Genomic DNA, 57,671 nt, shown 5'->3' on the forward strand with positions numbered 1-57,671 from the left:
GCCGGTGTGGTGATGTGAGCCATCTTATGACCTCTCCAGATTGCCTGCAACTTCTCGCCGTCTGCGTAAACTGCTTCATAATCTGCCAGTGCGCCGCCTCTTGTGAAGTTATCGATGCTTCTTAAGCAGATGGAAACCTCGCGAAGTTTCTTCTGGTTGATGAGCTCTTTCAGGTGGTTATTGTAGATAGCTGCACCGGATGCGGTGGTCATGCCGACAAATACATCGCAGGCATCCATGCCAAGTTCCAGAGATTTCGGGAAGATGGTTGCTTTGTCTTTTCCACGAATCGGCATCATGTATACGCCGTACTCAGCGCCGCAGTTTAAAGCGGCTGCTGCCATCGCCTGGGTCATTCTCTCATCGGTCTGAGGGTCAACGACAATCAAAACTTCCTCGCCCGGTTTAACAGCCATCAGGTTGCCAAGAAGATACTGTGCACGTTCCATACATTCGATAATTCTGTTATCACTCATAGTTTTAATCTCCTTTTCTTGTTTTGTCTGGTTCCCTTAAATTTTCGCACCTTTGCAAGTGGGAATTATTTCTGTTTTTTTCCTTTTTATCCGGAAAACGTGGACTTTTCAGAACCGGGTGTTCCATATTCCATCTTTGATTCACGTTCTGCACAAATTTGTCGTTTCCCCGCTTTCCGGGTTCCATACATAACTACTGCCCAGATATATTTCACATTTCATACGAATCCGGGATGTCTCTTTCTAAAACTCAAGCTGCCTTTTTGGCTTCTTCCTGATTGAAAATCTCGTGATCCAGTTCGCCCTCCATCTGAGAAATGCAGACAGATGCTATCAGGTCGCCTACAGAGTTAGTAGATGTGTGAATCTGGTCGATGATACGATAGATTCCAGCTACCAGTGCGTATGCATCCAGCGGAAGTCCCATCTGCGTCATCAGGGTTAAGCTGATAACCAGACCAATCTGCGGAGTTGCTGCACAGCCAACGCTTAAGAAGGTTGCCTGTACAACCAGCATAATCTGCTGCTGAATACTTAACTCTACGCCGTACAGCTGTGCGGCAAAGAGAACAACGATACCAAAGTATGCACACGTTCCGTTCATCTGAGCGGTACATCCAAGCGGAAGTACGAAACTCGCAATATCTCTCGGAACGCCCATCTTCTTCGGTGCTACTTCCATCGATACCGGAAGAGCTGCTGAAGAAGTACAGGTACTAAATGCAATCATCCAAGGTTCAAACGCTTTGCGCCAGAACTTCATCGGATTTACCTTTCCAATCACGCTAAGGAAAATGCTGTATCCAACAATACTCATGGTGATGCAGGCAAGATAGTCAGTTAAGATGAATTTCAGAACCGGTCCGAAGATGGCAACGCCATATTTTGCAAGTGCTACAGTCATCAAACTGAATACGCCGTAAGGGATGATTCCAAGAATCATATCGATAACCTTAAACATCGTCCGTGAGCAAAGGCTGATGATGTCACATAACGGCTGCGCTTCCTTGCCGATGCTGATGATGGCAAATCCAAGAAACAGGGAGAAGACGATAATCTGCATCATCTCGCCACTTGTCAGTGCCTGGAATGGGTTGGATGGGATTAAGTCAAGCAGTGTCTGGTAGATACCCGGAAGTTCTTTCACCTCCATTGCTGTCTCTGCCGTTCCCAGCTGCAAGCCGTGTCCCGGTTTGATAATATTGGCAAGTATCAGACCGATGGTTGCTGAAATACCGCCAGTTGCTAAAAACCAGATGATGGTTTTAACGCCGATGCTTCGAAGTTTCTTGATATCACCCAGTGAGAGCGCCGCGTCGATGATACAGAAGAACACCAGCGGAACGACAATCATCTTGATCAACTTGATAAACAAATCTCCAATGAACTGGAAGAACGGAAGGACATATCCGTTAATGATCTCATTCTCCACGCCGCCCATAAAATTTAAGACGTAACCAAACGCGATACCTGCAAACAATGCAATGAATATTTTCACGTACAACGGAGTTTCTTTTTTCTCCGCCCCATTTTTAGTTTTCTCCACCATGTGATACCCCCTTATGTAATGGTTTTTTATTTCTCGTGTTCCTCATGAGGTTTGACTACATAGTATCAAAAAGCCAGATTATTATAAACAAATATATCGAATCGCGAATAAGTTATAATAATTCAGTGATACAGAGTTAGTTCCGACTTACTTTTTAGGTATTGTCTCCATAATAAAAACAATTTTATTTTTGCAAATCAGTTCCGTGCTGTTTTCTGTAAAATACCAAAAGCGGGTAAAAGTTTTTTCGCTTTTACCCGCTTCTTGCTTGAACCTTCTTCTTAAAGGTTCCATATTTTATTTCTATTTATTTCGTCTGCATCATCTACTGTTTTAGAAATGGCATTACATATGAACCAGCTTAGCTTTTACTGGTTATCCGAAACATAAACCGCTGCTTCTGTTCCTGCAGTCGAACCAAACATAACCGCCTCGGTCAACTCATTGCCGGAGAGCACACCTTCACCGTCTACTGCCGCTGACAGGATTGGACCTGCTGCATAAAGACCATTGATCAGCTCGCCGCTATCTTTGTTTAGCTGTTCCGCATTGTTGCTGACAACCAGGGCTGCTGCCTTGCCATCTGCCTCGTATACCTGAGATTCCTCAAAAACCGGAATCAGGGAAACATCGGTCGCTACCAGTGCCAGGCAGTCAATCTCCTGATCCTTGCCGTCCACCGTCACAGTGATGCGGTCAAGGGCACCTTCTTCATTGTAAGCGACACTCTTTAATTCTGCCTTATATTCAACCGGAATCTTCAGCTCTTCGACTTTTTTAAGCAGCGCTTCCTGTGCAAGCTCGTTCAGATTTCCCTCTTTTGCCGGGAAACTGCGGGCTACCGAGGAACCTGCCTCCTGTGTCAGATCGCCGTACTCCATTCCCAGTGTGTCGGCAAGCCAGTCTTTCGCCTCTTCGCTGTTCTCCGATACATATGCCGCCATATCCGAATTGTTCGTATTATTTCCTGCCGTCATAATATCGGACAGATAAATCTCAAAATCATCCGTAAGATTCGCCTGGAACTGCTCATCCGTATCGGCTGCATTGACATACGGTGCCATCTCCGTCATATCTGCCGCCAGCTCTTCGCCCGGTGCCAGAATCAGGATCTTCGACGGATCCATGCCCTCGGCTGCCGCCTGAACCGCCGCGATCAGTCCGGCACTGTCTCCGCCTGCGATGACAAGCTGTGCATCCGATGCTTCTGCCTCTCCGGCCGCTTCAGTTGCTGCCTCGCTTGCCGCTGCACTCTCTGTTGTATCTGCCTTACTGCCGCATCCCGCCAGTGCCGTTGTTCCCAGAACCGCTGCCGCCGTCAGAATCCCTGCCTTTTTAACTGTATGGAATGATTTTTTCATAATCGTTCTCTCCTTTCCCTCTCGCCGGAGTTCCTGCAGCCGTCTTCAAACATGCACAGTACCTCTCGGTTGTGGATTTCAGTCTAACATAGAACCTGCGGCGAATCAATTAAGGTTTCTTTAATTCTTACGGCGGAAAAAACGAAATTTTCTGTTACTTACACAAATCCGCAATCACCTGTGCAAAAATCTTCGCGCTTGCCACCAGATCACTCACATAGGCAAATTCATCCGCCCCATGCATACGGTTGTCCACGCCCGGCATCGACGCGCCAAATGCAACGCCGTTTTTCAGGTCATGCACATATGTGCCGCCGCCGGTATAGTTGCACTCGCCCTTGTTGCCGGTATAAAGCTCATAAGCATTCAGAAGTGTTCTGACAAACTCGGAATTGCCGTCTACAAAATGCGGTTCTCGCAGCTGCGGGGACTCTAACTTCATGCCGTGGGACGCAAGTTTTGCCTCCACCGGTTTCAACAGGTTGTCATCATTGCCGCCGATCGGGAAACGTCCGTCAAAGTACGCTTCCATCCGTGTCTCCGTCATCGTAAGCATTGTGAATGCCAGAGACAGCGCTCCGGATCCTTCTGCCTGCATCGCCACGCCAAGCGCCTTGCCCTCGGTATCATTCCACGGGAAGCACTCAGTCAGGCTGTGAATCAGCTTCGTCTGTCCGCAGGATGCAAATGGCAGGCGATCCAGAAGCAGAAGCAGGGATGCCAGCGCATTTTTGCCTTCCTCTGGTGTCGAGGCGTGTGCGCCCTCACCGATTGCGGTGATCACGATCGCATCTTCCTCTGCCTGAAGCTCAAACTGTACGCCGGTCTCCTTCGTCACGCCCTCTGCCATCAGACGTACCTCTTCCTCGGTCAGTCCTGTAATTGTCGCATGCGCCTTGCCCGGAACAACATTGATCTTGATGCCAGCCTCGATGGACAGGATCCGCGCATTCTCCGTCGATACCTCAAAAGAAGCTGTCACATGCCCCGGGAAACGTCCTTTTTCGATATTGATAACCGGGAACGAAGCATCCGGGGAAAATGTCATCGGCGCTTCCTTCTCCACTTTATAATAATGTTCAATATCGCTGCTGCCGCACTCCTCATCTGTTCCCAGAATCAGGCGGACATTTTTTGTCACCGGGATTCCCAGTTCTTTGACCGCACGCATCGCATACAGAGCTGCTACCGCCGGTCCTTTGTCATCCGCCGTGCCGCGTCCGTACAACTTTCCGTCTTTTACAATCGGTTCAAACGGCTGTGTCACAGTCCAGCCCTCGCCTGCCGGGACAACATCCAGGTGTGCCAGAATATCTAGCTGGTGCTCACCGTCATTTAAATCGGCGGTTCCTACATAATTATCGTAATTGTTGATGGAAAATCCATACTCTTCCGCCATTTTGAGTGCCTGTGCCAGTGCGCGGCTCGGACCTTCGCCGAACGGATCGCCCTCCTGGTATGCCGAACGCTCGCTGTTGATGCTGCACAGCGCGCATATGTCATCTAACATCTCCTGCTTGTGCGCCTCGATATACTGCTCGATTTTCTTTTTATACATAAATCTTCCGCCTCGTTCTTTTCCTTTGGTTATTATTTGGACAGAATTCCAGCCAGTACCTGGTTCACTACCTTTCCGTCTGCCTTGCCCTTTACCTTCGGCATCAGGGTTTTCATGATTTTGCCCTTGTCAGACGGTGCCGGATTTTCAATGCCAAGCTCTGCCAGAACACTTTTGATCACCTCTGCGATCTGCTCTTCGGTCAGATCCTCCGGTGCAAATTCCTGATAAACTGCCAGACGTGCCTGTGCCTCCTCGCGGATATCCGCACGATCTGCCGGAGCCAGTTCCAGAGTCTCCTTCGTCTGCTTGATCTCTTTCTTTACAACTGCGTCCGCCTCTTCCTCAGTCAGCGGGGAACGCTTGTCGATCTCCGCATTTTTCAGTGCGGATAACAGCATGGATAAGGAATCTTTTCTTGCTTTGTCCTTTGCTTTCATGGCTTCTACCATGGCTGCACGTACTACATCTACTCTGCTCATATGAAATGTCTCCTTTTCTTTTTTTATGGTCTCGCCATGCCCAGATGGGACGATGGGGACTCTCTCTTGTTTCACCATGCCCAGGGGTGCAATAGGGACTCTCTCTTGTTTTACCATGCCCAGGGGTGCAAAACCTGCGGTTTCACACCTCTGTCCGGTTGCGCCGTATAGCAGAAATCCCCCTTTCAGCGCCTGAAAAATAAATTTTCCATTCGCTGAAACGGTGCTTTCCGCTGCATGGCTTTAGTTACGCCCAAACTCGCTTAACTTAAGCTTCGGATTCCGCTCTTCCACCATTCCCACACTCCAGCTGTTGACAAACAGAAGCAGTGGATTGTCTTTGAGGTCTTTGATCCGCTTCATATCCGAAGTTCCCTGAATCTTGGCTACATCGATCTCGTCAGCGTTTTCTACCCAGCGGATGTACTCATATGGAAGTTTTTCCAGCTTGACTTCTACATTGTACTCATTTTCCAGACGGTAGGTCAGTACCTCGAACTGGAGGACGCCGACTACGCCGACGATGATCTCTTCCATACCTGTGTTGAACTCCTGGAAGATCTGGATCGCACCTTCCTGCGCGATCTGGCTGATGCCCTTGATGAACTGCTTGCGCTTCATCGTGTCCATCTGGCGCACGCGTGCAAAATGTTCCGGTGCGAACGTAGGAATGCCTTCAAATTCTACCTTTTCACCTGTACAGAGTGTATCACCGATCGAGAAGATACCCGGATCGAATACACCGATGATATCGCCCGCATATGCCTCCTCGACGATCTTTCGATCCTGCGCCATCATCTGCTGTGGCTGGGAGAGACGGATCTTGCGTCCGCCCTGCACATGCGTTACTTCCATGCCTGCCTCAAATTTGCCGGAACAGATACGCATAAATGCGATACGGTCGCGGTGCGCCTTGTTCATATTTGCCTGAATCTTGAAGACAAACGCGCTGAAATTCGGAGAGAACGGATCCACCATGCCGGTTGTCGTATTTCTCGGCAGCGGCGAGGTTGTCATTTTCAGGAAATGCTCCAGGAATGTCTCTACACCAAAGTTTGTCAGCGCCGAACCAAAGAATACCGGGGATAAATTTCCGCGGCTGACACGCTCCATATCCAGCTCATCGCATGCGCCGTCCAGAAGCTCGATATCATCCATCAGCTGCTGATGGTAGTCCGGACCGATGATGGAGTTAACCTCATCGCCCTCTAACGAGAACTCCTCAGATGCGACCTCCTTCTGTCCGCCCATTGCTGCTGTGAAGGTTGTGATCTTCTTTGTGGCACGGTCATACACGCCCTTGAAATTCTTACCACAGCCGATCGGCCAGTTGACCGGGCAGGTACGGATGCCGAGCACGCTCTCGATCTCATCCATTAACTCAAACGGATCACGCGCCTCGCGATCCATCTTGTTGATAAAGGTAAAAATCGGGATGTGGCGCATAACGCAAACCTTGAAAAGCTTGATCGTCTGCGCCTCGACACCCTTAGAACCATCGATGACCATGACCGCCGAATCGGCTGCCATCAGAGTACGGTAGGTATCCTCCGAGAAATCCTGATGTCCTGGTGTATCCAGGATATTGATGCAGAATCCCTCATAATTAAACTGTAATACGGAAGAGGTAACCGAAATACCTCTCTCCTTCTCTATCTCCATCCAGTCAGAAACCGCGTGCTTGGCCGCTTTTCTTCCCTTGACCGTACCAGCCAGGTTGATCGCGCCTCCGTAGAGAAGAAACTTCTCCGTCAGGGTTGTCTTACCAGCATCCGGGTGGGAAATAATGGCGAATGTACGCCGTTTTTTGATCTGCTCCGCTATATTTTCCAAAAAAATCTTCCTCCAAACTTACTACCATTCTTCAACTTTGTCTAAACGTATTTATTCTATATTATTTTAAACGAATACGCAAGTCCAAGTTACGGTTCACTCACGCGCGATCGGTAACAGATCTTAAAAACATTTTTCATCTTCTTCTTGATCCTTTCCTTTAAAAAACATATAATCATACTATTAACGTGGATATATAATAAATAGTAACAGTTGAACATATGAAACCGTTGCGATAACTATACAATCAACATTTTATAAGAGATGTTGATTATTGTAGAGATGCAGGAGATATAAAGGAGTTATTTTATGATTCTAGCTATCGACGTTGGAAACACCAACATTATTATCGGCGTGATCGACGCAAAAAAAACGTATTTTGTAGAACGCATCACGACCACCATCGGAAAACCGAATCTGGAATATGCCGTGGCACTGAAAAGTATTCTTGAAATTTACCATATCGCCCCAGATCAGCTTGATGGTGCGATCGTCTCCTCGGTCGTTCCGCCGCTTAACCGGACGATTCTTGCCGCCATCCGTAAAATAACGGGACTAAACGCAATGCTGGTCGGTTCCGGCATGAAAACCGGCTTAAACATCCTGATGGACAACCCGAAATCCGTCGGCAGCGATATGATCGTAAACGCAGTCGGTGCCCTTGCAGAGCATGAACCGCCAATCATCATCATCGAAATGGGAACCGCTACGACCATGTCTGTCATCGACAAAAACGGACGCTATGTCGGCGGCGCGATCCTGCCGGGACTTCGCGTTTCCCTCGACAGCATGAGCGCCAGCACTGCCCAGCTGCCGCGCATCAGCCTCGATACGCCGCGCCGTGTCATTGGCAAAAATACCATAGACTGCATGAGAAGCGGCGTCATATTTGGCAATGCCGCGATGATCGACGGTATGCTGGATCGCATCGAGGAAGAACTCGGAGAGAAAACTTCCATCATCGCCACCGGCGGCATCTCCAAGATTGTCCTGCCGCTCTGTTCGCATACGATCACGTATGATGGGGCGCTGTTGATGAAGGGATTACTACATTTATATGAAAAAAACAGGAGAACCGAATAATCAAAAAGGCTGTCTCTCGGCAGATGCATCTATATGATACATTCTGATGGGAGACAGCCTTTTTATCACAGTTTATTATGCTGACATCTATTCATTACCGGTCACGGTCACAGCAGCATTTATTTTACAACCTTCAGCTTCATATTCTCTTTCTCAATCCGATCCAGCTTCTCGCCGTCCAGACGGAGTGCAAATCCAAACGGATTTACCACGATTCCATTCACGTAATCCAGATATTTTTTCAGATCGCGGAAGCGGACTTCCATTGCTCCAAACTGGTGTTTACGGTCAAATTTGCCAAATTCTACTAAATCCGTAAATGCCGGGTAATAGCGTACACCCTTTCCGGTGGTCAGAACCGGTACTGCCGTCGTCTTCTGCGGGTCAGCAACTGGAACCAGCAGACGCGCACCGTAAAGCTCTTTGCACATCAGATCCTGCATCTGTGGGAATGCCTGGTGCTGTACCAGTGCCTGATAGAACTGATTTGCAGAACGGACCAGGGACGGGTTCATCACGATCTCGGATGTATCCTTTGGTTTCTCGATGATGCTGAACAGCGACATGGACATATGATTTTCCTGTCCCTTGTCGATCACAACTGCCTCAAAACCGCTGCGGTAGAGGTCGTTGAAAAAGGAAATACGCTGTAATGGGCGGATCTCCAGTACCTTCGTCTCTACGCCGACCATCTCCAGCCCTTTCACGAACTCATCTGCATACTCGCGGCTGGTGTAAAGGAAAGCAGCCGCCTTGCCGTTCTCTGCACCCAGGAAGAAGTTTTTCGTCGCATGGACAGTCACAACAAACAGTCCCGGCTCTCTCTGAAGCAGCTCCAGAACCTCTCCCATCACTTTTTTATCTGCTTTATCCTGATGTTCTTTCATCAGCTCACGTAATTTCTCCATTTGAATTCCTCCGGCTCTTTTTAATGTACTCTCGGAATCTTTCTGTGCTTGATTTTGTGAGATGTTTTTTTGTCAGCTGTGCCCAAATTTCTGAGGCGTACGCGGTGCGTACGTTGATGAAATTCGGGTACGGCTGGCGGAAAATCAGCCACAAAAGCGAGTGCAGAAAAGACTCCGAGAGTACATTTTATCATGCGCGAGGCTCAATCCGCCCGCGCCTGTCTTTTCTACTCTGTCTGCTGTCCATGACTGCCTGAGCGTCGCATCGCCAAGCTGCCTTTATCACTATATCAGATGGAATATTCCGCTCAACCCCAGTTCAGATAACCGTCATCTGCTTGATTTTCAGATTCTTTTTGCAGACTATATCCTCTATATTTTAACACAGAGCCGCCAAACAATCAATCAGAAGAATCTCACACAATCTCTATAACGCAATCCCTATCAACATTCAGCTCAAATAATGCTTCATGCTTTTTAACGCACTCTTCTCCAGCCGTGACACCTGCGCCTGCGAAATATGGATTTCTTCGGCAACCTCTGTCTGGGTCTTTCCCTCAAAAAAGCGCATATCAATAATGCGGCGTTCCCGATCCGGCAGGCGCTGCATCGCCTCCCCCAGCGACAGATCCTCGACCCAATGTTCCTCTGAATTTTTCTTGTCACTGAGCTGATCCATCACGTAGAGCGGATCGCCGCCGTCCGTATAGACCGGTTCGTACAGGCTGACCGGGCTCTGGATAGCATCGAGCGCATACGCTATCTCCTCTTTGCTGACTCCCAATTCTTTGGCAATCTCGCAGAGTGTCGGCTCCTTTGACTGCTTTTTCAGCAGATTTTCACGGGTATAGATCGCTTTGTATGCCGTATCGCGAAGCGACCGGCTGACCCGGATTGAATTGTTATCCCTCAAATACCGTTTCACCTCCCCCAGAATCATCGGAACCGCATACGTCGAAAAACGGACATTCTGGGTAATATCAAAATTATCAATCGCCTTGATGAGGCCGATACAGCCAATCTGGAACAGATCGTCCACATTTTCCCGGCTGCCTGAAAAGCGCTGTATTACACTGAGCACCAGCCGCAGATTCCCCTTGATATACTGTTCTCTTGCCTCCCGATCGCCCTTTAGAATCCGGCGAAACAGTTCTTCTTTCTCCTCATTACTTAAAAGAGGCAGCTTGGATGTATTGACCCCGCAGATTTCCACTTTATAGACCGGCATTTCCATTCCCTCCGTATGATGGACGATCAACGCAAACGGTTGAATCGTTTTGATTTTTGTTTTGTCACCTATACATTAGAATGAACAATTCAAAGCTCATTTATACCCGGACAAATGAGAACCGTTTTCACTCATTCCAATTTCTTGCCTTTTCTGCCGTTCCATAGTAAAATATATTTTCAGGGATTTTTGCGCGTAACTGCGAAGATACTGAACAGTTACGAAAATAGAATTTAACCACAAGGAGATCCATTCATGAACACACAAAAAAAAGCCCGTTCCCTCTACTGGGATATCGTAAAGGGATGGGGCATTATTGCGATCGTGCTGGGGCATACCGGATATTTCGCCGGGGCATTCGTCTATCTATTCCACCTGGCGCTGTTCTTCTTTATCACGGGCTATTTTTATAGTGAAACGAAATACGGGGATAGACCATTTCTCTACTTCGGCTCCCGTCTCGCCGGTGCATGGCCCAGGTATATGTTCTACACGCTGTTTTTTGTCCTGCTCCACAACTTTTTTGTGACGCACGGGCTCTATGCGGGACAGGAAGTTTACAACCATACCAGGATGCTTGCGGCATGGATGAGCAGTCTTTCCTTCAACTCCCCGGAACAGGTTCAGGGTGCCCTCTGGTTTCTGCCGGTCTGGCTGGTGTCCTCCGGGCTCTTTTCCGGATGCGTCTGGTTTGGACGCGCAGCTGCCCGCTTCACTCAGAAAGATAATGTAAAGCTTCCTGCATGTGCATTTGCAAGCATCCTGATTGGTCTTGCCGGTGTCTTCTTAAATATGAGAAGCTGCCCGCTCCCTTACAATCTGCAGGCGGCGCTGCTCGTTGTTCCGGTCTATCTCATCGCCTGGCTGATGCAGCAGTTTTTCTCCAATTTCCGCCACTATACGGTCTGGTACGGCTGCCTGATAAGCGCCCTGCTTCTGCACCTGACGAACACAAAGCTTCACATTTTCATCGATCTGGCAAGCATGCACATTCCGGGCGTCTTATTTTATCCGATCTCCATCATTGGAATTTACTTCGTCCTTTCGCTCTCCGACCTGTCCGAGCGCATCAGACCGCTAGCAAAGGTCCTTGCCTTTTTAGGACGCCATTCCTTTGACATTATGGCGATTCATTTCACGCTGTTCAAGCTGATCGATTTTGCCTATGCCCGCTTCATTTTGAAGGAAATACCGGAAACGCTTTCCAACTTCCCGGTCTCCTTCCGCTATGAAATGGGTCCGTTTTACATCCTGATCGGTCTGTTTCTTCCAGCACTTATCGGCTGGTGTATAGACCGCATTGCTGCGAAATTTCTTTCTTGAGGCGTTTCATAATCTTCTTTTCCAGCCTCGATATGTATGACTGTGAGATACCCAGAAGGTCGGCAACCTCCTTCTGGGTCATTTCATCTTCCTGCTCTCTCCCCAGACCAAAGCGCAGCTTCACGATTTTCTGTTCCCGCGGATTCAGGCGGTCGATCGCCGCATTCAACAGTTTCCGCTCTGTCTCATCCTCCAGATCCCGGTAAATAATATCCTCATCCGTTCCCAAAATATCCGACAGAAGCAATTCATTTCCATCCCAGTCCACATTCAACGGCTCATCGATCGAAACCTCGAGCTTCGTCTTATTATTTCTCCGGAGATACATCAGAATCTCATTTTCAATACAACGGGATGCATAGGTCGCCAGCTTAATATTTTTATCCACGTCAAACGTGTTGATCGCCTTGATGAGACCGATCGTCCCGATCGAAATCAGATCTTCCACGCCCACGCTGGTGTTGTCAAACTTTCTTGCTATGTAGACCACCAGGCGCAGGTTGTGTTCGATCAGCGCCGAACGCGCCTCTTTATCCTCACTGGTTCCAAATTTTCTTAAAACCTCCGCCTCACGCGCACTGTCAAACGGTGCCGGAAGGATATCGGTTCCCCCGATATAATGAACTTCCCCGTCCCGGTGCATCAGAAATGACCGGAACGACGGCATCATTTTTAAACGAAACTGACCTGGAACTGAAACTTTTATAAACATACGCTTTTCCCCCTTATGTTGTTCGCTATGGTTCAGACCATAACGGCTGTTTTTCTTCACAACCAATATTTTTCATTGAGCAGCATCTGATACTCGCCCTTCTGCGACAGCGCCTCCTGGGAAATGGCAATCCACGGCTTCTCAATCACCCGCATACCGCCCTGACCGGACACTTCCATCCGCTCCGCCTGATATGCCGGAATCACGCCGCCGCCCTTTCCGACACTCCGAAATGGGATGTATTGGACACCATCCTCCCAGGAAAAAAATCTCTCTGCCGCACACGCATCCAGCACCTGCACCGGACGCCCCGAAAGCGGCATCGTCAGATGGTTGCCTGTGTCGAGAATCGCCTGCACATGCCGCTCCCTGCCTTTGTTAAAAAGCGTTACCGCGTACTGGTGTTCCAGCTTCATACACCGCTGCATACCAAACCGCCACACCGCAGATGGAATCAGAAAACTGCCCCCCGCGGTAAACAGCCAGAACAGAAGATTCACCCGTATTCCAAGCGGCTGAACCAGTTCCATGCAGCCAGCCGCCAGCATAGATGCTATGTAAAGCCCGATCGCAGCTTCTGCCGCCTCCCACTTCCTACGGATGGAAAATGCCGTCCATGCCATCAGCACGCTCATCGTGGCGCTTAGGAGCATCCGCCCGGCATATCCCAGCGGAACCGGAGCTAACACCATTCCTAACGCATACACGGCTCCCAGAAGACTCCCTGCCAACCGCCCATACCGGCGTTCCGGCAGACGCAGGCAATTCTTCACCACCGACAGAAGCAGGAAATCCGCTGCCAGATTTTGCAGCAGGATGACATCCGCATACACACGATAGGTCACTGTCTCTTCCCACCTTTCTGTCCGACACGGGATATTATAAGAAAAAAGTTCCGCAAAATTTGTCAAACCGAGGGCGCAAAACGCCTGTTTTGATCGCCAAAAATCGGGGGAAAAACGTAAAATTTGAATAGATTCGACATAAGTCGAAGGTCTGAATCGACGATAAAAAAGAATGTGCCTTTTTGTGTAATAGGGGATTCCAAGGAATTTCCTATTACACAAAAAAACACGCATCAGAAATTTTCACTTCTAATGCGTGTCTCTTCCAAAAACAACTGCTTCTGTATATATTTTGTATTTTTGCTAAAGCAAGAGCAGTTCATCTCTCACTCTTATATTATTTCTTATTTCTCAGAAAATCCGGAATATTGATCTGTGTTTCCTGGCGCATCGGGCGGAACGGCTGTGCCGGTGCCGACTGCGGTGCTTCCTTCGGAGCGACTGGCTGTGCCGGTGCTGCTGCAGATGGTGCACGGAAGGTCGGTGCCTTGTAGGTCGGCTGCGCTGCCGCTGCAGTCTGTGCTGCCGGCTGAGCGTATGTATTGCCAGTCGTCTTTGCCTTGAACGGAGTCTTGAACTCAGTCATCGCTTTTGCGACCGGTGTGTTCACACCGTGGGAATCCAGTCCAGTCGCAATAACAGTGATCGTCGCCTCATCCTGTGCATTCTCATCGTACATCGCACCGAAGATGATATTGGCATCGTCGCCTGCAAGCTCCTGTACATAGCTGGCTGCGTCATTTGCCTCGATCAGGCTGATATCGCCGGAAATATTGATGATAACGTGGCTTGCACCCTCGATGGTTGTCTCAAGCAGCGGGCTGGATACAGCCTGCTTAACAGCCTCAAGTGCTTTGTCATCACCCTTCGCATGACCGATACCGATATGAGCGATACCCTTGTCCACCATAACGGTCTGAACATCTGCAAAGTCAAGATTGATAAGACCCGGAACATTGATCAGGTCGGTAATACCCTGTACTGCCTGCTGAAGAACCTCATCTGCTTTCTTCAGTGCATCCGGCATCGTGGTACGGCGGTCTACGATCTCAAGAAGTTTATCATTCGGGATAACGATCAGAGTATCGACAGCTGCTTTCAGTTTTTCGATACCATTGAGCGCATTGCTCATACGGGTCTTTGCCTCGAAACGGAACGGCTTTGTGACAACGCCGACCGTCAGGATGCCCATATCTTTTGCGATACGTGCAATAACCGGAGCTGCACCTGTACCGGTACCGCCGCCCATACCTGCGGTAACGAATACCATATCTGCACCCTTGAGAGCCTGTGCCAGCTCTTCCTGGCTTTCCTCAGCTGCTTTCTCACCGATCTCCGGCTTTGCGCCTGCACCAAGTCCCTTGGTCAGCTTCTCACCAATCTGCATAGCTGTGGACGCCTTGCAGAACTGCAGTGCCTGCTTATCTGTATTGATACCGATAAATTCTACACCGGCAATATCTTCATCGATCATACGGTTGACAGCGTTGTTACCGGCTCCGCCGACACCTACTACTATAATTCTGGCAGAGTTCTCTGCTTCATTTATCTTTATCTCTAACAAGATACTTCCTCCTTCATTTTCCCATCTGTTCCGGTTTTATCATCTTTATACTAAAATTAGGGTCTTTTAAATCTAGCCTACCTAATACTATATTTGATTTTCAGCAAAAAATCAATCGTTTCTTTTATAAATTTTCAATAAACCAGTCACAATGTTACTGTTCACACATACGTGCCAGTAACGGATTATGCCGATTCTTCCTAGTTTTTATCAAACCGGTACATCGGATTTGCATTCGATTCATCGTAGCTGTCCAGATAGAGGGTTCCGGACAGATCCGGATAATCCCGCAGAATATCCGTCAGCTCCGAAAGTTTCCCGTTCATCTCACTGTTGCTTCCCAGCTCAACCTTCAAGCTCCTGATTTGAAGCGTCGCTTCCTTTTCCTTATTAAAACGGATCTCGTCCACCGCAACCTCGTTGACCGACAGTACCTGCGTCAGGTTCAGAATCTCGTTGAAAACGCTGATATCCTCGACCGGCAGCGGCTGATGCAGCACGATATGTCCAAAGGAAAGTCCGGCAATCTTCGGCACACCCGGCAATGTCTCGCTTGTGCTCTCCACAATGATGCCGTCCTTGTCAAAATACATCCGGCTGTTCATGTAGGAAACGTAACCAACCACACTCTTCTCGTAGACGATCACCTCCACGTCCGACGGGCTGCGGAACACCAGCTTGTAATCCTGCACGAACGGAATTGACTTGTGCGGCCGGAAGCGGTACTGCAGATAGCAGAACACCGGATTCCGGCTCAGCCGCGAATCGAAAATAGACGCCTCTATCTGCTCTGCCGTATATTGCCGGTTTCCACTGACATGGATTGTATTGATCCGAAGCAGCGACAGACCGACAAAAAACGCGGCTGCCACAAGAAGTGCTGCCGCCGTGATCCAGATATGTTTTTTTCCACGGCGGCGCCATACCTTTTCCTCTGTCTTTTTTTCAATCTGTATCTTCTCTATCTCCATCATCCTCCCGGCGCCGGATCTCTGCTCCTAATGCCCGCAAGTCCCGGCAAATATCTTCATATCCCCGCTCAATATGTTCACATTCTGATACTCTGGTCCATCCGTCCGCCCCCAGGGCTGCCACCGTCAGGGCTGCACCGCCCCGCAGATCACGGGCACGCACCAAAGCTCCCCGCAAGGTTTCCACTCCGTCAATCCGGGCAATGTTCCCGCTGCATTCGATGTTCGCCCCCATTTTTTGAAGCTCCGCCGCTGTGCCAAACCGGTTTTCAAATACCGTCTCCCGCAGCATACTGGTTCCATCTGCCCGTGACAGCGCCGCCATCAAAAACGGCTGCAGATCGGTCGGAAACGCCGGATACGGTCCGGTTTTCACCGATACCGCCCGCAGGCGCTGTCCGCTGTGTACATATATAAGTTCCGGTTCCTGATAAAGCGAAACGCCCATATGCTCCAGCACCCCGGTCAATGCACGCAGCTCCTGTGTCTGCACGCCGTCCACGATCACCTCACCGCTGCAGGACGCAGCGGCAAGAAGATAGGTCCCGGCTACGATCCGGTCGCCGCCGATCACAAACCGGCTGTCATGGAGCGGCAATCCGCCTTCTATGATCAGCGCATCCGTCCCGATCCCCCGGATCGATGCCCCCATACCATTTAGGAAATGGCACAGCTGTCCAATCTCCGGTTCCCGCGCGCATCCCCGCAGAACCGTCCGCCCCACCGCTGCCACAGCGGCAAACAGGGCATTTTCCACCGCGCCGACACTCGGAAACGGAAAAATAATCTCTGCCCCGCGAAGTCCCGTTGTCTGTGCATGCAGGAAGCCGTCCGGCTCCGATTCCTGTATTTCCGCGCCCAGCGCACGGAGTGCCCGCAAATGCCAGTCGATTGGACGTTTTCCGATCATACATCCGCCGGGGCTGTAGACCCCCGCCTCGCAAAAGCGTCCCAGGAGCGCTCCCAAAAGCATAATGGACGAGCGCATTTTCCCCATCGCTTTCTGCTCGATCCGCCAGCCATTCATCTTCGAAGTATCGATTTCCAGACGGTTTCCGTGCAACGCACACCGGCATCCCAGAGAATCAAGAATCCCCATCATACAGAACACATCCTGTATTCTGGGGACATTTTCAAGCACGGTAATTCCGCGGTTTAACACCGACGCCGCCATCATCGGCAAAACTGCATTTTTCGACCCCTGCACCGTGAGTCCGCCCTGAATCCGGCACGGTCCGTGAATCTCGATGAAAGCCAAACAATCCCCTCCCACCGGCATCTATGTATTATTATATGCCAACGAGAGAAAATGGTTCTCATTTTCTACATTTCCCGAAGTAAATATGTAACTCCGCCAAATATTCCTACTGCTCCAGCTTAATTTGGTTCGAGACGCTTAACACCATCCCCATCTCCAGCATCAGGAACATGACGGACGTACCTCCGTAACTGATAAACGGCAGCGTAACACCCGTGTTCGGGATCGTATTCGTAACAACCGCGATATTTAAGATAACCTGAATCGCGATGTGTGCCATCACGCCGATCACGATCATCGCACCCATCAGATCCGGTGCATTTCCAGCAATTACCATGAAGCGGTAAATCATAAACATGAAAATCAGAATGACCGAAATCGCGCCAAACAGACCTAATTCCTCACAGATAATCGAAAAAATCATATCATTCTGCGCCTCCGGCACGAAACCGAGCTTCTGGAGACTCTCGCCCAGTCCCTTTCCAAACAGACCGCCGGAACCGATCGCATACAGACCCTGGAGCACCTGATAACCGCCGGAACGAGCATACTGCACCGGGTTGACCCAGACATTGATTCGTCCCAGCTGATAATCCTTCAGGATATGGAGCTTTACCAGCAAATGCCCTATATAGGGGGCGACCGCCAGAAGTCCAACGCCGCCTCCGATGCAGAGAAAAAACGGCCATTTGATCTTGCACGCCACAAACAGCATCACAAACACGATGCCGCAGATGATGATACCAGAACTTAAGTTGTTCGCCGTAACTAAAAGTGCCAGCGGCGCCGACAGCGCCACGATAAATCCGACTGCCCGCAGCTGGTTGATCCGCACGCCCAGATTAGCAATCAGAACCGCCAGAAGCAGAATCAGGGAAATCTTGACAATCTCGGTCGGCTGGAACTGGAGCGGTCCTAGGCGCAGCCAGCGCTTCTTACCATGCGATGCCACGCCCAGAGGTGTAAAACGCGTCAGAAGCAGCGTCACGTATGAAACGATATATCCCAGCATCGCAAACCGCGCAAACCAGTGATAATCTATCTTGGAGACGATATACATCGCAACAAAGCTGACACCCGCGATGCCCGCCTGACGAAGCATAAAATATCCCGGATTGCCGTAATCAAGCTGCGCCTTATAGGAGCTCGCGCTGTAAATCATGATCAGTCCGAATACCGTCAGGAAAATGATGGTAAACAGCAGACTGTAATCATAAAACCGATGTGGTTTTTTCTTTTTAATTTTTCCCGGTTCCGGCATACTTCCACTCCCCTGCTTTTTGTTGTTACAGTTTCGAAATTCTGCCTGTAAACGGCAGTTTTTCCTTCAAATCAGGGCTGCCGCAGACAAATGCCGGCTGCGACAGCCCCCTTAAATACATTAAGCCTTTATTCTTCCAATACCGAATTGCTGCGTGCTTTGCACTCCGCAATTCTCAAAAGTCACAATTCCTCCTGCAAGCAATCTTGCGTCGGATTTCCGACCTTTGAACCTTGGTATTACAAATTTCTCACAAACTCTTTGAATTTGCGTCCGCGCTCTTCAAAGTTCTTGAACTGCCCCCAGCTTGCACATGCCGGTGAAAGCAGGACGTTATCGCCCGGATTTGCGTAGGATGCACATACCTGTACAGCCTCCTGCAGATCTTCCGCGTACATGATATCATTGAAGCCGTGGCGTTTTGCACACTCGGCAATCTTGTCGCGGGTCTGTCCGATGAGCACCAGATAGCGTACCTTTCCGCCAAAGCTCTCGATCCACTCGTCAAACTCGGAATGCTTATCATATCCGCCTGCAATTAATAAGGTCGGTCCCGGCATCGCCTTGATCGCCTGCATCGCTGCATCCGGGTTGGTTCCCTTGGAATCGTTGTAGTATTTGACGCCGAAACGCTCGGTTACGAACTCAATGCGGTGTTCAACTGCCTTGAATTCCTTGATCACCTTCTGGATCTTCTCCAGCGGAACGCCCATGTTCATACTGATAGCAACCGCTGCCATAACATTTTCATGGTTATGACGGCCAAGTAACTTCAGATCGTGGATATTGACAATCACGGTCTCTTTCTCGCCGTCGTTGTATACAATCTCATCCTCTTTCAGGTAGAAACCTTGTTTCAGGGTACGCAGACTGGAAAAATATACCACCTTGATGTCTTTTAAAGTCTCACCAAATTCACGCAGTACCGGATCCTCATAGTTCAGGACGCAGACATCGCCCTCTTTCTGGTTCTTGGTAATGCTCTCTTTCGTCTCGATGTAGCATTCCATCGTCTTATGACGATCCAGATGATCCGGGGTAATATTTAAAATAGCGCTTACATTCGGGTGGAAATCGGTCATGGTCTCCAGCATGAAGCTCGATACCTCTGCAACAGTTACGGTCTCATCCGTTGTCTCCAATGCATGGAATGCAAACGGCTCACCGATATTTCCAACTACAAATACGCTGTCATAGAATGACTTCATGATCTCGCCGGTCAGGGAAGTCGTCGTTGTCTTTCCGTTCGTGCCGGTAATGGCTGCCATACGTCCTTTGGCACAGTGATATGCAAGCTGCATCTCGCCCCAGATCGGAATACCGGTTTCACGAATCATCTCTACAAACGGTGCATCGGCCGGGATGCCCGGGCTTAAAATTGCCAGCTCCACGCCTAACAAATCCGTCTTTTTCAGCTCCCCGAGGACGAACGTGATCGTCGCGCCTTCGTCAAATTTCTTTTTCAGCTCCTCTGGATCCAGTTTTTCATTGCCATCGTAAAGCACTACCTCTCCGCCTTTTGAGAGAAGGAGCTTTGCAGCTGCAATACCGCTGATACCTGTTCCTGCTACTAATACTTTCTGACTCATAATCTTCCTCCTATAATCCTAAGTATGCTATAAGGCAAAGGATTGCCGTAATAATCGAAAATACGCCTACGACCCTGGTCTCAGACCATCCGCAGAGCTCGAAATGATGATGGATCGGCGCCATCTTGAAAAAGCGCTTTCCGCCCGTCTTCTTAAAATAGGTTACCTGAATAATAACAGATAATACTTCCACCAGATAAATCAGACCCACGATCGCGATAAAGATCGGCATCTGCATCATAAAGGCACTGGAAGCGACAAAACCGCCGAGTGCCAGTGAACCGGTATCGCCCATAAACACACGCGCCGGATAGACATTGAACAGAAGAAAGCCCAGAAGACTTCCAACTACTGCGCCGGTAATCGGGCTAATGCCGCTGTTCTCCCCGATCGCCACGATCGTAAAGAACGTTGCTACCAGAATCGTCACACTGGTGCACAGACCGTCCAGACCATCTGTGAAGTTCACGCCATTGTCAGTTCCCAGAATGATGAAGAACAGTGCCGGTACAAACAGCCAGACCGGAAGCTGTAAATACTTGCCGGTAAATGGAATCAGCATCCCTGTTCCGATGTCCGGTGAGGTTACAATATAATAGGCAAAAATACCTGTGATCACAAACTGTCCGATCAGCTTCTGGATCGGATTTAAGCCCTCCGAACGTTTCATCACGATCTTGATGTAATCGTCCAGAAATCCAACCACGCCGAATCCAACGGTCATAAACAGCACCGGAATGATCTTCGGATAATCCCGGATATAGAGCAGAGACGTAATGATGATGCTGGAAAGAATTACCAGACCGCCCATCGTTGGGGTTCCCTGCTTTTTCAGATGCGTCTGCGGTCCGTCATCGCGCACCTGCTGTCCGAATTTCAACCTGTGGAGAAACGGTATCACGATCGGGCACAGCACTGCGCTGACCACAAATGCGATGATAACCGCCAGTATTGTTTCATTTACCATGTCACACCTCTAACTTATCTTCCTATGTATACAGAGATAGTTCCTCAAATTATACACTTCAATAGTATACGTCTTTTTAGGGGAATAATCAACCTCTTTTCTCCACCCCCAGATACGGCAAAATGACCTCAAACAGATCGCGGATCACCGGGGCGGCAATCGTCCCGCCATAGTAGATTCCTTCCGGTTCATCGATGGTGATAAGCGCGATCACCTGCGGATCGTCCGCCGGTGCAAACCCTAAAAATGAGGAAATATATTTTTTCCGGCTCCTTGGAAGTTTCTCCGAGGTTGCCGTCTTTCCGCCGATCCGGTAGCCCTCGATCCGGGCGTTTTTTCCACTCCCCTCCGCCACCACCTGTTCCAGAATATAACGCAGCGTCTCACTCGTCTGCTCCGATAAGATTCTCTCCCCTTTTGGATAGGTAAACACGTGGACTGCCTGACCATCTGCCCGCACGGCACGGATCCCGATGTGCGGTGTGATGCGCGTGCCTCCGTTGATCAGGGAGGATGCCGTTGTAATGAGCTGGATCGGCGTGATCTGAAACGACTGCCCAAAAGAGACGGTCGCCAGCTCCACCGGTCCAATCTGATCCGGCTGGTGCATGATCGTCCCCGCCTCACCCGGCAGATCAATCCCAGTCTTTCCCAGCAGACCAAACTGCTTAAAATACTGATAGTACCGCTCCGGTCCCAGCCGCTGCCCGACATCGATCAGAACAGGATTGCAGGAATTCATCATTCCCTGTAAAAACGTCTCCCCGCCGTGTCCGCCCACCTTGTGACACCGAATCTTCCGATCTTCCACGATCCGAAATCCCGGGCAGGAAAACTGGTCAGTCAGGTTGACCACGCCCGCCTCCAGTCCCGCAGCGGCAGTCACAATTTTGAATGTAGATCCCGGTTCGTATGTATCATTTAAACAGGGATTGCGCCACATCTGATTGAGGAGAGCTTGTTTATTTTGCGCTGATGCTGCGTGTGACTGCACTTCATTCTTCCAGGATATGTCTTCTTCTGTTTCTGAATCTTCGTTTTTTTTATCTGTCACCAGCTCAAACGGCTCATTCAATGAAAACTCCGGTGCATTTACCATTGCATAGATTTCCCCGTTCTTCGGGTTCATCACGATGATCGAGACGCGGTTCGCATTCTTTTTCTGCATCGTCTGGTACGCCGCCTGTTCCGCGTACATCTGGATATTGACATCCAGACTCGCCTGCAGATCCCGCCCTGCCTCCGGCTCGATGCGATCCTCCGCCTCATTTTCCAGCTCGATCCCCGCTGCATCCGTGAGCGTCAGGATCTTGCCATCCGTGCCCTTTAAATATTTCTCATACTGTACTTCCAGACCGATGATCCCCTGATTATCTCCCCCGGTGAATCCCAGCACTTTCGATGCCAGACGTCCATATGGATAATATCGTTTATAGTCCTCATCCACCTTGACCCCCTCCAGGCGCATTGCCCGGATCGCATCGCCCCGCGTTTTCTCTACATTGGACTGGATCACCTCCCTGGAAGATCGCTTTTCCGTCTTTTTCCGCACTTCCGCCTCCGGAAGTCCCAGTTCTTCGCTTAAAACCCGGATAACTGTCTCCGGATCTTTTACCTGATTATGAATCACTGAGATAGTACACACAGTCCGGTTATCAGCGATCACCGTTCCGTTCCGGTCAAGGATCCGCCCGCGCGGCGCTTTGATACTGCGCTCCCGCTGATGCAGCTCCTCCGCCATCTGGCTGTAATAATCCGCTTTATACAGCATGAGGAAGAACAGTCTCCCCGCCAATCCTGCCATGCACAGGCAGATGGCGGCGCACAAAAAGACAGTTCTTCCTCTGTGATGCGTCCGGTTCCGATTCATACTGCTTCCTGTCTGATCTCATTGCTACAGTATATCATAAGAACCGTTTCTTTATTCTGTATTTTCGTTACTGTTCACACACGTGTGCCCAGCAACGGGATTTTGCCGATGCTACGCATTCCAAATCGGCAAAATCTGCTGCCAGAACTGTATCGTACGGATTTTTCAGTTCAGAAAATTCCTACCTGTGAACAGTTACGTATTTTCCACACAAGATAGATAGCTCTTGCCGACAGGCACAATTCTTAATCTCCCGCTGCCTGCGCTTCCTGGGAAGCTGCCGTTTCTCCGGCATTATCCGCTGTTCCGGTGTCTCTGCCCGTTCCAGACGTTTCTCCGTTTCCAACCGCCGCCGATTCATCCTGCACATTTCCCATCGTATCCGGATAGCTGTACTCGTCTCCGGAATCGATAAATTCCTCATCGTAGTTCGCCCAGCCGCCCTCCGGAGCCGGAGTCGTCTCTGCCGGTGTTTCAGCTGCATTCGGATCCTCGGTTGCTGTGCCGCTTATAATGCCTTCTTTCTGGCTGGAAAGATTGGTCTCGAGATCCTGTGCCGCGCCTCCTGCCGGGAATACATTCTTATATGGAAGGACTTCCGCCATGATCTTGCTGAAAATCTCGCTGGCAAAAGTCGAATGTGCCTGCTGCTCGCCCGGCAGATGCGGGGTATCTACTACCACATAGCAGAGTACCTGCGGATTGTATGCCGGTGCATATCCGATAAAGGAAACCAGATAATTCTTCTCCGCACGCGGCTGCTTCTGCGCCGTACCTGTCTTACCAGCCACTTCGTAACCAGCAACTGCCGCCGCGCCCGCGGTACCGCCATCACCTGATACTGTCTGGTAAAGCGCATTATTAATGAAGTTCGAGGTCGATTCCGAAACCGTCTCTCGCACCAGATTTGGGGAAACGGATTTGACAACGGATCCTTCGTCGTTCAGAATCTCTTTTACCACATGCGGCTCATAATAGGAACCGCCGTTGATTAAGGACGCATATCCAGCTGCCATCTGCACCATCGTACAGTTATAGTTCTGTCCAAATGCGTTGGTCGCCAGAGATGCCGGATCCATATTGGATGCCTGATAAATCAGACCGGACGCCTCGCCCGGAAGGTCGATGCCCGTCTTCTCGCCAAATCCGAAAATCTTCTGATACTGGACAAACTTCTCTTTTCCCTCCAGTGATACAATACGCATCATAACGACGTTGCAGGATTTCATCAATCCCTGTGTGATCGTCAGCGGTCCGTGGCCGGCTCGGGCAACACACCGGATATCCCAGTCTCCGAAATGCAGTTTTCCGCCGCACTCAAAGACCTCGTTTCCGGAAATCGCGCCTTCCTCGATCGCCCCGGCTACCGTAAATGCTTTCTGTGGAGAACCCGGCTCATAAGAGTCGCTCACGCAGAAGTTTCTCCACATTTTATACCACGCCTCGGACTTCGTCTTTTCATCCATCGCCTGGATTTCCTCATCCGTATAGTAGGTGCTTAAATTGTACGGATCATTCAGATTGTAACGGGTCGTCGTATCCATCGCCAGGATCTCACCGCTGTTCGGATCCATGACGATCGCCGCCGCCAGATTACTTCCAATGCCCGCCTGCCACTCATCCAGATATTTCTGGACAATCTTCTGGATGTTGACGTCGATCGTCAACTCCAGCGTCTTTCCGTTCTGCGCCGGTTTTACCGTTCGCTCGACGTTCGAATCGCCGTTTAAATAACCATACTCACGACCGCTCACACCGTTCAGGATATCATTATAATACTGTTCAACACCGCCGGATGCATTGCCATCCTTGAGGGCAAAACCAACCACATTGCATGCCAGCTCATTGTACGGATACGTTCTCTTATATTCTTCCTCGAACCATACGCCCGTGATACGCTGGTTGCCGCCTTCCTCCGTCGGCAGCGCCCGGTATTCCTTGTTCTTGTCCTTCTCATAAGTCTCAAACTTCTCTTTGTCTTCCGCTGGAAGCTGTTTCGCATAGATCACATACTGGCTGTCTTTTTTCTCCTCGATCATCGCCTGCAGCTCGTCCCGCTTGTAACCGAAGCACTCCACCAGCGCGTCCAGCGTGGCATCGAGATACTGGTAGTTTTCCTCCGTATCCAGAATCTGCTTCGGATCGATGACCAGATTGTAAACTTTCTCGCTAATCGCCAGATACGTCCCGTTCCGGTCGATAATATTGCCGCGCTTATAGGGAATCGTGCGGCTCTCATAGTCCTGATGGCTCAGGACTATCTGATTGTACGACTCGCCCTTACTTTTTACCAGATTATAAAGCACCAGCACCAATGCAAACAAAGCCAGCATAATTACCAGGACGGTAATTGCCAGCTTTTCCTGCATATATTTCCGAAAGGTCTGTCTGCCGTTAGTGTTTTGGGATGTCCTCATACTGTCTTACATACTCGCTTTCCGTCTTGTCATATAAAAGAATCTGATCCTTATTTGCATATACCATGCCGAGCTCTTCGGTCGCCACTTTATATACATGATCCAGATCCACATACGTGTCAATCCGGGTCTGAAGTGCATCATTCTCGGACTTCAGGTTCTCCAGTTTCAACTCCAGATCCTCAATGTGGTTGATACGGGTCGTGATCGACGCCTGCTTATGCAGATAATTCATACATAAAACCAGCGTGATCAGCGCAGCGATGGTCAGCGCCAGCACATACGGTCCGTTCATGTAAAGCGCCTTTTCCTGGTTGCGGCGCACGGCGTGTTTATGCCGGTACTCCTCTCTCTCATCTCTTTCTGGTCTTATCTCCACGGTTCTCTGAACTTTTCGCACGGTATTACCGTCCACATACGTGGAGGCCGATACATGTTGTCTCCTTCTGACAGACATAACGTTCCCTCCCTGCTCTTTCGCTTTTTCTCTCTTTTATCTCCCCCGCACCTGAAACGATCTCTGTTCTGCGGTGCAGTTATGCTTTTGTTTATGATTTTTCAAATACCCGGAGCTTTGCGCTCTTGGAACGCGGGTTTTCTTCCATCTCCTGATCGGTCGGAAGAATCGGTTTTCTTGTAATCACCCTGCCGCGGCTTTTGCGTCCACAGACACAGACCGGAAAATCCGGCGGGCAGATGCATGGATTTTCATTCGTCCGGAAACGGTTCTTTACGATTCTATCTTCCAGGGAATGGAACGTAATGATCGAAAGCCGTCCGCCCGGTGCCAGGCGCTCAATCATCGTATCGATCGAATCTTCCAGCACATCCAGTTCCCGGTTTAACTCGATCCGGATCGCCTGAAACGTACGCTTTGCCGGATGACCGCCGGTCGCCCGGACCTTTGCCGGAATCGATGCCCGGATGATCTCCGTCAACTCGCCTGTCGTCTCAATCTCTTTTTTCTGTCGTGCCTGAACGATGTGTTTTGCAATATTCTTCGCAAACCGATCCTCACCGTAGTCCCGGATGATCCGGTACAGTTCCATTTCACTGTAGGTATTGACGATGTCCTTCGCGGTCTGCTCATTTCTCTGATCCATCCGCATATCCAGCGGCGCATCGTCCTCGCGATAGGTAAATCCCCGTTCCGCTGTGTCAAGCTGGAAGGAAGAAACACCCAGATCCAGATAAATTCCATCCACCTGCGGAATCTCCAGCTCATCTAACACCTGTGCAATCCGCTCATAATTGCTCCGCACAACGGTTATCTTATCTCCAAAGGGAGCCAGACGTTCTGACGCAGCCGCAATCGCGTCAGCATCCTGATCAATCCCGATCAGGCGTCCGCCGTCTCCCAGCCGTGCCGCCACCTCGCTCGCGTGACCGCCGCCTCCCAGTGTCCCATCCACATAGATACCCTGGGGCTTTACACAGAGACTGTCAACCGTCTCATTTAATAATACTGATTTGTGATTAAATATCATATGCCAAGGCCTTCCATATTTTCTGCAATCTCTTCCATGTCATCATAGACATTCTTCTCCGCCCAGGTCGCCTTGTTCCAGATCTCGATCCGGCTTCCGACGCCGACCAGAACAACCTCCTTCTCGAGTCCTGCAAAATCCCGCAGAACCGAAGGAAGCAGGATTCGTCCCTGACGATCCACCTCACACGCCGAGGCACCTGCCAGAAAGAAACGGGAGAATTTTCTGGCATTCTGATTGGTAAGTGGGAGTGCCTGTAACTTCTCTTCGAACTTTTTCCACTCGGTGTTATCGTACACAAAAAGACAGCCATCCAACCCCTTTGTCACCACAAATTCGTCTCCAAGCTGTTCCCTGAACTTCGACGGAACGATCAAACGTCCCTTCGCATCGATTGTATGATTGTATTCTCCCATGAACATATCAATCACCCGTCATCCGATGTGTACCACTTTTGTGTCCCGAAAATCCATTTCGTTCCACTTTTCACCACTTTCTACCACTTGTTATGTTTATTTTAGTACATGCCCATCAAAATGGCAAGGTCTAAATCGAAAAAAAATCAGAAAACTCAGGCACCGGTTCTTTTTCCGAACACATGTACCTGAGTTTTCTGTACTTATCTATATTTGTTTCTATTTCCACTCTTATTTTATAGCGCCGTCTCCAGCCCTCTTTCAGTCTCCGTCTCCAGCCCGATATACTGATTTAAGAGTTTGTCAAGCTCCACACTGTAGTGATAAATTGTGTCATATGCTGCCTTTGTGTCAATATTTTGATTCAGCTGCTGTCTTGCCCGTTCAATCTTTTGAACTAATTCTTCTCTCATATCCGCCATCCTATGCATTCTCCTTTTCTATTCTCTAGTGCCATTCCTCCTTACTTCACTGTCATTTTACGTCTTCCACCAGCAAAAAGCAAACTATTTCGACCGATTAAATTCGACAAAAAACGACGTTTGTTACTGTTCACACACGTGTGCCCAGCAACGGGATTTTCAGTTCAGAAAATTCCTACCTGCGAACAGCAACCGACGTTTGCATATAACAATAGGGCAGAATCCCGAAGAATCCCACCCTACTATATAAATACATTATTCAGAATAAATCTGCTCGATCCTATTTCACGCCAAAGATAGCCATGAATGTACCTGCTGCTACGGCAGTACCGATAACACCAGCTACGTTCGGTCCCATTGCGTGCATCAGAAGGAAGTTGCTCGGATCTGCCTCAGAACCAACCTTCTGGGATACACGTGCTGCCATCGGAACTGCAGATACACCTGCGGAACCGATCAGCGGGTTTACCTTACCATGAGTTACCTTGCACATAATCTTACCGAAGATAACACCTGCTGCAGTACCCAGAGCGAATGCAATCAGACCCAGAACTACGATCTTGATGGTATCCAGGTTTAAGAAAGCCTCTGCACTGGTAGTAGCACCTACGGAAGTACCCAGGAAGATAACGACGATGTACATCAGGGCGTTGGAAGCAGTCTCTGTCAGCTGCTTAACAACACCAGACTCACGGAACAGGTTACCAAGCATAAGCATACCAACCAGCGGAGCAGTTGTCGGCAGAATCATGCAGACAACGATTGTAACAACAACCGGGAACAGAATCTTCTCCAGTTTGGATACCGGACGAAGCTGCTCCATACGGATCTCTCTCTCCTCTTTGGTGGTAAGGAGTTTCATGATCGGCGGCTGGATAATCGGAACCAGAGCCATGTAGGAGTAAGCTGCTACGGCAATCGGTCCCATCAGACCTGTCTGACCAAGTTTACCTGCCAGGAAGATAGAGGTCGGGCCGTCTGCACCACCGATGATGGAGATAGCAGCCGCAGCCTTATCGTTGAATCCCATGAAGATAGCCATGAAGTAAGCGCCGTAGATACCGAACTGAGCAGCTGCACCGAGCAGGAAGCTCTTCGGGTTAGCGATCAGCGGACCGAAGTCTGTCATCGCACCGACACCCATGAAGATGAGGGATGGTAAGATACTCCACTCATCCAGTAAATAAAAGTAATGTAAAAGTCCACCAACTCCGTTCGATGAGTCTTCAATCGATCTCATAATATCCGGATAGATATTTACAAGCAGCATACCAAAGGAAATCGGAAGAAGCAGTAACGGCTCGAATCCTTTTCCGATTGCCAGATACAGGAAAATCAGCGCTACGAAAATCATAACGATGTTTCCAAATGTCAGGTTTAAGAATGCTGTCTGCTGAAGAAGATTGGACAATGTAGTTGTTATATATTCCATATTAATTCCTCCAAACGGAATAACATATCCCGTATTTTTTCAGCCAGTTTTATAAAAATTAGATTAGTTTAATGTAGCAAGAACTGCGCCCGGTTCTACCATATCGCCTACTGCAACATTAACACTGGCAACGGTACCGTCCTGAGGAGCTACGATCTCGTTCTCCATCTTCATAGCTTCCAGAAGCAGGATAACCTGACCACGTTTTACAGCTGTGCCAGCTGCTGCCTTAATACCAAGGATCTTACCTGGCATCGGGGATGTGATGGTTACGCCGCCTGCTGCCGGTGCTGCTGCTGGAGCCGGAGCTGCTGCCGGTGCTGGAGCTGCTGCTGGAGCCGGTGCTGCTGCGCCTGCAAATCCTTCTTCTACGGTTACCTGATATGCTGTACCATTTACGGTGATAGTATAATTCTTCATTTTAAATTCCTCCAGATTTTATCGATGATTATTTACGTGTAATGGAGCGGATATTTACGCTGTCTGCCGGTACGCCGGTTGCTGCTGCGATCGCTGCAGTGATAACTGCTACCAGTTCTCCATCGTTTGCCGCATTGCCTGCTGCTGGTGCTGCGGTACGTGCCGGCGCTGCTGCCGGTGCTGCAGTCTGTACAGGTGCCGGTGCTGCTGCCGGTGCCTCTGCTCCTGCTTTTTTAGCCTTTACATTTGCCTCAATCTCGTTAACCTTCTTGAAGCTGCTGATAATTAAACTGATGAAGATCAGTACCAGGAATACGGTACCCATACCCATCAGGGTATTTAATGCTGCCTTCTCCATCTTCTCACCGAAGCTGTAGTTTACAACAAAGGATAACTCAGTCGGTACCAGAGAAGTACCGCCGTAGCTGCTTACGCTCTCCTCAGCGGTCAGGGAGAAAGTCAAGTTTCTCTTCTCAAAGGAAGCCTGAACAACTGCTGTGTAGCTGTCATCATCGGCGCGCTCTACGGTCACGCTCTGAATCTCACCCATCTTGCCTAAATCGTCCTTAGAACTGGTCCAGGAAGAAATTGCAGACTCAATGACTGTGTTTTTCTGCTTCTCAGCCTGTTTCAGCTGTGCTGCCAGATCTTCGTCACTGTAGCTGGCGAACTGCTCCAGATAGCTCTTAGCGCCATCGCTCATGGTCTGCTCGATCTCCGGAGAAATCGGCTCTACCGCTTCTTCAGAAGCGCTACCACAGGCGGACAGAGCGAAAAAGCAGACTGCCATGCAAAGTACAAGCAGCATTCTTTTCATATTCTGTTTCATAAATGTGTCACCTCGTAATTAGATCGTTCCATGCTTTGACGGACGTCCCTCTTTCTTCGTGAATCATATCCTGACAGCATCCATGTTTCTTTCATGGCGCCATCCGTGATACTTCCCACCTATCTGTGTTTGCAGGTGTTTTTGCAAAATTTCCAGAGCTTGTCATCCACTCCGGGAATTCTCCATCTGACACGCTGCGGCAACAGAGGATTGTACAATCTCCTCTGCATACATAAATGGCATGCACTTCCGTCTATGCGAATCCGACTTTAATAGCCATGCATACATAAACATCTGTACCACTGACTTGTTATTCGATTCTCACATAAGCGCTGTCCGGTGCCTGACTGATGACAAACACTGCCCTCATCCCTGTTTCCGGAAATGATTCCGGCAGCCAGCCGCACTGACATCCCTTTTTTAGCACTACAACTCCGCCGACGGTTCTGATTATATAATCATTATACAATATGTAAAAACACGCTGCTTCCATGCAGTACTAAATCCGGAATCTGCATTCTCCGACCTTTCCCTGCCTGCGTCTTAGCGCAGCTGTCTGCCTGCGAACCACTGCTTTCACAGTTTCCTGCTGACAAACGCCCCGCTTTCGCACTACTTCTGTGCCCGCCATCCCGATTCTGCGCTTTTGCCGATATAACGCATACCGAGGCTCTTCCTAATTTGCAGCCAGAAGAGCCTCGCATCTTTCGTCAAATCCGCACCGGAACAGCCGCAGCTTATCTTGCACATACAGTTGATATAGCAGTTTGAAACGTCATGTTATGCCAGATTACTTATGCTGGTTTCCTCCATCCCATAAGCAAGTCCATTTTTTTGCCTGTTTAACATTGTATAATGAGGTCGGCAAAAAAGCAAGTTATTTCCGTTCGAATTTGTTTACTTTTTCATTTTTTTAACTGAATCAGCTCCAATATCTGGGTACTGGTTCAAATCATATTTATATTATACCCCTGCCGGACCGGACGACTGCACCGGTGACTGGCTTCCGGTTGTCGGAGTCTGTCCATCCGTCGAACCGCCATTTCCCGCCGCATTCTCCTCCGGCAGAACTACCGTGCAGCTTCCGTCTGCCGCTGCCTGCCAGGTATTTCCATCCATCTCGAACGTAATACCTGCGTACATCGCGCCGCTGGCATCCAGGTAATATTTCTTACCGCCAAGATCCAGCCAGCCGGTCTGCATCACGCCGGACTCGTTCATGTAATACCACTTTCCGCCGACTGCCTGCCAGCCCGTCGTCATGGCGCCGGAGCCGTCAAAGTAATACCAGCTTCCGCCCAGGTTCTGCCAGCCCGCCTGCATCGCGCCGGATGCGTTCAGATAATATTTCTTGCCGCCCGTCTCCAGCCAGCCCATCTGCATCAGACCATTGTCCGCCATGAAATACCAGCTCCCATCAACCGCACGCCAGCCCGTCGCCTGCTCGCCCGATGCATCAAAATAACGCCAGCCGCCGTCCAGTGTCTTCCAGCCGGTAATCATATGACCATCCGCCTCCAGATAATACTTTTTGCCTGAAAGCTCCAGCCATCCTTTAGACGGATTGCCCGCCGCATTCATATAGTACCAATTCTGACCATCGTTAATCCACGCCGATTTCTGCATCACATGGTTCTGATAATAGTAACGGTTCCCCGCGATCGTCCGCCAGGTATTGCCCGGAATGATCTGCGTATAATCTTTATACAGATAATCAATATCCACATTGCCGTTCACGCCCTTGACCGAACCGGTGTTGGACGCCTGCCACATCGAGGTCTTTGAATATGTATACTTCTGCTGGTATTTTGCCACCCATATATCATACGAAATCTTCGACATATCGATCTTATTGGCAATCCAGTATTCATTTGCATAGACCATCGGATAATATCCTGCATCCTGAATCCGCTTACAGAACGCGTTGATCACATCGCTGACCTGAGACTGCGTCAGAGTTCCCAGCGTATTAGCATCCTCGGCATCAAAGACAACCGGGAAGGAGATAGGATAATCCTTGATAAGATTCAGGACAAAATCCGCCTCCTGCTGCGCCATTTCGACCGAAGTCGCATACGAATAAATGTACGCGCCCAGCCGCAGCCCTGCCTGGCTCGCATTTGCCGCGTTCATAGCGAAAAACGGATCCACATTACCGCGGAACCGGGTTGCCAGCATCGCAAACTGTACATTATCCGATGCCACCTGGCTCCAATTTACATTCTGCTGCCAGTAAGACACATCCACGCCGCGCGCAATCGCACCGATCCCCTCATTCTCCGTCACCCGGTACACGCCAAGCCCCGATGTGACCGCGCTCACACCTCCATTGGAAACAGAAGTCGAACCGCCAGAGCTGCCTGTACTTCCCGAATTGGAGCTGACCGAACCGCCGCCCGGCCCCGCATTCGAGGATGACGATGTAAGAGAAGAATCTCCCGCCGGTCCTGCCAGCGCTGTCATCGGCTGAAAGCACAGCGCTGCTGCCAGCATGCCAGCCGCTGCCCGTGAAAGCACACGCGCGCCCCCCATCCTTTTTTTGTTCACTCTATTCCGATTCATGCCAAAAAACCTCCTTGATTATCCTTTTATTCCTGTTGTCTGTTCACCATTTTATATACATTTCCCCGCCTGATCCGGCGGGGGCATATGCGAAACAGATATGGTTCATCCACACACTGTGTAACCAACAGCAGGACTTTCCCTATTATAATCTAGTTTAACAGATACTCCCCATCCACTTCAATAGAGAAACTTTAAATAAAATCTGTCAAATTTATTACAGAATGCTTCCCTTTCTGCTAAAAGAATGAAGCCGTCCATGCCAAAAACAGGATTTTCAAGCAGAAAAACACAATAATGCCGGAACAAAGCTTTCCCCCGTTCCGGCATTTCATTTTTGCATATTCAGTTTTCCGCAAAATTCCACTTTTCTTTATTCCTGCAAAGGAACTTCTGTTCTCCTGAAAGATTTTTTCCTATTTCCGATTCCGGTTCATCAGGCGGATAATGTACAGAAACAGGTTGATAAAATCGAGATACAGCTGCAGCGCTGAGAATACCGATGCTTTCTGAAGCAGCTCCGGATCCGCGGAGAAAATCTGGTAATTATCCCGGATCTTGGTTGTATCATAAGCGGTAAAGCCTAAGAATACCACGATACCGGCATAGCAGAGCACTGTCTCAAAGCTGCCTAGATTTAAAAACATTGAAAGCAGACCAAAGAGAATCAGAAACAGCAGTCCGCCAACGAGCAATGGACGGATTCCGCTCAAGTCCAGCTTGAAGATCAGGCTGACGCCCGCCATCATTCCGAAGAACAGCGCGGTCGCCGCAAATACAAACACCATCTCCACAACACCGAAGATCAGGAAATACATCGAGAAAACAACGCCGTTTAAAGCTGCATAGAATAGAAACAGCCCTCTCGCCGCTCCCACCGATAACTTGTGAATCCGGGCACTCAGCCAGATCACCGTCAAAAGCTCCAGTCCCGTCAATGCGAGGGTCGCATACGGAACCTGAAATACATACAAAATCGCTCCCGTCACGTATCCGGCTAATGCGATGCCAAATGTCACAAGAAGCCCTGCAAACATCCATAAATATGTCTTCGCCACATACTGTCCCAGTGTCTCATGGCGTTCCCCCGCCATCTGCCAGGACTCATTCATTGGTTCATAGCCCATAATTCTGCCTCTCTTTCTGACCAGCGGCAAGTGCCTCTGCCCTCTGTTTCGAATCTCCGTTTTATCTGCCGCTTGCGCGGCATCCATCCAGGAAGAAACACTGTCACCTATCTTTTGTAACATAAGAATATCACACTTTCTGAAAAAAATCCAGTACCACCCCGTTTTGTCAATCATTTTCGAAACCATGCATAACTATTTACAGGTTATGAAGCTCCCGCCTCTTTTTCTTCCACGGAAGCGGCACATTCCATTTTTTCAGCGCACTGAAAAAATAATAATAAATATTAAAGAGAACCGTTGTGATCGTCCAGGTCAGCGGATAGCTGAATACTACTGTCAGGATATCCGGGCGGATCGGAACAGCGATCAGGATCCAGACAACCCGCAGGACGCACACGCCCAGCGCCGTCATAATCATCGGAATCCAGCAGTCTCCCACACCGCGCAGTGCGCCGGAATAAATCTCAATACAGAGGTATGTCACAAATGCCGGCACCAGGAAGTGAAGAATCTTCATGCCGATCGCGATTACCTCCGCATCCGTTGTGAACAACAGATAAATATAGCCGCCCGTCAGATACAGGATCGTGCTCAGCCCCACCGTGATAATACAGGAAATTCCCAGGCAGACGTACACGCTGCGTTTCACACGGTCCAGCCGCCCCGCGCCGTAATTTTGTCCGACAAAGGTCGTGATGGAGATCCCCAGCGCATTAATGATCATCCAGTAAGTGCTGTCGATCTTTCCATATGCAGCCCACGCCGCCACCGTGTCTGTTCCCAGTGCATTGACGCTGCTCTGGATCACGAGATTGGAAAAGGAATACATAACCGACTGGAGTCCAGCTGGAAACCCAATCCGGATGATCCGCACCAGAATCACCGGTGTGATCCGCGTTTTCCGGATCTCAAACCGGTACGAGCCATCCGCACGCATCAGCGTTCCCAATACCAGACACGCGCTGACCACCTGGGAAAGGATCGTCGCCACCGCCGCACCACGCACGCCCATCCGAAGTCCTACTACAAACAACAGATCGAGCGCAATGTTTGTAAAACAGCTAATCACAAGGAAATAGAACGGTCTTTTGGAATCACCGATCGCCCGCAGGATTCCAGCACCCATATTATATAAGAGGTTCGCCGTGATTCCGACAAAATAAATGTGCAGATACCCGCTTGCATTGTCCATGATATCCTCCGGCGTCCCCATCAGGCGAAGCGCCGTGTCGGAAAAAAGGAGTCCGCCAACCGTCATAAGGATACCGCACAGCAGCGAAAAGGCAATCGCCGTGTGGACTGCCTCGCTGACCCGCTGACCGCGTCCCGCCCCGTAAAACTGGGCGATGATAACTGTCGCACCCGAAGAAAGTCCTACAAAAAAGCCAACCAGCAGGTTCGTAAGCATCGATGTGCTTCCGCCGACCGCCGCCAGCGCTTCCTTTCCGACAAAACGGCCTACTACCACCGCATCTGCCGTATTATAGAGCTGCTGAAAAAAAGTTCCAAATAAAATTGGGAAGAAAAATAGCAGAAGCTGTTTCCAGATCACTCCCTCTGTGATCGCATTTGCCCGGCCAGTCCCCCCGGGTTGTCTGACTCCCTCTTCCCGTCTGGTATCTTTCATCCAATCCACCCCCCTCTTATGTTCTTTGTCTCTGTTTCCTGTATGCATCCTGCTCACAGATATTTCACCTATAGGAATTCATATGTCTTTTCGTTATTCTTCTCCCGCAAATCCCATTTCCAACTCAATTCAGCTCCGCAATCCGCGAGATCCCCACATAGATATGAGAAATCTTGTACCAGGTAGCAAAATCGACCACGCCCGTCTGCGGAAGTCCAAACACCGACTGGAACGCCCGTACGGACGCCTCCGTTCCGGATCCGTAGATCCCGTCCGGCGTAACCCGCGGGATCGCTGTATACACAGTCGCCACCGCGTCAAGCTGCTGCTGCAGCTGCCGCACCTTATCGCCGCTGGAACCCACCTTAAGCGGTTCCCCCGGATAGGAGATCGGGATTCCTGATATCTGTTCCGCAGTGTTGATGTAAATACTATTTCCATAGAAGCGCCGCAATATCTCGATCGCGCTGTATCCCTGTTCTCCCAGACTGCAGGATCCCCACTGGGTCATCCAGCCCGGGCAGGACACCCGCCGCCCGTCGCAGTACTGCGTCAGAATCGGCTGCCTCACACCGGGGCGGGACAGATAGTTGTCAAAAATGTCATCCACCACCTCTGAGATCGGCTCAAAAATATCGCGCCCGTAAATCCATTTGTGATCGAATGCCGTTGAGGATGTAATCGTAAAATCGTAGCCCTGGTTCCGATACCACTCCGTATACACCCGGTTCAACGTAAACGACATGATTGCCAGCACATTAGCGACGATTGTGCTGCGCGGCCAGGTCGCATAAATCTCGCTCGATGCCACGTTCTTGATATAATCCCGGTATGCCACATAGTAATCTTTTGCGGAGGCATTGGTCGGTGCACCGTCATGCACGACGATCGTCTGCGGCACCACCACGCGGCTCAGCACGATCTCTCCGCTCTCCTGCACTGGTTTTACCTCATCCTCGGCAATCTTGGGCGGATAGGAACCATATAAGGTATGGTCCGGAATCTGGATATTCTCCTCCGCTCCGGTCTGAGCCGGAAGCGGAATCATCCGGATCGGCTGGACTGCCAGCACGCCCGCCAGCACCTCCGTTCCCTTTACCTTCACCGGCCCATAGCCCTCTGCCCGCACTTCCACCGTATAATCCGCATACGGCTTTTCCCGGTTCTGTTCTTCCAGTGAAAGCAACGCAGGAGGCGCCGCTACCGCAATCTCCTCCGTCTGCCCGGATAAATTGGTTCTAAGCACTTCCTGCGTCTGTCCTGATTCTCCATAGCTGATCGAAGCCTCTGCTCCCTTAATTGGAAAATTGTTTTCACTGTTTACCACATCGATCCGCAGATAGCCGTCCTGCATTCCAGTTGTCTCACAGATTCGGACACGGTCGAACGAATGATAGCGCATACACGCAGCCTCGCATTTATTTTACATGGTCATTTACAGTTTATATCCGGCATCTTTTATCTATGCCGGTTTTTAACCGCTTTTTTAATGTTTTACTGCCGTATCTTCCTTGTTTTCCTCTTCTAAATTGCTCGCGTCGCCTCTGCCAGCCACATCTTCTCTTCCTCCATCATATACGGAGACAGCTTCTCATACACGCCCTTATGGTACGCGTTCAAAAGCTCGCGGTCGCGCGCTTCCATAAGCGATACATCGATCGTGTCCAGATCGATCGGAACCCAGGTCAGGTTTTCAAATTTCATGAACTGACCAAATTCATTCTTCACATCCTTCACACAGAGCATCAGATTCTCCGTCCGGATGCCAAATTTTCCTTCCAGATAAAGCCCCGGCTCATCGGAGGTAACCATGCCTTCCTCCAGAACCGCATTTTCAGCAGGCGATGTGAGCAGCCTCCATCGGATGGAATTCGGGCGCTCATGCACACATCCCAGATAGCCGACACCATGCCCTGTTCCATGGTTGAAATCCAGACCGTTTCTCCACAGGAGTTCGCGCGCAATATAGTCCAGGTTGATACCGCGGCAGCCATACATAAACTTCGCATCCAGCAGACGCAGCATCGAACACGCCACCAGCGTACAGCAGCGTTTTTCTTCCTGCGTGATCGGTCCGACCGCGATGGTACGCGTCACATCCGTCGTTCCCTCATAATACTGTCCGCCGGAATCGACCAGATACAGCCCCTTATTCGGCACACTGCTCTTCTCTGTCTCAGAGGCCGTATAATGGCACATCGCCGCGTTCGGTCCCCACGCAGAGATCGTCGTAAAGCTCATATCCAGGCAGTTTTTTTGTTCCAGGCGCAGCTTATCCAGATATTCCCCTGCGGTCCACTCGTCCAGTCCTTTTTCGCCTGCATGTTCCTTCACCCAGCGCAGGAAACGGGTCAATACCAGACCGTCCTGCACATGCACACGGCGCATATTTTCCTGTTCCACTGAATTTTTGACTGCTTTTGCCGCTGCCGTCGGATTCATCGCCTCGATCACTTTCACGCTCGCATCCAGGCACCGGAACAGACGGTAATTGATCTTCGACTTTTCCAATAAAACTCGCTCATAGCGGAATGCGGATGCAATCTGGTATACCGCCTCATATGGCATGATCCGAACGCCCAGTCCATGCAGATAGGCACGTACTTCTTCGTTCAGCGTCTTCTCATGAATAAAGAGGAATAATTCCTGTTTTGTTACAATCAAGTAGGACAATACAACCGGCGTATGTACAATGTCATCACCCCGGATATTTAAAAGCCACGCGATATCATCAAGACTCGTCAGCAGATGCACCGTCGCCTGACGCTTTTTCATCTCCCCGCGCAGATCTGCAATCTTCTCCTCCGCCGATTTTCCCGCATACTTCTCTTCCAGAATCCAGACCGGGTTCATCGGAAGCGCCGGGCGGTCGTCCCAGATGTTTCCAACCAGATCCTCACCCTCCGAAATGCGTACCTTTTTCCCGGACAGTGCTTTCGCGATGCGCTCGCCCTCGGCCGTATCGACCACTCTGCCGTCAAAACCCAGAACACCCTGTTCCGGCATATGTTTTTTCAAAAATTCCAGCGTCGTCGGCACGCCCTCCTGACCGGAGCGGTAAAGTTCCACCCCGCTGCCGGAAAGCTCTGCTGCCGCCTGCACAAAATATCTGCCATCCGTCCAGAGACCTGCGTCCTCCATCGTAATGACCGCCGTTCCCGCCGAACCGGTAAAGCCTGTCATATATTTCCGGCATTTGAAATACCCGCTCACGTATTCCGAGCCATGGAAATCCGATGTTGGAATCAGATATGCGTCCATTCCACGCTCCGCCATCTTCTCGCGAAGCTGTTCAATTCTCGCCCGAACCTCACGTCCCATTTTTCTGCCTCCTGTTGTTTCTCTATTATCCATTTTTCAACGCATCTTTGATCGCCTCCGTGATCGCCTCACTGTACGTCGGATGCGCGCGCATCGCCGTCGAGAGCTGATATGCCGTAAGACCGTTGGCGATCGCCGTTGCCATCTCTCCGATCATGTCCGTCGCACGCGCACACATGATCTGCGCCCCGATCAGCGTGTTGGTATACGCCTCAAAAATCAGGCGCACAAAACCGCGGCTGTTTCTCGCCAGAAGCGCTTTTCCATTTTCCGTCATATATGCCACACCGCACTTGATCTTCATATTATAAAGGCGGGCGTCATTTTCCGTAAATCCAACCGCCGCAATCTCCGGCTCCGTATAAATACAGGTCGGCACAACCGGAAGCACGACATACATACCGTTCGGCACGACCGAAAGCTGCATCCGGTGTCCGCGTCCCGCCAGGTTTTCGACCAGATAAGCCGCATGGGACGCTGCCACATGGGCAAGACGTTTCCGCGCCACGGTATCGCCGATCGCATAGACATTTTCCTGCGTCGTGCGGTAGGTTCCCTTGATGAGCGGACGCCCATTTTCCAGCTGTACCTGACAATCGTCCGCCAGAACCTTCGACATATTCGGGCGTCTGCCGACTGCCACCAGCACGCGGTCCGCCGGGCTTTCCTTCCAGCCGCGCTCACAACGGTAATTGACCGACACCGTGTCGTTGCCGCGATCCTTGATCTCCATGACCTGTACATTGCAGTGGACTTCAATACCCTTAGAACGCAGATTTGCTTCCATCTGCTCGGAAATCATCGGATCCATCGACTCCAGCAGACGGTTTGCCTGCTCCAAAAGCGTCACGCGGGAACCGAGCGCCGCGAAGATCGTCGCGATCTCCACACCGATGACACCGCCGCCGATGACCGTCAGACAGTCAAAATTCCAGTCATCCATCCGCAGAATATCACGGCTTGTCATAACCTGCGGCAGATCAATTCCCGGGATATCCGGAATCACAGGGCTGGAACCGGTTGCCAGAATCACATTTTTTCCTTTCAGCGTCAATGCGCCTTTGGAGGTCGTCACACGCACCACATTATCCGCATGCAGGCGCGCATCGCCGTGAATCATCTCCACCTCCGCTTTTTCTAACATTCCCTGAATCATTGAGCGGAATGATTCCACGGACTCATTTTTATAAATCTGCATCTGCCGCCAGTCAAAGCTGACCTTCTCCGCCACGATGCCAAACCGGAATGCTTTCAACATATCCCGGTAGACTGCCGTCGCCTGCAGAAGCGCCTTGGCAGGAATACAGCCGGTATTGACGCATGAGCCGCCCAGCGCTTTTTTCTCGATCAGGACTGCATCCATCCCCATCGCCGCCGCACGCAGCGCTGCCGTATATCCCGCCGGTCCCGCACCGATAATAATTAAATCATAGATATGATCCGCCATATAAATATCCTATCCTCTCATTCTATGGGCTTCCCATTACATAAAAAGAATGTGCCTTTTTGTGTAATAGGGAATTCTAATGAATTTCTTATTACACAAAAAACTGCCGCAGAAAATCACTTTCCCGGGCAGCTTTTCATCAATTTTATTTTTACAGCAGATGAATGTTGTGAGCCTCTGCCTCTGCGCGCACACCGTCCGGCCAGATCGACGCCTGCACCTCTCCGATATGTGCTTTCCGCAGGAAGAACATACAGATACGGGACTGACCGATACCGCCGCCGACTGTATACGGAAGCTCTCCCTCCAGAACTGCTTTCTGGAATGGCAGCTCCGCGCGTTCCTCACATCCCGCCTTTACCAGCTGCTCTTTCAGGGAATCCTCATCAACACGGATACCCATGGAAGAAAGCTCCAGTCCGATATCCAGAACTGGATAATATACCAGAATATCGCCGTTTAATTTCCAGTCATCATAGTCCGGGGCACGACCATCGTGCTTCTCACCAGATTTCATCTTGTCACCAATCTGCTCGATAAATACCGCACCGTGCAGCTTCGCAATCTTGTACTCGCGCTCCTTCGGTGTGCAATCCGGATACATATCTTCCAGCTCCTGGGTCGTCACAAATGTGATATTTTCCGGAAGATAACGTCCAATGTACTCATACTCATATGCCATATAGTCCTCGGTCACTTTCAGTGCCTTGTAAACCGAACGGACAATGGATTCCAGTGTCTCACGGGTACGATCTTTTTTACTGATGATCTTCTCCCAGTCCCACTGATCCACATAAATGGAATGGATGTTGTCTGTATCCTCATCACGACGGATCGCGCTCATGTCGGTGTAAAGGCCTTCACCTTCCTGAAATCCGTACTCTTTTAATGCCTGACGTTTCCATTTGGCGAGAGAATGTACAATCTCAGCCTTCCGATCCTTCTGCTCCAGAATTCCAAAGGATACCGGGCGCTCTACGCCGTTTAAGTTATCGTTCAGACCAGATTCCGGCAGTACAAAAAGCGGTGCGGACACACGGGTCAGATTGAGCTGTTTTGCCAGTTCTCTCTGAAAAAAGTCCTTGATTTCCTTGATAGCAACCTGTGTTTCTCTCAAATCCAATACCGGTTTATAACCAGCCGGAGTAATTAAATGTTCCATCTGTTACATCCTCTCTTTTTTCCCGGTGCGTGTCCGGTTCCCTGCCGCACTGCCGATTTCTGCAGCCGCAGTTCATCCTTTTAGTCAAAGCTTGCAGGCACGCGCCTTTTAAGTCATTTCTTGTTATTGTACTGCATGAAATTTCTACTCAAAGAAACTCACCTGTGGACAATAACCGTTTGGTAGCTATTATATCATTTATATAGGAAAATGGGAACAGGTAAAATAGGAAAATAACTTCTTTAAAATAAATGAAGGTGTTCGCACGCTTTATAAATTCCATCTTCCCCGATCGGTGCCGTCACGTAATCAGCTACTTTTTTAAGCGCATCCACTGCATTTCCCATCGCCACGCCGATGCCGGCTTCCTGCACAACCTCAATATCATTCATGCTGTCGCCAAATGCCACTGTATCGGAGAGATCTTCTTTTTCTCCAAAATACACCGCCAGCCTGCGGAGTCCGTCCGCCTTGGAATTGCCTTTCTCGACCACATCCGCGCCATGTCCGCTCGCAAACATCGGCAATTTCAGGGTCGGAAATTCCCGTTCCATCTCCTTCACCTGTTCACGGCTGCCGACAAACGCCAGTGTCCGGACCGGCATCGTGAGCATCTTCCACGGATCCTGGAACTGCCGCCCGCAGCTTCCCCAGAAGCGGATATCATTAGCCGCAATGATCTCCGGATGGATATAGTAATCTTCATTCCCCACCGTCATGCCGATTCCGAAGCCCTTTTCATCGCAAAAACTCAGCACCCGGCGCAGGAGTTTCGGATCAAAGATGTGCTCAAACAGCAGCTTATCTCCCACTGTGATCTTCGTCCCGTTCATATGTACAATCGCATCCGGACGGACGATGTCCCGGTACGATGTACTGTAATAATTATCCATATCGCGCCCCGTTGCCAGCACAATCCTGTGCTTCGGGCGCAGCTTTTCAATCGCCTCCAGCGCACTCGGTGTGATCTGATCCGTCCGGTGGTCTAAGAGGGTCATGTCGAGGTCAAAACTTATCATGATGTTCTCCTTGGGGTTGGTTACTACAAAAGGTCACAGCCGAAGACTCTGCTATGACCTTTTCTTTTAATTATCCACGTTTTCATCATACCATTTTTCAAATTTGGAGTCAATATTGGGAAAATTTTCATTCTGTTGATCCATTCCATTGATTCGTAAAATTCCACTCAACCATCAAAATTACATCAAAAAACAAACATCCGGCAGCGAAAATTTAGAAGTCATAGTTGATTTTTGATGTAATTTTGATATAATGATACGCATATGATGTTGAGGGCAAAAGCTTTTGACCCCTCTGATACCGAATTGCTCTGCACTGCGTGCTCCCGCAATTCTCAAAAACATTCGCAATTCGCTCATTTTTCTTTGAAAAATGGCTACTTACTCATGTTTTTGGCGGGTCCCAAGGTCAAAAATTCTCCTGCAAGCAAGCTTGCGTCGAACTTCTGACCTTTTGACCCTGGTATCATGCATATAATATTTCAACAAATGGCGGTATATGTCAGCTGAACATTTGGCAAAGTACAGCTATGATTTATTTTCGGGGTATGGCGTAGCTTGGTAGCGCGCTCGGCTGGGGGCCGAGAGGTCGCAGGTTCAAATCCTGTTGCCCCGATTTTTAGCGTATTCTTAGAGTTCTTAATAACTGAAGGGAAGAAAGCCGGGCAGCTCTCACCGCCCGGCTTTCTTTCCCTCAGTTCACACCTCGTGCAAATTGAATCGCCCTCTCTAGTTTCCGCAGCCACAGCCGCCATTATTGCCGCAGCCGCAACCAGACTGGCTGTCTCTTCCGGCATCATAGCCATCCCGATAGCCGATTGCATAACCATCGTTGAAACCTCTCCGATAGGAATTTCTTCCGTTATTTCCACAGCTATTCCAGCCCCATCCATTATTTCCACAGCCGCCGCATCCTCCGCAGTGTCCACAACCATTACCCCAAGACCAACACATATGATAATCTCCTTTTCATTTTTCATTGATACTATATCATATGCCTGTCAACGCAAAGTGTGTCCCACTTCCCCGGAAGCCACACTGTCAGCCGTTTCAAGCATCTGTCCCAAAACAAGCCACCAGCCATTTTCTCTGCATCATGGCAGCAAAAATGGGCGCATGCCAGACACATCACGCCCACTTTTATCTACTTACACCCGGAAGTTCCGGCTCTTAAACACATACACATGTGCGAACAGTGTCACCAGCACAACTGCCGCCAGCACCAGATCGCCCGTACCGCCGCCCAGATGAAACGCCATGCCAAACAGCGACAGCGTATCAATCGCAAACAGCCATTTTTCAACCGCATACACCTTTTTCAGGTTATATTTCTTCGGATCGATCGAATCCGATATAAAAATCAGGAAATCTTTGCCGCAGAACAAATCAATTGTCTCTGCCAGTCCCAGACACCCCGTTAAAAAGAACAGTATATCCATCCGCATTCTCCTTCCCTAGAACCGCTTCCAGGTTTCCCTTGAAAACAGCAGAAGTACCGGGAAAATCTCCAGACGTCCTGCCAGCATATCAAAAATCAGAACCACTTTTGAGAAATTACTGAAAAATCCAAAGTTTCCGGTCGGTCCGACCAGCGCCAGACCCGGTCCGATATTATTAAACGTAGCCGTAACCGCCGTAAAATTCGTCACCAGATCGTATTCATCCAGAGAAATCAGCAGAACAGATACCGTAAAAATGAGCACATACGCAACCATAAACACATTCGTCGAGCGCACAACCTCATGCTCCACGATCTTTCCATCCATTTTGATCTTCTCCACTGCACTCGGGTGCAGGTACTGTTTCAGTTCCTTTTTTACCGATTTAAGCAGAATCAAAACACGCGACACCTTGATACCGCCTCCGGTACTGCCCGCGCAGGCGCCGATAAACATCAAAAGTACCATAATCGTTCTTGAAAGCTGCGGCCATTTATCAAAATCCACCGTGGCATAACCGGTCGTCGTGATAATCGAACCGACCTGGAATGCCGCATCCTGGAATGCCTGCAGTGCATTGCCGCAGAGTGCTACCGTATTGACTGTAATGATGCCAATCGCCGATGCAATGATTAGAAAATATGCCCGGACCTCCTGCATTTTAAAGGCCTGTCCCATCTTCCGCATCAGCAGAAAGAAGTAAAAGTTAAAGTTCACTCCGAACAGAATCATAAACACCGTCACGACATTTTTCTGAAATGCCGTGTAGCTCGCCAGACTATCATTCCGGATTGCAAAACCACCCGTACCTGCTGTTCCGACCGTGATCGTGATCGCGTCGAAAATCGGCATTTTCCCAAGAATCAGAATCACAGCCTCAAGAATCGTCATTCCCAGATAAATCTGGTATAACAGCTTCGCCGTCATCTGAACCTTCGGAACGAGACGGCTCACGATGGGTCCTGGGCTCTCCGCCTTCATCAAATTCATATGGGAACCGCCCACCATCGGCAGGACACTCAGAAGGAATACCAGAACGCCCATACCGCCGATCCAGTGCGTAAAACTCCGCCAGAATAATAAGCATTTCGGCAGCTGCTCCACATTGCTCAGAATACTTGCACCGGTCGTCGTAAAGCCCGATACCGTCTCAAACAAGGCATCGATCGGATTTGGAATATAGCCGCTTAATACAAACGGCACTGCTCCCATCACACTGAGTAAAACCCAGCTTAGAGAAACCGCCACAAAGCTCTCCGCCACATAAAAGATCTGATTTTTCGGTTTCCGGCGTACCAGAAGCATACCAACCATCAGGCATACTGCCATCGTTGCCAGAAAACACCATACCTCTGACTCACGGTAAATCAGTGCCACTACCGTCGGAAGCACCATAAAAGCCGCCTCAAAATTCAGGATCCAGCCTATGATATAAAATACAATTGAATAATTCATCTATGCCGCCTACTTTCTCAGGATGTCGCGGATATCCCGCAGACCTTTCTGACTCGTCAGGACGATCACTGTATCGCCCTGCTGGATGCAGTCCTGTCCACGCGCGATCTTGATATTGCCGCCGCGGTTGATGCATCCGATCAGCAGGTTGTTCTTGAGATTCAGATTCATCAGCGGAATGCCCGTCACTTCCGACTCCTCGCGGATCACAAACTCCAGCGCTTCCGCCCGGCTGTCGAGAATATGGTACAACGTCTCCACATTGCTGCCGATGGTATTCTGCATCGCGCGCACATACTGTAAAATGTAGTCCGCCGTGATGTATTTCGGATAAATCAGACTTCCCAGATCCAGCTTGCTGATCAGCTCGTCAAAGGCGATCCGATTAACCTTTGTCACCAGCTTCGCGCTGGAATTTTCCTTCGCATACAGCGCAAGGAATACATTTTCCTCATCCATATTCGTCAGAGTGACAAATGCCTCCGCCGTCATCAGCCCCTCTTCCAGAAGAAGCTGCCGGTCCGTTCCGTCACCGTTGAGGATCAACGCATCGTCCAGAAGCTCTGTCAGAACCTCGCAACGCGCTTTATCTTTCTCCACAATTTTAACCCGGATCTTCATCGCAGCCAAAAGTTTCGCCAGATAATAAGCAATCGTACCGCCTCCGACAATCATCGTATTTCTGACCTGGTTTGTCTGGATGCCGATCTTGCGGAAAAATTCTGCCGAATTTGCCGGGGAAGCGATAATCGACACCATATCCCCGTTTTTAATCACAAATTTACCATCCGGGATCGCCACCTCATCGCCGCGCTCAACACCGCCGATCAGGACATCGCAGCGGAATTGGCTATCAATATCCATGACCGAAAGCCCGTCCAGCTTAAACTCCGGTTTTACCTTAAATTTCAGAAGCTCTACCTTTCCCTTGGCAAATGGATCGATCTTGATCGCTGACGGGAAGCGCAGAATTCTCGAAATCTCCGTCGCCGCCGCATATTCCGGGTTAATAATCATGGAAATTCCCAGCTGCTGCTTGATAAAGGTAAGCTCGTTGCTGTAAATCGGATTCCGCACACGCGCAATCGTGTGGCAATGCCCCACTTTTCTCGCAATCAGGCAGCAGAGAAGGTTCATCTCATCCGACCCTGTCACGGCAATCAGCATGTCCGCCGTCTGCACACCTGCCTCGATCTGCATGGAAATGCTGGCACCATTTCCCACCAGCTTGATCGCATCGATATCATCTGACACCCGCTGCATCCGCTCCGCAGACGTATCGATCATCACCACATTGTGATCTTCCCGGACAAGCTGCTCCGCCAGCGTCGTACCAACCTTGCCGCATCCGATAATGATTATATCCATAGTTTCCTCCGTTATTTTCTGTTTATCCGCCATACCGATACAGATTTATATACAAAATAAAAAATGTGCCTTAACACTTTCCTATGACGGAAAAAGGGTGCCTGAAAACCGCGCCCTAATCCATACGGAATTATTATAACACCTTCTGCGAGTTTTTGAAATATAAATTGTGTTAAGAGGGCATTTTGTGGGTGTTTTGAATATATTTGTCTCTTTCGATCCCAAAAGTGTCTACCCGTGTACAGTAATTTTCCTCCCTTTTTGGCAAGATAAATTTCTTGACTTTTTCAGAAAAAACAGTATACTTAATGTATATTTGCAGATATGGTTCATCGGTAGAACGCTAGCTTCCCAAGCTGGAAAGGCGGGTTCGACTCCCGTTATCTGCTTTTTTTGATGGATGCGGAAACCCTTGTAAATGCTGGATTTTTCCTTTATTTACAAGGGTTTCCGGTGTTTTTGGCGCATCTACCACGAAAGCATATTTCAGTATAAAGAACCCCTTTTTCTGGGGAAATATCACACGAAAAAAGGGCTGTTTTTCCTTTATTTTCAAGGAATGACAGCCCCTTATCATGCGCTTATATTGTGTTTTTCATCATATTTTATCGTATGTGTCCGTCCTCTGCTATCCGATCTGCGGTAATCATCCAGCCATCCGAATCAAACGCATACGCCTGTCCGTCAATCTGGCAGACTGCATCGTGCCGGTAGGTGTACCCACTCAGCAGATACCACCAGCGCCCGTCCTGGCACACCCAGCCAGTAAGATACTTGCCAGACACCCAGCCGTCCGCGGTCTGGATCCACGGTGCTCCGCTGACAAAACACTTCCGGATCGGCTGCACCTGCTGATCCTTACTGTATCGCTTGCCAGAGTCAGCACCTGCCGGAGCTGTCCGGATGATGAGCGAGGATGCAGTGACGCTCAAGCCGTGTGCGCCGCTCTTGATGTCCTTGAGATCCGCCGCTCCGGCATCGCTGTCGGCTTTGACTGGCGCTACATCCATTTTAGGCCAGGTCTTTTTAAACGCCTCAAAGGTGCCGTAACGCTGTTTAAGAATGTTGGTGGCGCTGCCCCAGTCCGGCAGATAAAGATGTGGCTTGTCTACGATGCTACGCCAGTCTCCGCCCCAGGCAAGTCCTAAAGCTTTTGCCAGCTCTGCGGCCTTTTTAAACATACCTGTGCTGTCATTGTAGGCATCGTCTGACATGCTGCCATCGCCGTCCACATCCATCTTAAGATAAAAATCAAAGGCAATCCCCCACTGATGCTGACTGCTATAGCTACTGCCTTTGGCATTGGTTACAATGTTGCCAGGCTTGGTACGTCCTTGCGCGTACAGAGCGTCCTGCTCCGCCACCGTCCGCAGTGTCTCTCCGATGGCTACTGTGATACCCTCGGTCGCACAGGCTTTGATCCAGGCGGACGCAATGCGCTGGAGACGTGGATGACATAATGTGATATCTCTCATAGATTTGTCCTCTTTTCTTTATGATATGAAAAATATGACATTTTGTTTTCCGGGGGTATCTTGCAAAGAATTTTCGCATATACTATAATGCCGATAGGCTAAGAGATAGTAGTTGTCCATCACAGGCAACGACAAAACCCCCAAGGATCGCGACTCCTTGGGGGTTTTTATTCCTACTATCGGCTTTCGTCGATTTTCCCCTATTGTTGCGATGTCGCAACGGCAGCCATGCCCCGAACTGCCGCGGGAGATAGTCGGATCGCCTCCTTCTACTCTTCTTTTCCTGACTGCTTAAAAATCTGGTTTACATACGTAGACAATCCCGCCACAAGGACGCCCTGTGTAAGTGCCGTGAAAACTGCCAGCGCGATATCCTGACCACTGCCGCAGGCACAGGTGGCGAACACATAGATGGCACAAATCGCAACGCCAATCAGCCCATTAATGAGTGGGATGTATTTGTCTTTCACTGTCTCGCTCTGCTTCAGCCACATCCCAATAAAGTACAGCACTACTGCTACCACAAGTAATTCCGGCTTTACATAATCTTTAATCTGCATACCTTATCCCTCCATCTGCTTTTCCAAATCTGCGATCCGATGGTTTGCTACCCGGATCTGTTCCTGCATCACTGCCTCGGTCTCCTCTAATTTATATGTACGCTCAATTACTGTATGAAAGCAATTATGAATGATGAAGTCATGGAACGACTGATTGATACGCTGATGGAGTTGCAGAAGAAAGAAAGCACCTATCTGCCTCTTTTGAAAAAGCAGCTTGCAGAAACGGAAAAAGGTATTAACAATATGCTCAACGCCATTCAAGCAGGGATTTTTACTCCGTCCACCAAGCAAAGACTGGACGAGTTGGAGGAAACCAAAAGGCAGCTTGAAGTCAGCATTTTGCAGGAGGAAATGCACAAGCCCCTGCTTACAAGAGAACAGATAGCATTTTTCATTTACCGCTTCCGTAAATTTGATGTGACAAAGCGGGAACAGCGGCAAAGACTGATTGACAGTTTTGTAAATGCGGTGTATCTTTATGAGGACAAGATAATTCCTTACTTTTAACTGTAAGAACAGTTCTAAGACCATCACACTGGCGGAGGTTGAGGGTTCGGATTTATCCGCACTCGGTGCTGGTTTGAAAACCTCCGTAAAGAATGAATTTGACATTGTTTACGGAGGTTTTTGTTTTATCCCTTCGCTTTCACTTTATCAAACTCTGGGTTAAACGTATAGAAATTACGACTGCTCAGGTGATCCTGTACATTTCTTAAAGCTTCGCCAAACCGCTGAAAATGTACAATCTCCCGCTCGCGCAGAAAACGGATCGGATCGCATACTTCCGGATCTTTGACCACGCGGAGAATATTGTCGTAGGTTGTGCGGGCTTTCTGCTCTGGTGCGACCTCGTAAGAACAACATAGCTGGAAACCCTTGAAAACACGCCATTTTGCGTAGGACAAGCCTTTTCCTGCTACGATTGCATAAGAACAAAAACATAGAAAAATGAAGATGAAGCAAGCTATCCTACATAGTTCCAATGGTTTCAGCAACTAAGACGTTCAACAATGAGCGTCTATTTTTTTACCCAAAATGAAAGGAGAATCAAACATTATGAAAAAGATTATGAAGCGATTGCTTACAGGTGTACTTACCCTTGCAACCGTATTTACTGCATTACCTGTCACACAGGTTCATGCTGCGGATTCCGTCTATACTACTACGGACGGTAAAGCAGGAACAATCGTCAAGATTGACAATGGTGGTTCAGAGGTTTCCAGCTTTGAAGAAAGCATAATGAACGCTGACGGGCAGATTGCCTACTGTATTGATATAAACACAAATTTCCAATCGGGATATAAGAATCGTATCAATGCAACGGAGCGAATGAGCGACGACCAAATATCTGATGTGGCGTTGAATCTGGAATACGTCAAACAGTATGCAGAAAAGCACAGTCTTTCCAGCAAACAAGTCTATCTGTTGGAACAATGTGTTGTCTGGCGAAGATTGAGCGTTCACTTAGGCTGGGGGTACAACAATGTACGAGCTGCCTATGATGAAGTGTCAGAGAAAATCCAGTCAGAAGTCTATGAGAACGCAAAGGCTTTCGCTAAAGAAAATAAAGACCGTTACGATTGCGGTGGTTACATCTATGTTGGTGAAGGACAGGACTTAGGACAGTTCTGGGCGAAGTTAGCTGTCGGTGATGGCAAGATTCAGAAATCGTCCAGTAATACAGCGATTACAAAATCTAATGACTGCTATTCTTTATATGGTGCGACTTATGGTGTCTATTCTGATAAAGGCTGCACGAAATCAGTTGCCACACTTATGACAGATGGCAACGGGAATACGGATACGGTGAAGTTGAGAGCTTCTACATACTATGTAAAAGAAATCGAAGCTCCAAAAGGATTCCAGTTAGATAACAACGTCTATACCCTTACGGTAAAGGCTGGTGAAACTTCCACATTGAAAGTCAGCGATACACCAAAAGTCACAGACACTTTGGTTGAGCTTTTCAAGATTGATATGGAAACAGGAAAAGCAACCGCACAGGGTAACGCTTCTTTAGAGGGTGCGGAGTTCGTCTGGAAGTATTATGACGGTTATTACACAAAAGATAATCTTCCATCAGAACCAACACGCACATGGACGACAAAGACAAAAGCGGAAAAAGGCAGCGATAACACTATCCACTATATCACAAGATTGGCAGATTCCTATAAGGTATCTGGTGACAGCTTCTATACACAAAACGGTACTATCTGTTTACCGCTTGGTACTATCACTGTAGAAGAAAAAGCTGCTCCAAACGGTTACTTGTTAGATGGTGCTTATATGCAAGCCGCTGGAAGTTCTGAACAGATAAAAGGCGTGTATGTGGCACAGATTACAGAAGATGGCGAACTTGCAGCATTAAGCGGCAGCAACCAGTATTCCGTATCGGACAAGATTATCCGTGGAGGTGTGAGAATCCAAAAGCGTGACCTTGAAACAAAAGACACAAAACCACAAGGCGGTGCAACATTGAAAGATACTGCCTTTGAAATTATTTCCTTAAATGATAATGCGGTATTGGTAGATGGCAAATTATACAACAAAAATGAAACAGTCAAGACAATCCATACAGGCGTTGACGGTATCGCTACGACTGCCGCAGATACTTTACCTTATGGAAAATACCGCTTAGAAGAAAGCAACGCCCCAGAGGGATATTTGACGGACGGTGCAAAACCGATTGAGTTTGAAATCACAGAGAATGGAAAAATCGTTGACTTAACTGACGAAGCACATTCCATCTACAATAAGATTAAACGTGGTGACTTGGAGGGTGTGAAAATCGGTGACGGTACTCATAAGCGACTTGCGAATGTTCCGTTCAGGATCACAAGCAAGACCACAGGCGAAAACCACATCATTGTGACGGACGCAAACGGTCAGTTCTCTACCGCTGCTGACTGGGTATCTCATACACAGAACACCAACGCTGGCGAAAACAGTGAGGACGGTATCTGGTTCGGTACTTCCACACCAGACGACAGCAAAGGTGCGTTGCTCTACGATACCTATACAATCGAGGAATTACGCTGTGATTCCAACAAAGGAATGACACTGATTCCTGCTTTTGATGTGATAGTTTCAAGAAATAAGACTGTCATTCATTTGGGTACATTGACAGATGATTATGAACCAGAAATCTCTATCCATACTACCGCTGCTGATAAGGCAACAGGCGAAAAATCAATTGTCGCTGGTAAAAGCGTGACTATCGTTGATACCGTCACTTTAGACGGACTTACAAAAGGTACGAAGTATCAACTAAAAGGCTGGCAGATGGTGAAGTCTGAAAACGCACAGCTTCTTATTGATGGTGAGCCTGTGGAAAGTGATTACACTTTCACTGCAAAAAAATCAGAGATGGAAGTTGAGGTTTCTTATACATTCAATGCTTCTGCTCTTGGTGGTAAAGATCTTGTAACTTTTGAGGAATTGTACGATTTATCCAATCCAGACGAGCCTATCAAGGTGGCAGAACATAAGGATATTGAGGACGACGGGCAGACTGTGAGAATCGAGGAAAGAATCATCACCATTCATACCACAGCTACCGACAAGGCAACAGGTGAAAAGATGATTGTTGCTGGTAAAGAGGTGACTGTCATTGATACGGTCACTTTAGATGGCTTGGAAAAAGGAACAAAATATCAGCTTAAAGGTTGGGAAATGGTGAAATCTGAAAATGCAGAGCTTCTTGTGGGTGGTGAGCGTGTGGAAAATGACCTTGCTTTCACCGCTACGGACACGAAGATGGAAGTTCAGATTACATTTACATTCAATGCCAGCGAGCTTGCAGGCAAGGAGCTTGTGACATTTGAGGAATTGTACGATTTATCCAATCCAGACGAGCCTACAAAGGTAGCAGAACATAAGGACATTGAGGACGACGGACAGACTGTGACAATCACAGAGCGTATCATTACCATGCATACAACCGCTACCGACAAGGCAACAGGGAAAAAGACAATCGAAGCTGGTAAAGATGTGACTATCGTTGATACCGTCACTTTAGACGGACTTGAAAAAGGTGTGAAATATCAGCTCAAAGGCTGGGAAATGGTGAAATCTGAAAATGCAGAGCTTATCGTTAATGGTAAGCGTGTGGAAAATGAACTTACTTTCACCGCTACCGATACGAAGATGGAAGTTCAGATTGCATTTACATTCAATGCCAGTGAGCTTGCAGGAAAAGAGCTTGTCACATTTGAGGAATTATATGACGTGACAAATCCAGACGAGCCTATCAAAGTAGCTGAACATAAGGACATCAAGGATAAGGGGCAGACGGTGACAGTCAAAGAAAAACCAGAATCCCCTGCCACATCAGAAGAACCCAGCACACCAACAAGAACAGGCAATTCACCAAAGACAGGTGACAATACACCATTTGCCGCATTGTTCGCTATGATGGGGATTTCCGCTGCTGGTCTTATTTTTGCAGGATATAAGAGATTTCGCAAAGTAAAGAAAGTTAAATAATACGGGAGGTCACAGTATATGAAAACTTCCCGTTCGCCGCCCACCATAAAGAAGTCAGTCTGTAACTGACAGCTTAACCAAATTCTGCTTGATTATCATTTATCTTTCTGAATGGGGATTGTCAAGGGTGCTTCAAGCACAACGCTTGCCCTTGATGATTCACAGGCAGACAGATACTATCCAGACAGCAGAATGACACTATCAATCATTAAAAATATAGAAAGAAAAGAGGTAAATACATTTATGGAATTAAAACACGTTATCCCTAACATGGAAAGAACATTCGGGAATTTGGAATTTGCAGGTGAGAATAAGGTGGAACAGCGTAGGATCAACGGACGTATGACGGTCGTTTCCCGTATCTTCAACCTTTATTCGGACGTGCAGAGAGCAGATGATATTATCGTGGTGCTGCCTGCTTCTGCTGGTGAGAAGAACTTTGAATCAGAGGAAAAAGTAAAACTTATCAATCCAAAAATCACCGCAGAGGGTTACAAAATCGGTACAAGAGGATTCACAAACTATATCCTGTCAGCGGACGATATGGTGAAAGCATAAGGAGGAAAAATTTATATGAGATTAGCAAATGGAATCATTATTGATAAGGAAAAGACATTCGGAGTGTTGAAGTTCTCGGCGTTGCGTCGTGAGGTACATATCCAGAATGAGGACGGTACGGTTTCTGAAGAAATCAAGGAACGTACCTACGACTTGAAGTGTAAGGAACAGGGACGCATGATACAGGTAAGTATTCCCGCCACTGTTCCGTTAAAGGAATTTGACTACAACGCAGAGGTGGAAATCATCAATCCTGTGGCTGATACGGTGGCAACCGCTACATTTCAAGGTGCAGACGTTGACTGGTATATCAAGGCAGATGATATTGTGTTAAAGGGTAAAATAAATCAAATGGCAACTAATAATATACTACCAAAAAATAAATAGTATAGATAAAAATTATCTGATATAATCATTTATAGAAAGTGGGTGATTATATGAGTAAAAAAGCAAAAAGTTTTGAAGAATTTTATTCTAAAAATAAAGATGATATTTTGGATATTGATATTGTAGCTGATTATGCAGAGTCCCATGATGGGGATACTACACCATTTGATAAAGATATGTTTTGTCCAGAATGTAAACAAGCAGAATTGAGTTTTGTTCATAAAACTTCTAAACGTCGTGCTCATTTAAGAAGAATTAAAAGCTCAAATCATAAAGATGGCTGTTCATATAACTATGAATATGCTTCCAAAAAGACAGTCAAAAAATATGTAGATTCTTTAAATTATGAGGAAATACAAGATAAGTTAAATTCAATTATGAATATGTTATGCCGAAAACATAATACGAAAAAGACAACCAGTAATGATAATGAGGATTTAACGAAAAAAAGAAAGAATCCTATGCTTATCCCAGAACGAAAAGATTGCGAAACTGTTTTAAGAGCATTGCAACGAAAAAGACTTAATGGCTGGATTGACGAATCAGATGGTGAAGATTTTTGCGTATTCTATGGCAAAGTAAAATTAAAAGTTATAGAAAAAGAAAAAAATAGCGATGACCCAAAAAAGACTTATAAATATTACCTGCTACAAATATATACCCAAAATAAAAAAGGCGAATGGAAATTCAGAACAAGTTTATATCGAGGTAATATGCGAGATTTAGTAAATGAAGAAGTAATGTATAATATTGTAATGATTGGACACTTGGATTTTCAATTTAAGCCATTTACAATCAAATTAGCAAATAAAAACGCTATCAAATATCGTGAAGCATAGTTATAGAGCAGTAGATTCTACAGAATTTACTGCTTTTTCTATATCCAAAGGAATGTTTATGAATTTACTGAAATATAAAGGAAAACATATTCGAGTCAGTGACAAATCATTGGTTTTTCGTTTCTCGGCTGGTTCACTGTTCCTGCTGTTCCTTGCTGTGATTATGCTGCTGAACCTAAAGTCAATCCTCACTACGGACTGGAAATCGGTCAGCTTTCTACAAGATGGCAACGTCCATTTAGTAGTCACACCATATAGGATAGTGACTATTGTTGTGGCGGCTCTGGTCTGTGTGCTGGCTGCCCTTTTCTATCGCAGATTCCAGTATGACAGAGTGAAGCAGCTCTTTCACCGTCAAAAGCTGGCTCGTATGCTGCTGGAAAATGGCTGGTATGAATCAGAATCCACACAGGACAGCGGCTTTTTCAAGGATTTGCCAGCCACTACCAAAAAAGAGAAAATCACCTATTTTCCTAAAGTGTATTACCGTATGGAGCATGGACTTTTATATATCCGTACAGAAATCACATTGGGGAAATATCAAGAGCAGCTTTTACACTTGGAAAAGAAACTGGAAACAGGCTTGTACTGTGAGCTGGTTTCCAAAGAGCTGAAAGACAGCTATGTGGAATATGTGCTGCTCTATGATACGATTGCGAACAGAATCACTATCAATGAGGTACAGGCTGAACATGGCAGCTTGCGTTTAATGAAAAATGTCTGGTGGGAGTATGACAAGCTCCCCCATATGCTGATTGCTGGCGGCACTGGCGGCGGTAAAACTTACTTTATCCTTACTATCATTGAAGCTCTGCTCCGCAGCAATGCGGTCATGTATATTTTAGACCCAAAGAACGCCGACCTTGCGGATTTGTCCGTTGTCATGCCGGAAGTCTGGTACAAGAAAGAAGATATAACCGCCTGTATTGATAGATTTTATGATGGTATGATGGCAAGAAGTGAAGCTATGAAGCTCATGGAAAGCTACAGGACAGGTGAAAACTATGCCTATCTCGGTCTTGCTCCGTATTTTCTTATCTTTGATGAATATGTGGCGTTCATGGAAATGCTGACAACAAAGGAAAATGCCGCTGTGCTGAATAAGCTCAAACAGATAGTCATGCTTGGACGACAGGCAGGATATTTTCTGATTCTCGCCTGTCAGCGACCAGACGCAAAGTATCTCGGTGATGGAATCCGTGACCAGTTCAATTTCCGTGTGGCATTGGGGCGTATGTCGGAACTTGGTTACAGTATGATGTTCGGTGAAGTAGACAAGGACTTTTTTCTGAAACAGATCAAAGGGCGTGGCTACGTTGATACAGGAAACAGTGTCATATCTGAGTTTTACACTCCCCTTGTACCCAAAGGACACGACTTCCTAAAAGAGATAGGGAGATTATCACAAAACAGGCAGGACGGACAGGCGGCGTGCAGCGCGAAAGCCGCAGGTACGGACTAGCCTGTGTTGGGGTGGCGTGAGCCGCCCCAACCATCTGCCCCCGTTATCTAACAGGGGGGCACAAATTATCTGGAAACAGTCAATTACATATCGAAAAATCCTTGAAAACAGAGGACTTTTCAAACATTCAAGGGAGTGTGACAAAATCGGTAACTGTCACATTCCTTTTTCGATTGGAGGGATTGAAACTGAATGATACCGACTGGATAAATGATTTTAAGGAAAAACGGACGCAGTACGGCGTTTCCCAGAATCGTCTTGCGGTCATGGCTGGTGTCAGTCGTGAGTATGTCAGCAGGATTGAATCTGGAAAAGTAGCCTTGACAGAAGAAATCAAGGGGAAATTCACGGACGCTCTGGAAAAGCTGAATCCAGACAATCCGCTGGAAATGGTCTTCGATTACGTCAGAATCCGATTTCCCACACAGGACGTTAAGCACGTGGTTGAGGATATTCTCAAATTAAGGCTTGATGTGATGATACATGAGGATTTCGGGTTCTACTCCTATGCGAAACATTATGTCTTGGGTGATGTGTTCGTGCTGACTTCGCCCGATAAAGAAAAAGGCACATTGCTAGAGCTGAAAGGGAAAGGCTGCCGCCAGATGGAGAGCTACCTTTTAGCACAGCATAGGAGCTGGTATGACTTTCTCATGGACGCTCTGATAGAGGGAGGTGTGATGAAACGTCTTGACCTTGCCATCAATGATATGGCAGGAATCTTAGACATTCCAGAGCTGACAGAGAAATGTAACCATGAGGAATGTATTTCCGTATTCCGCAGCTTCAAGAGCTACCGCAGCGGTGAGCTGGTGAGAAGCAATGAACAGGATAAATACGGTATGGGAAATACATTGTATATCGGTTCGCTCAAATCAGAGGTTTATTTCTGTATCTACGAAAAGGACTATGAACAGTACGCAAAGTATGACATAGCCATTGAGGATACGAAAATCAAGAACCGTTTTGAAATAAGATTGAAAAATGAGCGAGCCTATTATGCGGTGCGTGACCTGCTGACCTACCATGACGCAGAGCGTACCGCTTTTGATATTATCAACCGTTATATCCGATTCGCTGACAAGGAGGTGGAGAAACGACGCAGCGAATG

At 48.5% G+C, this 57,671-nt stretch carries 47 protein-coding genes, 2 tRNA genes and 2 pseudogenes (1 of these 51 running past the window's edge); 11 read left to right on the forward strand and 40 right to left on the reverse strand.

Annotation, left to right across the window (positions count from 1 at the left end):
* The 6 genes and pseudogenes from PG862_RS13305 to PG862_RS13330 form a co-directional block, all read right to left on the reverse strand.
* A pseudogene (locus PG862_RS13305) lies at nucleotides 1-476 on the reverse strand (aminopeptidase); the annotation flags it as partial.
* Nucleotides 477-726: 250 nt separating this feature from the next.
* The gene (locus PG862_RS13310) at nucleotides 727-2,025 is read right to left on the reverse strand and encodes a dicarboxylate/amino acid:cation symporter (RefSeq protein WP_270707735.1); all 1,299 of its coding nucleotides are present in this window, start codon (nucleotides 2,023-2,025) and stop codon (nucleotides 727-729) included.
* A 368-nt stretch (nucleotides 2,026-2,393) separates the two neighbouring features.
* Nucleotides 2,394-3,386 carry an FAD-binding protein gene (locus PG862_RS13315; RefSeq protein ID WP_118628885.1) on the reverse strand — a complete coding sequence of 331 codons (993 nt, stop codon included), beginning with the start codon at nucleotides 3,384-3,386 and terminating at the stop codon, nucleotides 2,394-2,396.
* Nucleotides 3,387-3,540: 154 nt separating this feature from the next.
* A complete protein-coding gene (gene pepV, locus PG862_RS13320; protein WP_118491213.1) occupies nucleotides 3,541-4,944 on the reverse strand; it encodes a dipeptidase PepV in 1,404 nt (467 codons plus the stop codon).
* Nucleotides 4,945-4,976: 32 nt separating this feature from the next.
* Nucleotides 4,977-5,426: a GatB/YqeY domain-containing protein gene (locus tag PG862_RS13325; protein ID WP_022360228.1), complete on the reverse strand. Its 450-nt coding sequence runs from the start codon at nucleotides 5,424-5,426 to the stop codon at nucleotides 4,977-4,979.
* Nucleotides 5,427-5,669: 243 nt separating this feature from the next.
* The gene (locus tag PG862_RS13330; RefSeq protein WP_118467550.1) at nucleotides 5,670-7,259 is read right to left on the reverse strand and encodes a peptide chain release factor 3; all 1,590 of its coding nucleotides are present in this window, start codon (nucleotides 7,257-7,259) and stop codon (nucleotides 5,670-5,672) included.
* Between the two features lie 309 nt (nucleotides 7,260-7,568).
* Here PG862_RS13330 and PG862_RS13335 point away from each other — a divergent pair, with 309 nt between their 5' ends.
* Nucleotides 7,569-8,342: a type III pantothenate kinase gene (locus PG862_RS13335; RefSeq protein WP_106999733.1), complete on the forward strand. Its 774-nt coding sequence runs from the start codon at nucleotides 7,569-7,571 to the stop codon at nucleotides 8,340-8,342.
* Nucleotides 8,343-8,461: 119 nt separating this feature from the next.
* Here the strand turns inward: PG862_RS13335 and PG862_RS13340 are convergent, their stop codons facing one another.
* The gene (locus PG862_RS13340; RefSeq protein ID WP_022360225.1) at nucleotides 8,462-9,250 is read right to left on the reverse strand and encodes an SseB family protein; all 789 of its coding nucleotides are present in this window, start codon (nucleotides 9,248-9,250) and stop codon (nucleotides 8,462-8,464) included.
* Nucleotides 9,251-9,701: 451 nt separating this feature from the next.
* Nucleotides 9,702-10,478: an RNA polymerase sporulation sigma factor SigG gene (gene sigG, locus PG862_RS13345; RefSeq protein ID WP_106999731.1), complete on the reverse strand. Its 777-nt coding sequence runs from the start codon at nucleotides 10,476-10,478 to the stop codon at nucleotides 9,702-9,704.
* A 255-nt stretch (nucleotides 10,479-10,733) separates the two neighbouring features.
* Between sigG and PG862_RS13350 the strand changes: the two genes are divergently transcribed.
* Nucleotides 10,734-11,801: an acyltransferase family protein gene (locus tag PG862_RS13350; protein ID WP_270707741.1), complete on the forward strand. Its 1,068-nt coding sequence runs from the start codon at nucleotides 10,734-10,736 to the stop codon at nucleotides 11,799-11,801.
* Here PG862_RS13350 and sigE read toward each other — a convergent pair.
* The 25 genes from sigE to PG862_RS13475 all read right to left on the reverse strand — a co-directional run bounded on the left by sigE (nucleotide 11,755) and on the right by PG862_RS13475 (nucleotide 42,529).
* Nucleotides 11,755-12,513, reverse strand: coding sequence for an RNA polymerase sporulation sigma factor SigE (sigE, locus tag PG862_RS13355; RefSeq protein ID WP_270707742.1), 759 nt, complete (start codon nucleotides 12,511-12,513; stop codon nucleotides 11,755-11,757). The genes PG862_RS13350 and sigE overlap by 47 nt on opposite strands.
* 56 nt (nucleotides 12,514-12,569) lie before the next feature.
* Complete coding sequence (locus tag PG862_RS13360) at nucleotides 12,570-13,358, reverse strand: sigma-E processing peptidase SpoIIGA (protein ID WP_270707747.1); 789 nt, start codon at nucleotides 13,356-13,358, stop codon at nucleotides 12,570-12,572.
* A 337-nt stretch (nucleotides 13,359-13,695) separates the two neighbouring features.
* Nucleotides 13,696-14,922: a cell division protein FtsZ gene (ftsZ, locus tag PG862_RS13365; protein ID WP_022360220.1), complete on the reverse strand. Its 1,227-nt coding sequence runs from the start codon at nucleotides 14,920-14,922 to the stop codon at nucleotides 13,696-13,698.
* Between the two features lie 200 nt (nucleotides 14,923-15,122).
* Nucleotides 15,123-15,896 carry a cell division protein FtsQ/DivIB gene (locus tag PG862_RS13370; protein WP_207722914.1) on the reverse strand — a complete coding sequence of 258 codons (774 nt, stop codon included), beginning with the start codon at nucleotides 15,894-15,896 and terminating at the stop codon, nucleotides 15,123-15,125.
* Entirely contained in the window at nucleotides 15,868-17,151 is a 1,284-nt protein-coding gene (murA, locus tag PG862_RS13375) for a UDP-N-acetylglucosamine 1-carboxyvinyltransferase (protein ID WP_118628888.1), read from the reverse strand. The genes PG862_RS13370 and murA overlap by 29 nt, the downstream gene beginning before the upstream one ends.
* A 106-nt stretch (nucleotides 17,152-17,257) precedes the next feature.
* Nucleotides 17,258-18,412: an FtsW/RodA/SpoVE family cell cycle protein gene (locus tag PG862_RS13380; protein ID WP_117795227.1), complete on the reverse strand. Its 1,155-nt coding sequence runs from the start codon at nucleotides 18,410-18,412 to the stop codon at nucleotides 17,258-17,260.
* 239 nt (nucleotides 18,413-18,651) lie between these two features.
* Entirely contained in the window at nucleotides 18,652-20,001 is a 1,350-nt protein-coding gene (gene murD / locus PG862_RS13385; RefSeq protein WP_270707751.1) for a UDP-N-acetylmuramoyl-L-alanine--D-glutamate ligase, read from the reverse strand.
* Between the two features lie 10 nt (nucleotides 20,002-20,011).
* Nucleotides 20,012-20,968: a phospho-N-acetylmuramoyl-pentapeptide-transferase gene (gene mraY / locus PG862_RS13390; RefSeq protein ID WP_022360215.1), complete on the reverse strand. Its 957-nt coding sequence runs from the start codon at nucleotides 20,966-20,968 to the stop codon at nucleotides 20,012-20,014.
* An 88-nt stretch (nucleotides 20,969-21,056) separates the two neighbouring features.
* Nucleotides 21,057-22,838 (reverse strand): peptidoglycan D,D-transpeptidase FtsI family protein, encoded by a 1,782-nt coding sequence (locus PG862_RS13395; protein ID WP_333563220.1) that lies wholly within the window; start codon nucleotides 22,836-22,838, stop codon nucleotides 21,057-21,059.
* 245 nt (nucleotides 22,839-23,083) lie between these two features.
* Nucleotides 23,084-25,255, reverse strand: coding sequence for a peptidoglycan D,D-transpeptidase FtsI family protein (locus PG862_RS13400; protein ID WP_270707753.1), 2,172 nt, complete (start codon nucleotides 25,253-25,255; stop codon nucleotides 23,084-23,086).
* Nucleotides 25,233-25,712 carry an FtsB/FtsL family cell division protein gene (locus PG862_RS13405; RefSeq protein WP_022360212.1) on the reverse strand — a complete coding sequence of 160 codons (480 nt, stop codon included), beginning with the start codon at nucleotides 25,710-25,712 and terminating at the stop codon, nucleotides 25,233-25,235. The genes PG862_RS13400 and PG862_RS13405 overlap by 23 nt, the downstream gene beginning before the upstream one ends.
* A 91-nt stretch (nucleotides 25,713-25,803) precedes the next feature.
* Entirely contained in the window at nucleotides 25,804-26,742 is a 939-nt protein-coding gene (gene rsmH / locus PG862_RS13410) for a 16S rRNA (cytosine(1402)-N(4))-methyltransferase RsmH (RefSeq protein ID WP_022360211.1), read from the reverse strand.
* Nucleotides 26,739-27,164 carry a division/cell wall cluster transcriptional repressor MraZ gene (gene mraZ / locus PG862_RS13415; RefSeq protein WP_022360210.1) on the reverse strand — a complete coding sequence of 142 codons (426 nt, stop codon included), beginning with the start codon at nucleotides 27,162-27,164 and terminating at the stop codon, nucleotides 26,739-26,741. Before mraZ ends, rsmH begins: the two co-directional genes overlap by 4 nt.
* Before the next feature lie 230 nt (nucleotides 27,165-27,394).
* Entirely contained in the window at nucleotides 27,395-27,571 is a 177-nt protein-coding gene (locus tag PG862_RS13420; protein WP_233430133.1) for an aspartyl-phosphate phosphatase Spo0E family protein, read from the reverse strand.
* Between the two features lie 289 nt (nucleotides 27,572-27,860).
* On the reverse strand, nucleotides 27,861-29,012 hold the full coding sequence (locus PG862_RS13425) for a sodium ion-translocating decarboxylase subunit beta (protein WP_022360208.1): 1,152 nt from the start codon (nucleotides 29,010-29,012) through the stop codon (nucleotides 27,861-27,863).
* A gap of 63 nt (nucleotides 29,013-29,075) precedes the next feature.
* Nucleotides 29,076-29,432 (reverse strand): biotin/lipoyl-containing protein, encoded by a 357-nt coding sequence (locus PG862_RS13430; RefSeq protein ID WP_106999722.1) that lies wholly within the window; start codon nucleotides 29,430-29,432, stop codon nucleotides 29,076-29,078.
* A 28-nt stretch (nucleotides 29,433-29,460) separates the two neighbouring features.
* A complete protein-coding gene (locus tag PG862_RS13435; protein ID WP_022360206.1) occupies nucleotides 29,461-30,261 on the reverse strand; it encodes an OadG family transporter subunit in 801 nt (266 codons plus the stop codon).
* A gap of 963 nt (nucleotides 30,262-31,224) precedes the next feature.
* Complete coding sequence (locus tag PG862_RS13440; RefSeq protein ID WP_270707755.1) at nucleotides 31,225-32,823, reverse strand: GH25 family lysozyme; 1,599 nt, start codon at nucleotides 32,821-32,823, stop codon at nucleotides 31,225-31,227.
* Nucleotides 32,824-33,239: 416 nt separating this feature from the next.
* Nucleotides 33,240-33,950, reverse strand: coding sequence for a Bax inhibitor-1/YccA family protein (locus PG862_RS13445; RefSeq protein WP_107000382.1), 711 nt, complete (start codon nucleotides 33,948-33,950; stop codon nucleotides 33,240-33,242).
* Between the two features lie 199 nt (nucleotides 33,951-34,149).
* The gene (locus PG862_RS13450; protein WP_118481735.1) at nucleotides 34,150-35,580 is read right to left on the reverse strand and encodes an MATE family efflux transporter; all 1,431 of its coding nucleotides are present in this window, start codon (nucleotides 35,578-35,580) and stop codon (nucleotides 34,150-34,152) included.
* A gap of 124 nt (nucleotides 35,581-35,704) precedes the next feature.
* Nucleotides 35,705-36,982 (reverse strand): peptidoglycan-binding protein, encoded by a 1,278-nt coding sequence (locus tag PG862_RS13455; protein ID WP_270252552.1) that lies wholly within the window; start codon nucleotides 36,980-36,982, stop codon nucleotides 35,705-35,707.
* Between the two features lie 122 nt (nucleotides 36,983-37,104).
* Nucleotides 37,105-38,901 carry an aminopeptidase P family N-terminal domain-containing protein gene (locus PG862_RS13460; protein ID WP_118467527.1) on the reverse strand — a complete coding sequence of 599 codons (1,797 nt, stop codon included), beginning with the start codon at nucleotides 38,899-38,901 and terminating at the stop codon, nucleotides 37,105-37,107.
* Nucleotides 38,902-38,926: 25 nt separating this feature from the next.
* Nucleotides 38,927-40,348 (reverse strand): dihydrolipoyl dehydrogenase, encoded by a 1,422-nt coding sequence (lpdA, locus tag PG862_RS13465; protein WP_117795214.1) that lies wholly within the window; start codon nucleotides 40,346-40,348, stop codon nucleotides 38,927-38,929.
* Between the two features lie 151 nt (nucleotides 40,349-40,499).
* The gene (gene asnA / locus PG862_RS13470; protein WP_022360200.1) at nucleotides 40,500-41,510 is read right to left on the reverse strand and encodes an aspartate--ammonia ligase; all 1,011 of its coding nucleotides are present in this window, start codon (nucleotides 41,508-41,510) and stop codon (nucleotides 40,500-40,502) included.
* A 242-nt stretch (nucleotides 41,511-41,752) separates the two neighbouring features.
* A complete protein-coding gene (locus tag PG862_RS13475) occupies nucleotides 41,753-42,529 on the reverse strand; it encodes an HAD family hydrolase (protein ID WP_270707759.1) in 777 nt (258 codons plus the stop codon).
* Between the two features lie 542 nt (nucleotides 42,530-43,071).
* Here PG862_RS13475 and PG862_RS13480 point away from each other — a divergent pair.
* A tRNA-Pro gene (locus tag PG862_RS13480) sits at nucleotides 43,072-43,145 on the forward strand.
* A gap of 113 nt (nucleotides 43,146-43,258) precedes the next feature.
* Here PG862_RS13480 and PG862_RS13485 read toward each other — a convergent pair.
* The 4 genes from PG862_RS13485 to trkA form a co-directional block, all read right to left on the reverse strand.
* Complete coding sequence (locus tag PG862_RS13485; protein WP_106999714.1) at nucleotides 43,259-43,483, reverse strand: hypothetical protein; 225 nt, start codon at nucleotides 43,481-43,483, stop codon at nucleotides 43,259-43,261.
* 194 nt (nucleotides 43,484-43,677) lie between these two features.
* Entirely contained in the window at nucleotides 43,678-43,968 is a 291-nt protein-coding gene (locus PG862_RS13490) for a hypothetical protein (protein WP_022359095.1), read from the reverse strand.
* A 15-nt stretch (nucleotides 43,969-43,983) separates the two neighbouring features.
* Entirely contained in the window at nucleotides 43,984-45,423 is a 1,440-nt protein-coding gene (locus PG862_RS13495) for a TrkH family potassium uptake protein (RefSeq protein WP_117795212.1), read from the reverse strand.
* Between the two features lie 9 nt (nucleotides 45,424-45,432).
* The gene (gene trkA / locus PG862_RS13500) at nucleotides 45,433-46,791 is read right to left on the reverse strand and encodes a Trk system potassium transporter TrkA (RefSeq protein WP_117795754.1); all 1,359 of its coding nucleotides are present in this window, start codon (nucleotides 46,789-46,791) and stop codon (nucleotides 45,433-45,435) included.
* A gap of 318 nt (nucleotides 46,792-47,109) precedes the next feature.
* Here trkA and PG862_RS13505 point away from each other — a divergent pair.
* Nucleotides 47,110-47,180 (forward strand) — tRNA-Gly (locus PG862_RS13505).
* 216 nt (nucleotides 47,181-47,396) lie between these two features.
* On the opposite strand, the gene PG862_RS13510 is transcribed toward PG862_RS13505, so the two are convergent.
* The gene (locus PG862_RS13510; protein ID WP_118628896.1) at nucleotides 47,397-48,266 is read right to left on the reverse strand and encodes a M15 family metallopeptidase; all 870 of its coding nucleotides are present in this window, start codon (nucleotides 48,264-48,266) and stop codon (nucleotides 47,397-47,399) included.
* 269 nt (nucleotides 48,267-48,535) lie between these two features.
* Nucleotides 48,536-48,826: a phage holin family protein gene (locus PG862_RS13515; RefSeq protein WP_022359091.1), complete on the reverse strand. Its 291-nt coding sequence runs from the start codon at nucleotides 48,824-48,826 to the stop codon at nucleotides 48,536-48,538.
* A gap of 126 nt (nucleotides 48,827-48,952) precedes the next feature.
* Here PG862_RS13515 and PG862_RS13520 point away from each other — a divergent pair, with 126 nt between their 5' ends.
* Nucleotides 48,953-49,336, forward strand: coding sequence for a hypothetical protein (locus tag PG862_RS13520; RefSeq protein WP_270707761.1), 384 nt, complete (start codon nucleotides 48,953-48,955; stop codon nucleotides 49,334-49,336).
* Between the two features lie 125 nt (nucleotides 49,337-49,461).
* Here the strand turns inward: PG862_RS13520 and PG862_RS13525 are convergent.
* Nucleotides 49,462-49,680 (reverse strand): annotated as a pseudogene (locus tag PG862_RS13525) (manganese catalase family protein); the annotation flags it as partial.
* Nucleotides 49,681-49,885: 205 nt separating this feature from the next.
* Between PG862_RS13525 and PG862_RS13530 the strand changes: the two are divergent.
* From PG862_RS13530 to mobT, 6 genes are all read left to right on the forward strand, one after another.
* Nucleotides 49,886-53,314 carry a VaFE repeat-containing surface-anchored protein gene (locus PG862_RS13530; protein WP_117981830.1) on the forward strand — a complete coding sequence of 1,143 codons (3,429 nt, stop codon included), beginning with the start codon at nucleotides 49,886-49,888 and terminating at the stop codon, nucleotides 53,312-53,314.
* A gap of 243 nt (nucleotides 53,315-53,557) precedes the next feature.
* Entirely contained in the window at nucleotides 53,558-53,872 is a 315-nt protein-coding gene (locus PG862_RS13535; RefSeq protein WP_117981855.1) for a YdcP family protein, read from the forward strand.
* A 15-nt stretch (nucleotides 53,873-53,887) separates the two neighbouring features.
* Complete coding sequence (locus PG862_RS13540; protein ID WP_117981831.1) at nucleotides 53,888-54,259, forward strand: YdcP family protein; 372 nt, start codon at nucleotides 53,888-53,890, stop codon at nucleotides 54,257-54,259.
* Between the two features lie 50 nt (nucleotides 54,260-54,309).
* Nucleotides 54,310-55,098 carry a hypothetical protein gene (locus tag PG862_RS13545; protein WP_015541083.1) on the forward strand — a complete coding sequence of 263 codons (789 nt, stop codon included), beginning with the start codon at nucleotides 54,310-54,312 and terminating at the stop codon, nucleotides 55,096-55,098.
* Between the two features lie 58 nt (nucleotides 55,099-55,156).
* Nucleotides 55,157-56,560: an FtsK/SpoIIIE domain-containing protein gene (locus tag PG862_RS13550; RefSeq protein WP_115623101.1), complete on the forward strand. Its 1,404-nt coding sequence runs from the start codon at nucleotides 55,157-55,159 to the stop codon at nucleotides 56,558-56,560.
* 182 nt (nucleotides 56,561-56,742) lie between these two features.
* Nucleotides 56,743-57,671 carry the 5' portion of a MobT family relaxase gene (mobT, locus tag PG862_RS13555; protein ID WP_455424142.1) on the forward strand. Its footprint extends 274 nt past the window's final position, so only the first 929 of its 1,203 coding nucleotides appear in the window; the start codon lies at nucleotides 56,743-56,745; its stop codon lies off the right edge, out of view.

This window comes from Clostridium fessum, from assembly GCF_027698965.1.
GTDB lineage: Bacteria > Bacillota > Clostridia > Lachnospirales > Lachnospiraceae > Otoolea > Otoolea fessa.

Bases quoted from the DNA above. Each gene is read 5' to 3' on its own strand.
- PG862_RS13310 (WP_270707735.1), bottom strand. From the start codon at position 2,025: ATGGTGGAGAAAACTAAAAATGGGGCGGAGAAAAAAGAAACTCCGTTG.
- PG862_RS13315 (WP_118628885.1), bottom strand. From the start codon at position 3,386: ATGAAAAAATCATTCCATACAGTTAAAAAGGCAGGGATTCTGACGGCG.
- pepV (WP_118491213.1), bottom strand. From the start codon at position 4,944: ATGTATAAAAAGAAAATCGAGCAGTATATCGAGGCGCACAAGCAGGAG.
- PG862_RS13325 (WP_022360228.1), bottom strand. From the start codon at position 5,426: ATGAGCAGAGTAGATGTAGTACGTGCAGCCATGGTAGAAGCCATGAAA.
- PG862_RS13335 (WP_106999733.1), top strand. From the start codon at position 7,569: ATGATTCTAGCTATCGACGTTGGAAACACCAACATTATTATCGGCGTG.
- PG862_RS13340 (WP_022360225.1), bottom strand. From the start codon at position 9,250: ATGGAGAAATTACGTGAGCTGATGAAAGAACATCAGGATAAAGCAGAT.
- sigG (WP_106999731.1), bottom strand. From the start codon at position 10,478: ATGCCGGTCTATAAAGTGGAAATCTGCGGGGTCAATACATCCAAGCTG.
- PG862_RS13350 (WP_270707741.1), top strand. From the start codon at position 10,734: ATGAACACACAAAAAAAAGCCCGTTCCCTCTACTGGGATATCGTAAAG.
- sigE (WP_270707742.1), bottom strand. From the start codon at position 12,513: ATGTTTATAAAAGTTTCAGTTCCAGGTCAGTTTCGTTTAAAAATGATG.
- PG862_RS13370 (WP_207722914.1), bottom strand. From the start codon at position 15,896: ATGATGGAGATAGAGAAGATACAGATTGAAAAAAAGACAGAGGAAAAG.
- PG862_RS13380 (WP_117795227.1), bottom strand. From the start codon at position 18,412: ATGCCGGAACCGGGAAAAATTAAAAAGAAAAAACCACATCGGTTTTAT.
- murD (WP_270707751.1), bottom strand. From the start codon at position 20,001: ATGAGTCAGAAAGTATTAGTAGCAGGAACAGGTATCAGCGGTATTGCA.
- mraY (WP_022360215.1), bottom strand. From the start codon at position 20,968: ATGGTAAATGAAACAATACTGGCGGTTATCATCGCATTTGTGGTCAGC.
- PG862_RS13395 (WP_333563220.1), bottom strand. From the start codon at position 22,838: ATGAATCGGAACCGGACGCATCACAGAGGAAGAACTGTCTTTTTGTGC.
- PG862_RS13400 (WP_270707753.1), bottom strand. From the start codon at position 25,255: ATGAGGACATCCCAAAACACTAACGGCAGACAGACCTTTCGGAAATAT.
- PG862_RS13405 (WP_022360212.1), bottom strand. From the start codon at position 25,712: ATGTCTGTCAGAAGGAGACAACATGTATCGGCCTCCACGTATGTGGAC.
- rsmH (WP_022360211.1), bottom strand. From the start codon at position 26,742: ATGATATTTAATCACAAATCAGTATTATTAAATGAGACGGTTGACAGT.
- mraZ (WP_022360210.1), bottom strand. From the start codon at position 27,164: ATGTTCATGGGAGAATACAATCATACAATCGATGCGAAGGGACGTTTG.
- PG862_RS13420 (WP_233430133.1), bottom strand. From the start codon at position 27,571: ATGAGAGAAGAATTAGTTCAAAAGATTGAACGGGCAAGACAGCAGCTG.
- PG862_RS13425 (WP_022360208.1), bottom strand. From the start codon at position 29,012: ATGGAATATATAACAACTACATTGTCCAATCTTCTTCAGCAGACAGCA.
- PG862_RS13430 (WP_106999722.1), bottom strand. From the start codon at position 29,432: ATGAAGAATTATACTATCACCGTAAATGGTACAGCATATCAGGTAACC.
- PG862_RS13435 (WP_022360206.1), bottom strand. From the start codon at position 30,261: ATGAAACAGAATATGAAAAGAATGCTGCTTGTACTTTGCATGGCAGTC.
- PG862_RS13440 (WP_270707755.1), bottom strand. From the start codon at position 32,823: ATGAATCGGAATAGAGTGAACAAAAAAAGGATGGGGGGCGCGCGTGTG.
- PG862_RS13445 (WP_107000382.1), bottom strand. From the start codon at position 33,950: ATGGGCTATGAACCAATGAATGAGTCCTGGCAGATGGCGGGGGAACGC.
- PG862_RS13450 (WP_118481735.1), bottom strand. From the start codon at position 35,580: ATGAAAGATACCAGACGGGAAGAGGGAGTCAGACAACCCGGGGGGACT.
- PG862_RS13455 (WP_270252552.1), bottom strand. From the start codon at position 36,982: ATGCGCTATCATTCGTTCGACCGTGTCCGAATCTGTGAGACAACTGGA.
- PG862_RS13460 (WP_118467527.1), bottom strand. From the start codon at position 38,901: ATGGGACGTGAGGTTCGGGCGAGAATTGAACAGCTTCGCGAGAAGATG.
- lpdA (WP_117795214.1), bottom strand. From the start codon at position 40,348: ATGGCGGATCATATCTATGATTTAATTATTATCGGTGCGGGACCGGCG.
- asnA (WP_022360200.1), bottom strand. From the start codon at position 41,510: ATGGAACATTTAATTACTCCGGCTGGTTATAAACCGGTATTGGATTTG.
- PG862_RS13475 (WP_270707759.1), bottom strand. From the start codon at position 42,529: ATGATAAGTTTTGACCTCGACATGACCCTCTTAGACCACCGGACGGAT.
- PG862_RS13485 (WP_106999714.1), bottom strand. From the start codon at position 43,483: ATGTGTTGGTCTTGGGGTAATGGTTGTGGACACTGCGGAGGATGCGGC.
- PG862_RS13490 (WP_022359095.1), bottom strand. From the start codon at position 43,968: ATGGATATACTGTTCTTTTTAACGGGGTGTCTGGGACTGGCAGAGACA.
- PG862_RS13495 (WP_117795212.1), bottom strand. From the start codon at position 45,423: ATGAATTATTCAATTGTATTTTATATCATAGGCTGGATCCTGAATTTT.
- trkA (WP_117795754.1), bottom strand. From the start codon at position 46,791: ATGGATATAATCATTATCGGATGCGGCAAGGTTGGTACGACGCTGGCG.
- PG862_RS13510 (WP_118628896.1), bottom strand. From the start codon at position 48,266: ATGAGAGATATCACATTATGTCATCCACGTCTCCAGCGCATTGCGTCC.
- PG862_RS13515 (WP_022359091.1), bottom strand. From the start codon at position 48,826: ATGCAGATTAAAGATTATGTAAAGCCGGAATTACTTGTGGTAGCAGTA.
- PG862_RS13520 (WP_270707761.1), top strand. From the start codon at position 48,953: ATGAATGATGAAGTCATGGAACGACTGATTGATACGCTGATGGAGTTG.
- PG862_RS13530 (WP_117981830.1), top strand. From the start codon at position 49,886: ATGAAAAAGATTATGAAGCGATTGCTTACAGGTGTACTTACCCTTGCA.
- PG862_RS13535 (WP_117981855.1), top strand. From the start codon at position 53,558: ATGGAATTAAAACACGTTATCCCTAACATGGAAAGAACATTCGGGAAT.
- PG862_RS13540 (WP_117981831.1), top strand. From the start codon at position 53,888: ATGAGATTAGCAAATGGAATCATTATTGATAAGGAAAAGACATTCGGA.
- PG862_RS13545 (WP_015541083.1), top strand. From the start codon at position 54,310: ATGAGTAAAAAAGCAAAAAGTTTTGAAGAATTTTATTCTAAAAATAAA.
- PG862_RS13550 (WP_115623101.1), top strand. From the start codon at position 55,157: ATGAATTTACTGAAATATAAAGGAAAACATATTCGAGTCAGTGACAAA.